Origin of the sequence: Streptomyces sp. NPDC102270, assembly GCF_044766405.1 — a bacterium.
GTDB lineage: Bacteria > Actinomycetota > Actinomycetes > Streptomycetales > Streptomycetaceae > Streptomyces.
The window spans coordinates 1-51,338 of the sequence record NZ_JBIWLX010000033.1; the positions used below are offsets into that span (position 1 = coordinate 1).

Consider the following 51,338-nt stretch of genomic DNA (forward strand, 5'->3'; position numbering starts at 1 on the left):
GTGTCCGTCCTCGGTCCGGCGACTCGGCTGCTTGAGCAGGGCTCGGTGACGGACGCCGGCCGCTGCGGGCGGACACCCCCCACCCCGTCCCCTCGCCGCCGTACGCGGCCAGCGGCCCGTGGTGGCGCGCGGTCCGTCAAACGGTCCGTCCTGGCGCAGGCGACTGCTACCCCCTAGGGGCGCGGGGAACTGCGCGACCAGCCACAACGCACCCGCACCCGCCCCACAACCTGACCCGGCACCCCTCAGGCGCCCCGCTCAAGCCCAGCGCAGCGGCACCGCACCCCCCGCCCCAGGACCACCGGACCGTTTGTCACAATAGGGAGACGCTTGTGCGTTCGTTCACAAACCGTTTCCCACCGAAGGTGACCCGTGGACCTCAAGACAGCCTCCGCTCTCCGACGCCTCCGCCTGATCTCCGCTCCTGAGGCGGTCTCGTTCCTGCTCCTGCTCGTCTGCTCGGTGCTGAAGCGGACCACGGACTTCAACGCCGTGCCGGTGATGGGTATGGTCCACGGCGTCCTGTTCATCCTGTACGTGATCTTCTGGTTCGACGCCTGGAACCGCACCAAGTGGTCCGCGAGGACCGGCATCTGGTACTTCGTGCTCTCCGTGCTGCCCACCGGCGGTTTCTTCGCCGAGCGCAGGCTCAAGCGCGAGGCCGAGGACGCCGTCATCGCCTCCCGTGCTCGCAAGGAGCAGGAAGGGACCGTGAACGCATGATCGTCGCCTTTTCCGTGACCCCGCTCGGGGTCGGCGAGGACGTGGGGGAGTACGTCGCCGACGCCGTGCGGGTCGTGCGTGAGTCGGGGCTGCCCAACCGCACCGACGCGATGTTCACCTCGATCGAAGGTGACTGGGACGAGGTCATGGACGTCGTGAAGCGTGCCGTGGCCGCCGTGGAGGCGCGGGCGCCGCGGGTGTCGTTGGTGCTCAAGGCGGACATCCGGCCCACAGTCACGGATGGTCTGACCTCCAAGGTGGAGACGGTGGAGCGGCACCTCGCCGGCTGAACGAGCCCTGAGAGTCGAACCCCGGCCCGCGCGGGCCGGGGTTTTCTCATGCCCGATGTTTGAGCGATCGCTCAAAGATGTGTATCTTCCTGCCCAGGTAGTTTGAGCGATCGCTCAAACAGTCAGCTCACCTGGGGGATTCATGGGGCTCTACATCGAGGCCCGCATCCGTGCCGATCTCGACGACCTCTGGAACCGGACACAGGAACCGTCCCAGCACCAGCGCTGGGACCTCCGCTTCACCCGGATCGCCTACCTCCCGCGCGCGGAGGGCGAGCCGCAGCGCTTCCGGTACGCCACGCGGGTGCTGCCCGGTCTCACCGTCGCCGGCACCGGCGTCTGCGCGGGCGAGCGGGAGCGCCCCGACGGCACCCGCACCTCCGCCCTGCGCTTCTCCTCACCGCACCCGCTCTCGCTCCTGGCGGAGGGCAGTGGTTACTGGCGCTACGTTCCCGATGGCGACGGCGTCCTGTTTCTGACCGGGTACGACTACCGTCCCCGCTGGGGCCGCGTCGGAGTCGTAGCCGACCGACTGCTCTTCCGCCCGCTCATCGGCTGGGCCACGGCCTGGTCCTTCGACCGACTGCGGCTGTGGCTGGAGCGGGGGATCACCCCCGAGCGGGCCTTGTTGAACTGGTTGGCGGAGCTCCTGGCGCGCGCCCTCGTCGTCCTCGTCGCCGGCACCGGACTCGGACTGGAGCGCTCCCTGCACCTCTTCGGCCCGCTGGCCGCGTCGATGGCCTACGTGTCGCCACTTCTCCTCGCCGTCGTCATCTCGCTGGCCCTGTTCACGTCACCCCTGCCCGGCACCCCGGCCGCCCGCCGCTGTCTGCGCCGGCCCGCCACACGCGTGCGTGCGCCGCGCGTCCTTCACACCTTGGAGACCCCGCGATGACCTCGATGTTCCGCACGGTGATGGGCGCCGACTTCGACCGTCTGCACCCTCAGCTCCAGCGCCGCTTCTCCGTCGGCCTGACGACCGGTGAGGCCTGCACCGGCCGGGGCGTGATGGACCGCGTCTGGCACGGCGGGGCCTTCGTGAAGCCCTTCCTGGCCCTCGGCGCGACCCGCAACATCCTGGTGCCGAGACCGGGGCGCAACGTGCCGTTCGTGATCGAGAACGTTCCCTACGTGGACACCTACGGCCGTGAGACGGTGACCTTCGTGCGCACCTTCCACCTGTCCGGCCGCCCCCGCCGCTTCGACGCCCAGATGGTGCTGAGCCCCAAGGGCGACCGCATCCTCGACTACCTCGGCACCCACCAGCACCTGGCCAGCGAACTCCACTTCCGGGCCGAGCCCGACGGCTCGCTGCTGATCCGCTCCGGGGAGCACCGGTTCCGGGAGGGCGTGGTGGACGTCCGGGTGCCCGAGCTGATCGGCGCGACCGCGGAGGTGCGGGAGTCGTACGACGACCAGGCGGGCCGTTTCCGTATCCGGGTCCGGGTCGTCAACCGGTACTTCGGTCCGCTGTTCGGTTACGAAGGTTCCTTCGAGGCCACGTACAGCGACATCGCCGCCTGCGGAGTCCGCCCCGGTCTCCGTCCCCTCCGCGAGGAGGCGCGCGCATGAGCCCCGAGTCCGCGAAGGCCTTGGAGACGAAGGCCAAACTCCTGGAGGGCGCCCTGCGTGTCCTCACCGAACAGGGCATCGCCAAGACCTCTGCCCGTACGGTCGCGGCGGCCGCCGGGGTCAACCAGGCCCTGGTCTTCTACCACTTCGGTTCCGTCGACGAACTCCTCGCCGCGGCCTGCCGTTACGGGGCGGAGCGCGCGGTGGCCCGCTACCGGGAGCGGCTGGCCGCCGTGACCTCGCTGTCCGAACTCCTCGCGGTGGGACGCAAGGTCCACGAGGAGGAGCGGGCCGGCGGACATGTGGCCCTCCTCGGCCAGCTGCTGGCCGGCGCCCAGACGCACGCCACCCTCGGCCCCGCCACCGCGGCGGGCCTGGAGCTGTGGATCGCCGAGATCGAGCAGGTCCTCACCAGAGTCCTCACGGCCACGCCCTTCGGCGAGTTCGCCGACCCCGCGGGCCTGGCCCGGGCGGTGGCCGCCTCGTTCGTGGGCATCGAACTGTACGAAGGAGTCGACGCGGCCGGCGCCACGTCGGCCCTGGACGCCCTGGAGCAGCTCGGCGTGCTCGTCGCCGCGCTGGAGGACCTGGGCCCGGTCGCCCAGCGCGCGGTGCGCCACCACCTCCGCAGGACCGGCCGCCGCTGACCGTTCCTAGAGACTGAGCGGGAGTGAGTCCTGTTGCCAGGGTTCATGCTCAGCCGAACGTCCCGAACGGTGTTGGGCGTTCTGGTTGCCCGCGTTCGCTCCGCGGTCCGGCGGCACGCATCTGGTGCGTGGTCCGGGAACGGGAGGGCGGGGTCCCTCACGCCCAAGGGCACGCCGGTCGGCCTGGACGGTCCGATGCCCCGCACGATCACTCCGGTCGTGTGGGGGCGGTGCCGTCCGTCGCCGGATCGGGTGCCCCTGGGCGTGCCGTCCGATCGCGATGCTCGCCGCATCGTGACGGGTGGTTTTGCGGTTTGTGCTGGTGAGGGGCTTCTGCCAGTGCTGGGCGCCCCACTTGGAGGTGTAGGCCGGGTCCACAGCGATGATCGCAATGCCGGTCCGGTCGGCCATCGAGGTCAGCCGGGCGCGGAGTCTGCCGGTGGGCATGCCGGAGATCAGCTGCCGGAACCGCTTGCGGCGGCCGTGCTTTTCGCGGGTCTTCTCCGCCGTGAAGTCCAGGTCCTCCACCGCGATGGCCTTCACCCCGCAGGTTGTGGCCCAGTGCAGGAGCCGGGTGAGGGCGTGGCGGACCTGGGCGTCACGGTGATTGGCGGTGCCGGTGAGGTCGTAGAAGAACCGGCGGGGGCTCCCGGTCGGGTTGCCGTGGATGTCGAGGCGCCAGGCGGCGAGGTGGTCGGCGTTCATGTCGACGCCGATCACCCCGTGCGCGAGCGCGGCGGCCAGTGGGACGGTGTGGGAGGCCGGGATCTGCCAGGACGCGGTCACATACCAGCGGCCCCGGGCCACATCCAGGTGGATGCGGTAGGCGACGGCCCGGTTGGCCGCCACCCGGTCCGCCCACTCCTGCCCCCGGTACGCAAACCGCGCCTGTGCGGCGAGGACGTACCGGCCGTGCGGGGCATTGGCCAACTCCCTCAGCGGGGCGGGGAGTTTGATGCTGACCTCGCCGTCCGGGCTGATACGGATCGTCTCGTTGCCGTACCGCTTCCCGGACTCGCCATCCGCCTGCAAAAACCAGCGCTCCGCCTCCCAACGCCGCCGCCACTGGTCCTCGGTCAGCTGCGCGGCATGCAACTGTGACGGGTGCGGGCCAGCTGTTTCCCGCCCCGCACCACATGCACGACACCGGCCTCCCAGTCCCCCCGCGCGCGTTCCAGCCGGTCCTCCAGGACGCGCAGGCGGCGGGACTTGGCGTGCCACTCCCGCGTACTGCGGTAGCCGCCGGGCGCCTGCTTCGAACCCTTCTGGCCGACCGGCAGCGACAACCGGTGCGCGATCGTACGGATCCCCGCCTCAAGAGACTGGATGTGGGAGAGCAGACCACGCCGGGCCAGCGCCCACTGATCATGCGTGGCCTTGGTGAGCGAACCCGCCCACCGGGACGACGACACCGCCGTCAGGCCCCGCTTGCGCGCGGCCCACTTCTCCGCGGAATGCTCCAGTCCATCCGCGCACCGCACCTTCAGATCCCGGGAGGCGAGGGATCCGAGGTGCGCGCCGACCAGCGCGAGGACCTTCTCATCGGCGGGCGTCAGCTGCTTGAGCCTCGTACGGACCGCCACACCCGAGGGACCGGGCACGACGAACGACGCCACAAGCTCCCGCAACCCGCCCACCCCCTGCACGACCTGTCGACAATCCGGTCATCACATGCAACGAGCCCTACCCGGAAAGGTCACGCATTCGACAGGCGAACCCTGATTCCCCTCCCGGGGGTCGCCCACGACGGCCTGACCGACCCTGGGAGAACATCCCCATGGGCCAGTCGACCGAGGCGCCTCCAGACATTCGCCGGGCCCCTCCGCGCTCACGCACACACGCCAGAACACACTCGTACCCAGTCAAACTCCAGCGGTTCGCAACCCCGTCGTCCCACCCCGACCCGAGAGGACCCCATGTCCGACAGCCTCTACGAGATCCTCGACGACCGCTTCCGGCCCTGCACCAACGGCGACAGCAGGCTGGAGGTCCTGTACGACGGCTGCCGCTGGGCCGAGGGACCTGTCTACCTGCCCGCCTGGCGGCAGCTCGTCTGGAGCGACATCCCGAACGACCGCCTCCTGCGCTGGGACGAGACCACCGGCACGGTCGGCGTCTTCCGTACCCCGGCCGGCAACACCAACGGCAACACCGTCGACCCCCGGGGGCGCCTCGTCAGCTGCGAACAGGGCAACCGGCGCGTCACCCGCACCGAGCCCGACGGCACGGTGACCGTGCTGGCCGAGCGCTATCAGGGCAAGCGCCTGAACAGCCCGAACGACTCCGTCGTACGCTCCGACGGCACGATCTGGTTCTCCGACCCGGACTTCGGCATCCTCAGCGACTACGAGGGACACCGGGCCGAGTCCGAGATCGGCGCGTGCCATGTGTACCGGATCGATCCGGACACGGGCGAGGTGTCTCTCGCCGCGGACGGGCTGGACGGGCCCAACGGGGTGATCCTGTCCCCCGACGAGCGGCGACTGTACGTCTCCGACTCACGGGCGGCCCGGATCCACCAGTACGACGTCCACGCCGACGGCACGCTCTCCGGCGGCAAGGTCTTCGCCGAGGCCCGCGGGGGCGTCCACTTCGACAACATCCGCTTCGACGACGAGGGCCGACTGTGGGCTGCCGCCCTGGCCGACGGCATCCATTGCTACGACCCGGACGGCACCCTGATCGGCCGCGTCCGGGTACCCGAGCCGGTGGCCAACGTGACCTTCGGGGGCCCGAAGGGCAACCGGATGTTCATCGCGGCCACGACTTCTCTGTACTCCCTGGTGATGTCGGTGACGGGGGCGCGGAGGGTGTAGCGGTTGTGGGGCGGGTGCGGGTCGGTGGGGGGCTGGCCGCGCAGTTCCCCGCGGGGCCGCTGCGCTGGGCTTGAGCGGGGCGCCTATGGGGGTGCCGGGTGATGTTGTGGGGCGGGTGCGGGCCCGTGGGGGCTGGTCGCGCAGTTCCCCGCGCCCCTGGGGGGGAGTCACCTGCGCCAGGACGGGACCCCACCTCGGCACCGACCCACCCACCACCGGAGCCGCACGGGCCGCCGCAGGCATCCAGGGGCGCGGGGAACTGCGCACAACGCCCGCCCCCGCCGAACCCGCACCCGAAACCGAACCCGCACGCACCGTCTGAAAGGCGAGACGGTGCTGACCACGATGTGACCGGCCGGTAAGGTCGGTGCCGTGCCGAAGCCGCTCAGTCTTCCCTTCGACCCCATCGCCCGCGCCGACGAACTCTGGAAGCAGCGCTGGGGAAACGTGCCGTCGATGGCCGCGATCACCTCGGTCATGCGTGCGCACCAGATCCTGCTCGGCGAGGTCGACGCGGTGGTCAAGCCGTACGGGCTGACGTTCGCGCGGTACGAGGCGCTGGTGCTGCTCAACTTCTCCAAGGCCGGCGAGCTCCCGATGTCGAAGATCGGCGAGCGGCTCATGGTGCACCCCACGTCGGTCACCAACACCGTGGACCGCCTGGTCAGGTCCGGTCTGGTCGACAAGCGCCCCAACCCCAACGACGGCCGCGGCACCCTCGCCTCCATCACCGACAAGGGCCGCGAGGTCGTCGAGGCAGCCACGCGGGACCTCATGGCCATGGACTTCGGGCTCGGCGTGTACGACGCCGAGGAGTGCGCGGAGATCTTCGCGATGCTGCGGCCGCTGAGGATCGCCGCGCGGGACTTCGACGAGGACTGACCCGGGGCAAGATCTCCCGGAACGCGTGGTTACGCTCATAGGCATGAAAAAGAGCGTGCTGACCCGCTACCGCGTCCTGGCCTACGTCACCGGCGTGCTGCTGGTCCTGCTGTGCCTGAGCATGATCGCCAAGTACGGCCTGGACATCGACGGTGCCGCGGACTTCACCCGCGTCGTCGCGATCGCGCACGGCTGGCTGTACGTCGTCTACCTCGTCTTCGCCTTCGACCTGGGCTCCAAGGCGAAGTGGCCGGTCGCCAAGCAGCTGTGGGTCCTGCTCGCCGGGACGATCCCCACGGCGGCCTTCTTCGTCGAGCGGAAGATCAGCCACGAGCTGGAGGGCAAGATCGTCGACGCGTCTCCGGCGCCCGTCAAGGTGTAACGCGTCACCCCAACCGCCGTACGGCACGCGTACGGCGGTCGTCCTTCGACGTTTACTTGGACGTCCTAGTAACTTCAATGGTATGGACGCTGACGCCATCGAAGAGGGCCGCCGACGCTGGCAGGCCCGGTACGACGCCTCGCGGAAGCGCAAGGCGGACTTCAGCACGCTCTCCGGGGACCCCGTGGAGCCGGTGTACGGGCCACGGCCGGGGGACAGGTACCAGGGCTTCGAGCGGATCGGGTGGCCGGGGGAGTACCCCTTCACGCGCGGGCTGTATCCGACCGGCTACCGGGGCCGGACCTGGACCATCCGGCAGTTCGCCGGGTTCGGGAACGCCGAGCAGACCAACGAGCGGTACAAGAAGATCCTCGCCGACGGGGGCGGTGGTCTGTCGGTCGCCTTCGACATGCCGACGCTCATGGGGCGGGACTCCGACGATCCGCGCTCGCTCGGCGAGGTCGGGCACTGCGGGGTCGCCATCGACTCGGCCGCCGACATGGAGGTCCTGTTCCGGGGCATCCCGCTGGGTGACGTGACGACCTCCATGACGATCAGCGGGCCCGCAGTCCCCGTCTTCTGCATGTACCTGGTCGCCGCCGAGCGGCAGGGCGTGGATCCGTCCGTCCTCAACGGCACGCTCCAGACGGACATCTTCAAGGAGTACATCGCGCAGAAGGAGTGGCTCTTCCCGCCCGAGCCGCACCTGCGCCTGATCGGCGACCTCATGGAGTACTGCACGGCCGGCATCCCCGCCTACAAACCGCTGTCCGTCTCCGGGTACCACATCCGTGAGGCCGGTTCGACGGCCGCGCAGGAGCTGGCGTACACGCTCGCGGACGGGTTCGGGTACGTCGAGCTGGGGCTCGGCCGCGGGCTCGACGTCGACGTGTTCGCGCCCGGGCTGTCCTTCTTCTTCGACGCGCACGTCGACTTCTTCGAGGAGATCGCCAAGTTCCGGGCGGCGCGGCGCATTTGGGCGCGGTGGATGCGGGACGTGTACGGGGCGCGGTCCGAGAAGGCGCAGTGGCTGCGGTTCCACACCCAGACCGCGGGCGTCTCGCTGACCGCGCAGCAGCCGTACAACAACGTCGTCCGTACGGCGGTGGAGGCGCTGGCGGCGGTGCTGGGCGGGACCAACTCCCTGCACACCAACGCGCTGGACGAGACCCTCGCGCTGCCGAGCGAGCAGGCCGCGGAGATCGCGCTCAGGACTCAGCAGGTGCTCATGGAGGAGACCGGGGTCGCCAACGTGGCCGATCCGCTGGGGGGTTCGTGGTTCGTGGAGCAGCTGACGGACCGGATCGAGGCGGACGCGGAGAAGATCTTCGAGCAGATCAGGGAGCGGGGGCTCAGGGCGCATCCGGACGCGCGGCATCCCATCGGGCCCATCACGTCCGGGATTCTGCGGGGAATCGAGGACGGGTGGTTCACGGGCGAGATCGCGGAGGCGGCCTTCCGGTACCAACAGGCCCTGGAGAAGGGTGAGAAGAGGGTCGTCGGGGTGAACGTCCACCACGGGTCGGTCACCGGCGACCTGGAGATCCTGCGCGTGAGCCACGAGGTGGAGCGGGAGCAGGTGCGGGCACTGAGCGGTCGTAGGGCCGCCCGGGACGAGACCGGCGTACGAACCGCCCTGGACGGCCTGCTCGCCTCCGCCCGCGACGGGTCCAACATGATCGGACCGATGCTGGACGCGGTGCGGGCGGAGGCGACGCTCGGGGAGATCTGCGGGGTGCTGCGGGAGGAGTGGGGGGTGTATACGGAGCCGGCGGGATTCTGAGCTCACCCGCGCGCCTCACTCCATGCGCCTCACTCCATGCCGGTCCCCGCCGGACCCGTCCCCGTCAAACCCGTCAACAGCACCTGGGTGAAGCCGTGCACCCATGCCGCGTCCGCCGGTTCCGCGCTGACCAGCGTGCGGTGGACCACCGCTCCGGCCACCATGTCGAAGATCAGGTCGGCCGTGCGGGCCGCCTCGACGGGGTCCGCCTGCCCAGGGAGTTCGCCGCGGGCCTGGGCGCGTTCCCGGCCCTCCAGGACCAGTCGTTTCTGGCGCTCGACGATCGAGGACCGGATGCGCTCGCGCAGCGCGTCGTCGCGGCATGACTCCGCCACCACCGCCATCAGGCCGTTCTTCGCCTCCGGACGCGCCAGGATCGCCGCGAACTGGAGGACCACGCCCTCGATGTCCGCGGCGAGGGTCCCGCTGTCGGGGAGTTCCAGCTCGTCGAAGAGTTCGGCCACCGCGTCGACGACGAGTTCGTTCTTGCCGGCCCAGCGGCGGTAGAGGGTGGTTTTCGCGACTCCCGCACGGGTAGCCACATCTCCCAGCGTCAGCTTCGACCAGCCCAGCTCCACCAGCGCCGCCCTCGTCGCCGCGAGGATCGCGGTGTCCGCGGCGGCGCTGCGCGGGCGGCCCGCGGCGCGGGGGGCGGGGGTGCGGCTCTGCATCCTCCGACCATAACCGGCCGTTCTCGAGGCGCAGTGAGAGAGATCACGGGGGTGGGGTACCAGGCAGGCACTCGGTGCCATTACGCTACGACTCGTAGCGAAAGCTCGCGACGGACGTACGCGAGCGGCGGTGCGTACGGCGCGGGGTGGGGACCCGGCGTCAGGACCGTGCCGTACGACCGGGTTTCACCATGCTTTTCACAGACGCGCGCTCACGGGGGAGGATAGACGCATGCAGCCACGGAACATGTCCATGAGCGGAGTCGTCGACCTCGCCGCGGTGAAAGCGGCCCAGGAGGCCAAGGCGAAGGCGGAGCAGGCGCGCGCCGAAGCGGCCCGGCACGGTGGCGGCCCGGGTGCCGTCTCCCCGGCCGATCTCGTCATCGACGTAGACGAGGCGGGTTTTGAACGCGAGGTTCTGCAGCGGTCCACCGAGGTCCCGGTCGTCATCGACTTCTGGGCCGAGTGGTGTGAGCCCTGCAAGCAGCTGAGCCCGGTGCTGGAGCAGCTCGTCGTCGAGTACAACGGACGCCTGCTCCTCGCCAAGATCGACGTCGACGCCAACCAGATGCTGATGCAGCAGTTCGGGGTGCAGGGCATCCCGGCCGTGTTCGCCGTCGTCGCCGGACAGGCCCTGCCGCTCTTCCAGGGCGCGGCCGGCAAGGAGCAGATCCAGCAGACCCTGGACCAGCTGGTGCAGGTCGCCGAGCAGCGCTTCGGACTGACCGGCCTCACCGTCGACCCGGACGCCGAGCCGGGCGCCGCCCCGCAGCCCGCGGCCGTGGCGGCGGGCCCGTACGACGCCCTCCTCGAAGCCGCCGTACGCGCCCTGGACGCCGGGGACTTCGGCGGTGCCGTCCAGGCGTACAAGAACGTACTGAGTGACGACCCCGGTAACAGCGAGGCCAAACTGGGGCTCGCCCAGGCCGAGTTGCTCCACCGGGTGCAGAGCCTGGACCCGCAACAGGTGCGCAAGGAGGCGGCCGAGAAGCCGGGTGACGCGCAGGCGCAGATCGCCGCCGCCGACCTCGATCTGGTCGGCGGGCATGTCGAGGACGCCTTCGGGCGGCTCATCGACACCGTGCGGCGCACGGCGGGGGACGAGCGGGACACCGTACGGCTGCGGCTCCTTGAGCTCTTCGAGGTCGTCGGTGCCGACGACCCGCGGGTGGCGGCGGCGCGCAGGGCCCTGTCCCGCGCCCTGTTCTGACCAGTTGCTAAACACTCCGCCATGTGATGCCGGAGTGAAAAATTTGCCGTCGAGAGGTCACTGCGGCCGCACTTTGCCAAAACTTGGCAATTGCGGCCGCTGTTACTTCCAGTAAGCCAGAGGCGTTGATCTGTCGGGTTCTGTCCATCGATCAACTGCTTTGTCATCCCCCTGGTTGCCACCCAGCGTCGCCGACCGAGATCAGCGGGTCGTTGTTCGGTTATCCGCCCGTTACTACCGAGTAACGAAGCCCCTTGTGCGGGCGGCGAGAATGCACCACGATCGGCGACGCTCGGTCCTTTCCCGTACCCCGACAGCCGGTCGGGCCACGGGATTCCGTGGGTCCCCACCGAGCAGAGCCGGCGGCAGGTGCGCCGGCTCTTGGACAGGGGGGTCTTCGCCCATCCGGCGAAGCCTGTCCAGCAAGGTTGTGCGTGATGCGTGTCAGGCACGACCAGTGGTTGTGTCGCTCGGGGGTGATCGCCGGTGATCGGTGCGCGGTTCGCGCCTCCGAGTGCGGGCGCTCTCCTTCCCGAGGACGTAGCACTTCTCCCATCCCTGCCCGGCTGAGCCGTCCTTTCGAGAGGGCAGTCAGGGCCAGGAGATGTACGTCCGAGAAGGAGGAAATATGGAGTCCCAGGTGCGTGGCGGGACAAGATGGAAGCGGTTCGCTGTGGTGATGGTGCCCAGCGTTGCCGCCACGGCAGTGATAGGTGTGGCCCTCGCGCAGGGCGCGCTTGCCGCGTCGTTCAGTGTGTCGGGGCAGGAGTTCAAGGTCCGGGCCGGCGAGCTCGTCGGCACCGACATGAACCAGTACGGCTCCATAGACTCGGGCAAGAGTCTTGAGGGCAAGGACGAGGCGCACCCGGTGTCGGTCTCGGCGTTCAGCCACGCCACCATCACCGACATGTGTCAGTCCGTGGTCACCCCGGTTCCGTTCCTGAACAAGTCGGTCACCCTGAAGCTGACCGCGGGTGACAAGGGCACCAAGGTCGAGGCCGACCAGATCTACATCGATGTCGCCAACCTCGACGCGAAAGATGCCGTGTTCTCGGGCATCAACATCGGCGTCCCTGCCGGGACCACCAGCGGGAACACGCCGAAGCCCAAGAGCGGGGAGAAGGCCAACCCGTTCGGGTTCGCCCAGCAGGCCGACAAGGCCGTGCTGACCGATGTGAAGCAGACGGCGTGGGCCACCACGGCCGGCACCTTCAAGCTCTCCGACCTCCACATGGGGCTGAGCTGGGGCAGCGGCGCGGGAATCGAGTGCTACTAGGCGCTCAGTGACGGGCGGGGGAGCCGTTACGGTCCCCCGCCCGCCATCTCCCGCCCGTCGCCCGTCGCCCTCACATCCCCTCACCTTCTTCATCGCGATACACCCTCATCAAGAGCAACGCCGCACCAGGGAGCTGTTTTCCATGAGCGCCGAGAGTCCTGCCGCGCCCGGCCAGTTCGCCCACCGGAGGCAGCAGTTCCGCGCCTGGCGGGGCAGCCGCCCGTTCTGGGCGGGGCTGTTCGTCCTGATCAGCGGCCTCCCGATCATGTACTTCCCGTACGCGCACCTCAAGCTCGGTGGCCTGACCATCGCCATGGCCACCACGGCGGGCGCAGGATCCCTGATCATCGGCGTACTGCTCGTCGTCCTGGGCATCACCCTCTGGTTCCAGAAGCACGTACGCACCTTCGCGGGTGTCGCCGCGATCATGCTCGGCCTTGTGTCCCTCCCCGTCTCCAACTTCGGCGGCTTCATCGTCGGCTTCCTCTTCGCGCTGCTCGGCGGGGCGTTGGCCGTGGCGTGGGCGCCGGGCGTACCGCCCGCGGAGGAGCCGGCCAGGCAGGACACGACCGGTGAGGGCGGCGCGCCCGAGGCCACGGACTACGACACCACGCTCCTGCGGCCGGTGAACCCGGTGGGCGAGCCGAACGATCTGTCAGGAACGAGCCCGGTCAACGGGGCGAACGGGAGGCACAGTGCCGGCTGACGAGGTGACCCACGGGGCTGACGTGGACGCGTCCCGTGCGAGATCCGGGCCCCGCCACGCGGCACCCAAGAAGCCGCTGTTCAACAGGTTCCACATGCCGGCCGGCAAGGCGATAGCCATGGCGGCGATGCCGACGGCCGTGCTCATGGGCATCGGGTTCACGCCGACGCTCGCGCTGGCCGATGACGCGCCGACCGCGAAGAGCCTGACGGCGGACGAGTACAAGGACTGCGTCGCGGCACTGACCGGCAGCGCGTCCCCGTCCGCCTCGGCGAGTTCGTCCCCGTCCACCGGTGACACCACGGCGACTCCGTCCCCGTCGGCCTCCTCCGGCTCGGGGTCGGACTCCGGCTCGGGTTCGAAGGGCTCCTCCTCGTCGGATTCGGGTTCCGACGACAAGGCCACGCCCACGCCCACGCCTTCGGCGTCCGCCTCCGCCGACAAGGGGGAGAGCTCCTCCTCCGGCTCCGGCGGCTCCGCCACCGCCACGCCGTCCCCGTCGCCCTCCGCGAGCGACGACGGCAACCTGCTGACGGACATCGGCGACGCGATCACCGGGATCTTCACGGGCGGCTCCGGCTCCGGCGATGCGTCCAGCGCAAGCCCTACGCCGACCCCCTCGGCCTCGGCGTCCAAGAGCGCCGACGACAGCGCGGGTGGCACTGCGGGCGACACCGTCAAGGAGACGACCGACAAGGTCACCGACACGGTGAAGAACACCGTGAAGGACACGGCCGACTCGGCGTCCGAGGCGGCGAAGGACACCACCAAGGCCGTGCAGGACGCCACCAAGACGGCCGAGGAGGCGGCGGCGGACGCCACGGCCTCCCCGAGCCCGTCGGCGAGTTCCAGTACGGACCCGGAGGACTGCCCGGCCGCCACGGACGACGTCGGCGACACCGAGCCCGGTGTGACGGTGGCGGACAACGCCTGGACCCTCAAGGCCAGTTCGCTGCTGCTCAAGGGAGCCGACTACCAGGGTGTCGTCAAGGTCAGGACCGCGAGCGGCAAGACCAAGAAGGTGCTGAAGTACGTCATCTCCGGCGGCACCGAGATCGGTGACCTCCACCAGACCGTCACCGAGCAGGGCACCACGTACCACGTGCAGGCGGGCAAGGGCATGAAGCCGTCCACGATCACCGGCGACAAGACGATCATGTACACCGAGAGCATCTCCGGCAACCTGCTGGGGCTGATCCCGGTCACGTTCAGTCCGGACAGCCCCCCGCCGCTGAACATCCCGCTGATCTACTTCACCAATGTGACGGTCCAGCAGGCCGCCCAGTACGGCGGGACGCTGACCGTGCCCGGGATGCGCCAGTACACCACTGACTGACCTCACCCCCCGAACCTTTCCGGGAGCCGCACAACACGCTGAGGGTGCCCTCTTCACAGGGGGTGCCCTCAGCGCGTACACGAGCCCATAAGGGCTATCGAGTCCCTCGCGTAAACCTCTTCACAATTTTCACAGAGTTCCCGTAGCCTCATTCTTGCCGTGGACATGACCATCTGGGGCGCGGGGGCCTTACCGGGGACACACGTTGTTCCACGGCGTCATGACGTGCGAGTGAAGCTCCCGCCGACCACAGCGACGGGGACTTCTCACCTTGACACCGATATCTCTCGGCCGCCCGCTGCGCAGGGCGGCCGCTCTCGCTCTCGCGGGCGCCGTGACCGCCGTAGTGGCGCTCACGGCGGCGCACGACGCGCCTTCCACCGACAGGACGGCCGCCGCCCGCAGCGACACCGCCCCGCTGATCGAGCAGGCCGCAACCGACGGCACCGGCCTCCTGCCGCTCCTCGCCCGCGGCAAGGACGGCCACCTCTGGGACTACGAGGCCAAGGGCACCGGCGGCTGGAAAGCCCGCGCGGACCTGGGCACCGGCTACTCGGTGGCCACAGCGCTCGTCCAGGCCAACATCTCCGACAGCGGCCGGGGCAACGACCTCTACTTCCGGATGGGCGGCACCCTCTACTACACCGCCGAACGCGGCAACGACACCAAGGTGCTGGGCACCGGCTGGGACCAGTACAACCTCCTCGTGTCCGTCGGGAACATGGCCGGCAGCGCCCAGGCGGACCTGGTCGCCCGCGGCACCGACGGCCAACTGTGGCTCTACCAGGGCAAGGCCGACGGCACCCTCGCCGCCCGGGTCCGGATGAAGGACTCCACCGGCTGGAACGGCATGAGCGTCATCGCCGGGCGCGGTGACTACACCGGTGACGGCATCGCCGACCTCATCACCCGCAACAGCGCCGGCAGCCTGCTCATCTATCCGGGCACCGGCAAGGCCACCGCGGACGCGGTCCTCGGCACCACCATCACGGCGGCCACGACGGGCTGGAAGGACTACACCGCGGTCGTGTCGACGGGAGACAACACCGGCGACGGCAAGGCGGATCTGATGGCCGTCGACGCGGCGGGCGCCCTCTGGCTCTACAAGGGGACCGGCGCCGCGAGCGCCCCCTTCAGCGCCCGTACACAGATCGGCACCAGCGGCTGGACCCAGTACAACCTGCTGTTCTGAGCCCCCTTCCCGCCGTTCTCACAGACAGGTTTCCCATGCGTACGAACGCACGCAGACGGGGGCTCTTCACGAGATCCCGTTTCCTTCCCCTGACCGCGATGGCCCTCGCCGGCGCTATCGCGGTGACGGGCGGTCAACTCCCCGACCCCACCGCGCGGTCCGAGCGGACCGCGACCGCCGCCGACCCCGTCCCCACCGCCTTCGACGCGAAGGCCGCCGAGCGCGTCCGCCAGGAGCAGTGCCTCCTCAGCGGGGTCCTGCGCAAGGGCGGCCCGGAGATGAAGGAGGTCGCCCGGGCCGGTCTGATCGGCACCGAGGACCAACTGCACACGGCGGCCGACCCGTCGTACTGGAAGGACACCGCGCTCCACACGGCGTACAACAAGGACAAGGACGCCGCCGACGCCAAGATGGACGAGCTGGCCGCCCGCCCCATGGTGTGGCAGGCCTCCCTCGGCGTCCAGACCCCGCCCCCGTCCTACACCTACACCGGGTTCACGTGGGTGGAGGACAAGGACGACCCGTTCGGCAAGATCGGTCTCGGCGGCTGGGTCGCCGCCCAGTTCTGGAAGGACGAGGGCGACTTCTACGCCGACCCGCATCCCCTGGCGAACAAGGCTTCCGTCGACGCGGCCACGGCGGTCTACAAGGCCCGTTACTCTCCCGACGCCTACGAGGACTACAAGGACCGCCAGGCGTGGGAGTCGCTGCAGTTCATGCACGACATGTACGCCGACGACGCCCGCCTGTTCCTCCAGTACGGCGGTTTCCCGACCACCGCGCCCGACCCGGACTCGATGGAGTTCCGGATCGACGTCGAGAACCTCAAGGCCCGCTTCGCGTCCTGCGCCTACACCGACCCCCAGGACCCGCACGAGGTGCTCGGCGCCGAGATCGCCACGGCCCACACCGAGTGGCAGGCGGAGATCGACGGTCAGAAGACGCAGCGGGACGCCATCATCCGGGCCGAGAAGCAGGCCAACGCAGACCTTTCGACGGCGTCACAGGCGCTCGGTGAGGCGCTCGGGCAGTCGCTGATCGCGAGCCGGCTCACGGACTGGCAGGCCTACTGGACGGGCCAGAAGGCCGCCGACCACCCGATCGACTACCCGACCACGGCCGAGTTCACCAAGGTCAAGAAGTGGATCGCGGACGCACAGGGCCGGGCCGGCGGACGGCTCTACGTCGCCTCCCGCGCCGCGCTGTCCGCGAAGACCCAGGCCGACGCGGTCACCGAGGCACAGACCCAGGCGTACGGCATCGCCGACGCGGCCGGTCTGCCGCGCGGCCGGGGTCTGTTGCACGGTCAGCAGGCCGCGCAGGTGACCAAGGCGTCCGCGGCGGCGGCCCAGGCCGCGGCGAAGGCCGTGGAGACCGCGTTCAACGCGACGCGCGCCTCCGCCGCAGACAGCAAGACGCTCGACTCCCTCGCCAACACCCAGGCGCACGCGGCCAAGGCCGAGTTCCGGCGCATCGCCGCGCAGGAGGCCGAGGCACAGGCCAAGGCCGCCGCCGAGGGTGCCGCCGCGCAGGCCGAGGAGGCGGCCAAGCACGCCGCCGAGGCCAAGGCCGCCGAGAACAAGGCGAAGGCGGCCGAGCAGACCGCGAAGACCGCGGCCGCCGACGCCAAGGCCAAGCGGCAGAAGGCCGAGGCCGAGCGGGACTACGCCAAGTCGCAGGCGGACCTCGCCGCGGCCGAGCGGCAGAAGGCGCACGAGGCCGAGGGCCGCGCCCAGTCCCAGCGTCAGGTCGCCGCCGACAAACTGTCCGCCGCGCAGGCGGCGGGCGGTACGGCGGCCGACAAGAAGGACGCCGCACTCGCCGCCGAGAACCGGGCGAAGAACGCCCGCAATGGCGCCCTCGCCGCCGAGGACCGCCGCGACGCCCTCGTCGCCAAGGCCGAGGCCGCGGAGGCACTGCTGGCCGCCGTGGACGGTACCGCCGACGCCATCGAGGCGCGGCAGGCCGCCACCAAGGCCCGCTCGGCGGCCGACGACGCCACCGCCGCGGCCACGGCGGCCCGGCAGGCGGCGAACGAGGCCACGGCGGCCGCCACCAACGCCCGTGAGGCCGCCACCAGGGCCCAGGGGGCGGCCAAGCGCGCCCAGGCCGCCGCGGACGGCGCTCAGCGCGATGTCGCCATCACCGGGGCCGCGGTGACGAAGGCCCACGCGGCCGCCGCCGACGCGATCGCCGCGTCCAGGGCCGCCAAGTGGAACGCCATCGCCGCCAAGGCCGAGGCCGAGACCGCGCAGAAGGCCGCCGCCAAGGCCCGCGGCGACGCGTTGGTCGCCCGCTCCGAAGCCACCCTCGCGGGCGCCGACGCGATCCGCACCGCCGGACACGCCTACTCCACCGCCCAGGCCGCCGCGGCGGCCCGGGACTCGGCGGCGCAGGTCGTCAAACCCGCCAACGACGCCATCGAGTTGGGCTCCCCGTACGCGGAGACCGACTCCTCTGCGGGTCTCGCGGTGCTGACGGGTCAGGCCGCGAAGACGGCCGCCCAGCAGCAGGTCGCCGTCGCCAACGCCAAGGCGGCGCAGGCCAAGAAGGCGGCCGCCGAGGCCAAGGCCCTCGCGGCCAGGGCGGACGCCGACGCGAAGGCGGCGGCCGAGGCGGCGGCGAACGCGGCCGAGTGGGCCGCGCAGGCCAGCACCTCGGCAGCGGCGGCACAGGCTTCGTCGGACGCGGCGGCAGCCTCCGCCAAGGCGGCGCAGCGGTCCGAGGCCAACACCGTCGAGTACGACAAGCAGGCGGTGGCCGACGCGGCCGCCGCGCAGACCGCGGCCACCGCCGCGGACGGCTACGCCACCGACGCGGACTCCTCCGCCGACGAGGCCGAGCGGGACGCGGCCAGCGCCCGCAGCGCGGCCGACGCGGCCGAGGCCGACGCCTCCACCGCGCGGTCCGTCGCCGACAAGGCGGAACAGGACGCGACCGTCGCCGAAGCGGCTGCGGCCAACGCCCGCAACCTCGCGGTGGAGGCCGCCGAGGCCGCCATCCGCACCCAGCAGGTCGACTTCGAGGACCGCAAGGAGCAGGAACGCACCGCCGAGGGCGGCGGCACCGGCGTCGAGGGCGTCGTGATGAAGCCCAGCGGCGACTCCAAGGTCGACATCAACCCGCTGAGCGACTGCGTGGGCAGCCACTCCGGGGGCGACATCGGCTGCGAGATCGACCTGGAATTCCACATCTACGGCGAGATGGACTTCTACATCGAGTCCTGCCCGCTGCCCGGTGTGGACCGCGCCCACTGCGGCTCGGCCATCCAGCGCGACTACCTCACCAGCTCCCCCCTGGACGTCAAGTTCAAGGAGGAGGACGTCCACGTCGACGGGCTCAAGCTCACCGAGTCCGTCCTCAAGGCGATCGCCACGGGTGCCGTCGCGGACATCGTCGGCTGCGCCAAGGGCAAGATCAGCAGCTGCGCCTGGCTTTTCGGCAGCATCATCATCCCGGGCCTCCTGGTGAAGGCGGCGGAGGCGGCGTTCGCGGTCCGTACGGCGATGCGGGGCGGGGCCGGGCTCGGCCGTGCCATCTGGGGTCTGCGCGGCTCGGGCCTTTCGGCGTCCGCGGCGGCCCGGCTGGAGAACCTCGGCCGGCAGGCCCTGAACTCCATGTGCTTCCCGGCTGGTACGAAGATCACCACCGAGCACGGCGCCAAGCCCATCGAGGACATCAGGACCGGCGACCGGGTCTGGGCACAGGACCCGGAGACGGGTGAGCGCCGGCTGCGCACGGTCGCCGGCGTGATGGAGCGCACCGCCGGTGCCCTGGTCTCGGTAGACATCGGCACGGAGACCCTGCGGGCCACCACCGAGCATCCGTTCTGGGTGCGGGGCAAGGGTTGGACGGGTGCCGAGGCGCTGCGTCCCGGCGACCGGCTGACCACCCTGGACGGCAAGGGCGCGCGGGTCGAGTCGGTGACGAAGAAGCGCGGCCCGGTCCAGGTGTTCAACTTCGAGGTCGAGGGCGACCACACCTATTTCGTGGGTACGTCGAAGGTGCTGGTGCACAATGCCTGTCGGATCTGGCCGAACAACATGGCGGTCACTCTCGAACAGGAACTCGCCACCGCCGAGAGGCTGGGCATCCGCCCGGCCAAGCCGGGTTCCGCGAACTGGGACAAGTACATCGACATGGACGGCGAAAAGATCAAGTGGGCTGTGCTCCAGGACGGGCAGCTCGTCATCATGCCGAAGATGGTGGGCAAGGATGAGCTCTCCCACCCCGTGCTGAGCGGCGGCGCCCCGGTGCAGGCCGCCGGTGAGGCCCAGATCGCGGGCAGCGGCGGCCAGTACTTCGGGCTGGAGATCGACGCTCACAGCGGGCACTTCTTCAAGCCGGGCGACCCGTTCTGGGCCCCGGGCGGCGGTGCCGAACAGCTCGGCAAGGAGATGTTCGAGGCGGCGGGGGTGATGTTCGGGTGACCGGGGCCTTCGAGGAGCTCGACCGACTCGACCTCGACGGCCATGTGCGTCGCTGGTCGGCGCCGGGCGCCGCCACGGTCGACGGAGACGTGAGCCAGTGGATGGCCGCGGCCCAGCAGTTCGCCGCCCGGCTTCAGGTCCGTCCGGACGGGCCGACCTGGCTGACCGAGGAGCAGTGGGGCGAGATCGGGCACGCGTGGGCGGCGCTGCTGGCGGCTGCCGAGCGGTCCGTCGGCGGGCAGGGCAACGAGTGGCTGCTACGGGACCTGTGGCTGCGGTCCTGGCTCCTCGACCACATGGGCCCGCGCGCCGGCGTCGCATTGCTCGACCCCGAGGCCGTGCTCGAACGTGCGCTTGCCGCCATGCCCATGTCCGTGGAGGAGGCCGACAGGGCGGCCTCGTGGTGGCGGGAGGTGAAACCGGACGAGATCCTGACGTTCCGTAAGCGGATCCTGGAGCTTCGGATGATCCGACGGCTGCTCGCCACGGTGAGGCCGCTGGCCGCGCATCTCGCGGATCACCCCCGTTGGAGTGAGGTCGAGGAGTGGGCGCGGGTGGCTGAAGCACTGCCGTAGCCCCCGGCAACGACCGAGGGCGCCCCCTGTCACAGGGAGCGCCCTCGGTGTCGTACAGCCTCTTACCGTCAGCCTCTTACTGGGCCGCGCCGCTCAGGTGATGCACCCGCAGCATGTTGGTGGTGCCGGCGACGCCGGGGGGTGAGCCGGCCGTGATGATGACGATCTCGCCCGGGTTGAAGCGGTTGATCTTGGCGATCTCCTGGTCGACCATGTCGACCATCTCGTCCGTGGTGTTCACGAACGGCACCACGTGCGACTCCACGCCCCAGCTGAGCGCCAGCTGGTTGCGGGTGTTCTCGTCGGTGGTGAAGGCGATGATCGGCTGCTGTGCGCGGTAGCGCGACAGGCGCCGGGCGGTGTCGCCGGACTGGGTGAATGCCACCAGGCCCCGGCCACCGAGGAAGTCGGCGATCTCGCAGGCCGCGCGGGCGACCGAACCGCCCTGGGTGCGGGGCTTCTTGCCGGGGACCAGCGGCTGCAGGCCCTTCGACATCAGCTCCTGCTCGGCGGCGACGACGATCTTCGACATCGTCTTCACGGTCTCGATCGGGTACGCGCCCACGCTCGACTCCGCCGACAGCATGACCGCGTCCGCGCCGTCCAGGATCGCGTTGGCCACGTCGGAGGCCTCGGCGCGGGTCGGGCGGGAGTTGGTGATCATCGACTCCATCATCTGGGTCGCCACGATCACCGGCTTGGCGTTGCGGCGGCACAGCTCGATGAGGCGCTTCTGCACCATGGGGACCTTCTCGAGCGGGTACTCGACGGCCAGGTCACCGCGGGCCACCATGACGGCGTCGAACGCCATCACGACGTCCTCCATGTTGTCCACCGCCTGCGGCTTCTCCACCTTGGCGATGACGGGGACCCGGCGGCCCTCCTCGTCCATCACCTTGTGGACGTCGGCCACGTCCTTGGCGTCCCGGACGAAGGACAGCGCGACCATGTCGCAGCCCATGCGCAGCGCGAAACGGAGGTCCTCGACGTCCTTCTCGCTCAGCGCGGGGACGTTGACCGCCGCGCCGGGCAGGTTGATGCCCTTGTGGTCGGAGACGACACCGCCCTCGATGACCATCGTCTTGACCCGCGGGCCATCGACGTCCAGGACCTTCAGCTCGACGTTGCCGTCGTTGATGAGGATCTGGTCGCCGCGGGAGACGTCACCGGGCAGGCCCTTGTAGGTCGTCCCGCAGATGGTCTTGTCACCCGGGACGTCCTCGGCGGTGATGACGAACTCGTCACCGCGCTCCAGCTCCACCGGCCCCTCGGCGAAGGTCTCCAGGCGGATCTTCGGGCCCTGCAGGTCGGCGAGGACACCGATGGCCCGGCCGGTCTCCTTGGCGGCGGCACGGACGCGGTCGTACCGCCCCTGGTGCTCGGCGTGCGTGCCGTGGCTGAAGTTGAAACGGGCCACGTTCATGCCGGCTTCGATCAGCGAGACCAGCATCTCGTGGGAGTCGACCGCGGGGCCGAGAGTACAGACGATTTTCGAACGGCGCATGGGGCGATCCTATCGGTTTGTTTCCCTGCGGAATATTCCGTCTGGCGGAAGATACAAATGGGCGGGGTCGCGCTCAGTTGCGGTTACTGCTCGGTCGCTTTTTCTTCGACCAGTGCGTAGGTCTGTGTCGCGATTTCCAATTCTTCGTCCGTCGGCACCACGGCCACCGCCACCCGGGCGCCCGCCGGCGAGATGAGTCGCGGCTCGTCGCTCCGTACGGCGTTCAGCGCGTCGTCCACCGCCAGGCCCAGGGGCTCCAGGCCCGCCACGGCGGCCTCGCGCACCGGTGCCGCGTTCTCCCCGACGCCGGCCGTGAACGCGATCGCGTCCACGCGGCCGAGCACCGCGTAATAGGCGCCGATGTACTTCTTCAACCGGTGAATGTAGATGTCGAATGCGAGCTTCGCCTGTTCGTCGCCCTCGTCGACCCGGCGGCGGATCTCCCGCATGTCGTTGTCCCCGCACAAGCCGATCAACCCGCTCTTCTTGTTGAGAAGAGTGTCGATCTCGTCCGTGGACATTTCGCCAACACGCATCAAATGGAAGATGACGGCGGGGTCCAGGTCTCCGGAGCGGGTACCCATCACGAGTCCCTCCAAAGGCGTCAGTCCCATGGAGGTGTCCACGCACCTGCCGGCCCGGACCGCGGAGGCGCTCGCGCCGTTGCCCAGGTGCAGCACGATCACGTTGACGTCCTCGGGCGCCCTGCCGAGCAGCTTCGCGGTCGCCCGGGACACGTACGCGTGCGAGGTGCCGTGGAAGCCGTAGCGCCGGACGCGGTGTGCGTCGGCGGTCTCCACGTCGATCGCGTAGCGCGCCGCGGACTCCGGCATCGTGGTGTGGAACGCGGTGTCGAAGACGGCGATCTGGGGCAGGTCCGGGCGCAGCGTCCGCGCGGTGCGGATGCCGGTGAGGTTGGCCGGGTTGTGCAGCGGGGCGACCGGGATCAGGCGCTCGATCTCGGCGAGCACGGTCTCGTCGATCACCGTCGGCTCGGTGAAGGTCTTGCCGCCGTGCACGACCCGGTGCCCGATGGCGGCCAGTTCGGGGGAGTCCAGGCCGAGGCCGTCCTGCGCCAGCTCCTGCGCCACGGCCTTCAGCGCGGCGTCGTGGTCGGCGATCGGGCCGGTCCACTCCCGCGCCACACCCGAGGCGAGCGGCGTGTGCTTCAGCCGCGAGGACTGCTCACCGATGCGCTCGACGAGCCCCGCCGCGAGCCTGCTGCTGTCCCGCATGTCGAGCAGCTGGTACTTGACCGACGACGAGCCGGAGTTGAGGACGAGGACGCGGGTGGCGCTCACTGGGCGGTGGCCTTCTCTGTCGCGAGGGTCGAGGTCTGGGCCTGGATCGCCGTGATGGCGACGGTGTTGACGATGTCCGAGACGAGGGCGCCCCGGGACAGGTCGTTGACGGGCTTGCGCAGGCCCTGGAGCACCGGCCCGACGGCGATCGCGCCGGCCGAACGCTGCACGGCCTTGTAGGTGTTGTTGCCCGTGTTGAGGTCCGGGAAGATCAGGACCGTCGCCTGCCCGGCCACGTCCGACTCCGGCAGCTTGGTCTCCGCGACGGTCGGCTCGACCGCGGCGTCGTACTGGATCGGCCCCTCGATCCTCAGGTCGGGCCGCCGCTGCCGTACCAGCCCGGTGGCCTCGCGCACCTTGTCCACGTCGGCGCCCGAGCCCGACGTACCGGTGGAGTACGACAGCATCGCGATCCGCGGCTGCACGCCGAACTGCTCGGCGGTCGCCGCCGACTGGATGGCGATGTCGGCGAGCTGCACGGCGTCGGGGTCGGGGTTCACCGCGCAGTCGCCGTACACCAGCACCTTGTCGGCGAGGCACATGAAGAAGACCGACGAGACGATGTCGGCGTCCGGCTTGGTCTTGATGATCTCGAAGGCCGGGCGGATGGTCGCCGCCGTGGAGTGCACCGAGCCGGACACCATGCCGTCGGCGAGGCCCTCCTGGACCATCAGCGTGCCGAAGTAGTTCACGTCGGAGACGACGTCGTAGGCCAGCTCGACGGTGACGCCCCGGTGGGCCCGCAGGGCCGCGTACTTCTCGGCGAAGGCGTCGCGCAGTTCGGAGGTCGCCGGGTCGATCAGCCGGCAGTCGCCGAGGTCGATGCCGAGGTCGGCGGCCTTCTTGCGGATCTGGTCGACCGGGCCGAGCAGCGTGAGGTCGCAGACGCCCCGGCGCAGCAGCACCTCGGCCGCGTGCAGCACGCGCGGCTCGGTGCCCTCGGGGAGCACGACCCGGCGCTTGTCGGAGCGGGCCGTCTCCAGGAGCTTGTGCTCGAACATCATCGGCGTGAGGCGGTCGCTGCTCGGCGCGGAGACCCGGCGGGCGAGCTCGGCGGTGTCGGCGTACCGCTCGAAGAGACCGAGCGCGGTCTCCGCCTTGCGCGGTGTGGCGGCGCTCAACTTCCCTTCCAGGGCGAAGAGTTCGGCGGCGGTGGGAAAGCTGTTGCCCGCCACCGAGAGCACCGGGGTGCCGGGGGCCAGGCGGGCGGCGAGGGTCAGGACCTCGTCGCTCGGCACCTCGTTCAGGGTGAGCAGCACGCCGGCTATCGGCGGGGTGCCGGCGCTGTGCGCGGCGAGCGAGCCGACGACCAGGTCCGCGCGGTCGCCCGGGGTGACCACCAGGCAGCCCGGGGTCAGGGCGTTCAGGAAGTTCGGCAGCATCGCGCCGCCGAACACGAAGTCCAGCGCGTCCCGGGCGAGCCCGGAGTCGTCGCCGAGGATCACCTTCGCGCCGAGCGCCTGGCCGATCTGGGCGACGGTGGGCGCGGCGAGCGCGGGCTCGTCCGGCACGACATAGCAGGGCACGGGCATCCGGCCCCGGAGCCGCTCGGCGATCTCGTCGCGGTCCTCGCGGGCCACCCGGTTGGTGACCATGGCGAGGACGTCGCAGCCCAGGCTGTCGTAGGCCCGGTAGGCGTTGCGGGTCTCCGCGAGCACCGACTCGGCGGGCTGCGTGCGGCCGCCCACGACCGGGATCACGGAGGCACCGAACTCGTTGGCGAGCCGGGCGTTGAGCGCGAGTTCGTCCGGCAGCTGGGTGTCGGCGAAGTCGGTGCCGAGGACCAGGACGACGTCGAAGTCGCGGGCCACCAGGTGGAAGCGGTCCACCAGGGTGGAGACCAGCTCGTCGGTGCCGCGCTCGGCCTGCAGCGCGGAGGCCTCCTGGTAGTCGAGGCCGTAGACGGTGGCCGGGTCCTGGGCGAGCCGGTAGCGGGCGCGCAGCAGCTCGAAGAGCCGGTCGGGACTGTGGTGCACCAGCGGCCGGAACACCCCCACCCGGTCGACCTGGCCGGTCAGCAGCTCCATCACCCCCAGCTCGACGACCTGGCGGCCGTCGCCGCGGTCGATCCCGGTCACGTACACGCTGCGGGTCACGCGAGCTCACTCCGTTTCCTGGACGGCATAAAAATCGCCCACCTGGGTGAGCAGAACCCTCTTGACAGTACCCCGATCGATGGATAAGGCGCCCGTCAGCACGGGATGCGACGGTGCAGTGCGGGACGTGAAAGAATCGGACCTGGCTCACCGGTATCAACAGCGAGCAGGAGACACAGCACGATGCGCATCGGAGTTCTCACCGCAGGCGGCGACTGCCCGGGCCTGAACGCAGTGATCCGGTCGGTCGTGCACCGCGCGGTCGACAATTACGGCGACGAGGTCATCGGCTTCGAGGACGGTTACTCCGGCCTCCTGGACGGCCGCTACCGCGCCCTCGACCTGGACAGCGTCAGCGGCATCCTGGCCCGCGGCGGCACCATCCTCGGCTCCTCCCGCCTGGAGCGCGACCGGCTGCGCGAGGCGTGTGAGAGCGCCTCCGACATGATCCACGAGTTCGGCATCGACGCGCTGATCCCGATCGGCGGCGAGGGCACCCTCACGGCCGCCCGCATGCTGTTCGACGCGGGTCTCCCGGTCGTCGGCGTCCCGAAGACGATCGACAACGACATCTCCTCCACCGACCGCACCTTTGGCTTCGACACCGCGGTCGGCGTCGCCACCGAGGCGATGGACCGCCTCAAGACCACCGCCGAGTCCCACCAGCGCGTGATGGTCGTCGAGGTCATGGGCCGGCACGCGGGCTGGATCGCCCTGGAGTCCGGCATGGCCGCCGGCGCCCACGGCATCTGCCTGCCCGAGCGCCCCTTCGACCCGGCCGACCTGGTCAAGATGGTCGAGGAGCGTTTTGCCCGCGGCAAGAAGTTCGCCGTGGTCTGCGTCGCCGAGGGCGCCCACCCCGCCGAGGGCAGCATGGACTACGGCACGGGCGAGATCGACAAGTACGGCCATGAGCGCTTCCAGGGCATCGGCACGGCCCTGGCGTACGAGCTGGAGCGGCGGCTCGGCAAGGAGGCCAAGCCGGTCATCCTCGGCCACGTCCAGCGCGGCGGCGTCCCCACCGCGTACGACCGGGTCCTCGCCACCCGCTTCGGCTGGCACGCCGTGGAGGCCGCGCACCGGGGCGAGTTCGGCCGGATGACCGCGCTCAAGGGCACCGACATCGTGATGGTGCCGCTCGCGGAGGCGGTCACCGAGCTGAAGACGGTCCCGAAGGACCGGATGGACGAGGTGGAGTCGGTCTTCTAGGCACGCGTCCGGGCGGTCGCCGTTCCAGGGCTGTCTGTCGGCCGCCTGCCGGCCGTCTCGTTCTACGGCCGTGTCTCGACCGCCTCCCAGAACCGCTCCACGATCTCGGCCAGGAACTCCTGGCCGGCCTCGCCGGAGCGTGCGCCGCCCCCGCCCCAGCTCAGGGTGGACACCATCTGTCCCTGGTACTGCCGGTGCAGGTCCATGAGGGTCTCCTCCACCAGGCGCCGGTCCAGGGGCACGATCTTCGCGATCTGACGGACGTAGGCCTGCCAGCGGGTGCTGACCGCGCCGCGCAGGCATTCGGCGAGCCGCCTCTCGCGTCCTGTGACGGCGACGAAGTCCGGCAGGGTCAGCTCCAGCAGGTCGGCGAGGGCGGCGGACTGGCGGTCGGTGCCGCGCCACTCGTCGTGTTCCTCCATGCCGAGGTAGGCAAGCAGTTCGAGCCCCACGGCACGGGCCACGTCCTCGGGGGCGATGCCGCGCGCGACGCGGTGCTCGCGCAGGGTGCGGGGGCGGCCGATGAGTTCACCGGGGGAGCACCACAACACGCCCGCGAGAGCGGTGAGTTCCGGACTCGTGGGGCAGAGGGTCCCGCGTTCCCAGGCGACGACGAGATCAGGGGTGACGTAGGGGAGCCCGTACGAGACGCGCAGCCCGTAGGCCACGTGCTCGGGCCCCATGCCGAGGGCGACACGGAGTCTGCGGGCGGTGAGGTTGTCGAAGGGCGGTCCGGGCTGGTTCGGCAGGGCGGGTGGTCGGCGCACGGCCCACAAGCTAGGGGCGCGGGCGTGCGGTGACTACGGTCTGTTCGGCCAGTATCACGGATTGTGCGAACCTACGGTTTCGGCCGTGGGTTCGGGCTGGCCGAAGATCGTCTGTCGGCGGTGCGGGCGCGGTGGCGAGGATGGCGCCGGGTGCCCGCTCGGGTGGCCGGAAAGAGGTGTGATCTTCGTGTACGAAGTGAATGGCAAGGTAGAGGGGCATATTCGCGAGCGGCTGCTGGCGCCGAACTTCTGGCATCTCGCGACCGTCGGTCCGGACGGAGCGCCGCAGGTCTCGCCCATGTGGGCGGACCTCGAAGGTGAGTACGTCATGGTCAACACGGCGATCGGACGTGTGAAGGAACAAAACCTGCGGCGCAATCCGAACGTCTCCCTCTCCCACCACGACCCCGAGAACCCCTACGACCGCGTCGAGATCCGGGGCCGGGTGGTGCGCTTCGTCGAGGGCGAGAAGGCGGAGCGCTCCATGGACCGGCTCACGCAGAAGTACATCGGCGAGGAGCGCTACCCGTGGCTGCTGGCGGGCGAGCGGCGGGTGATGCTGCTGATCGAGCCGGTGCGGGTGCGCCGGGTGGTGGGGGTGGAGCCGTTCCGGCCGGGGGTGCTGCCCGAGGAGTGACCACGCGCTGCGGGGTCCGGGGGCGACGCGCCGCTCACGCGGCCCCCGGCCACTGGCTGACGCCCCCGTGAACCTTGACCGCGTGCGGCAGGGGGCAGTTGTGCTCCGGGGGCGTGGTCGGCGGAACATCGAGGTCATCGCGGGGTCTCCAAGGTGTGAAGGACGCGCGGCGCACGCACGCGTGTGGCGGGCCGGCGCAGACAGCGGCGGGCGGCCGGGGTGCCGGGCAGGGGTGACGTGAACAGGGCCAGCGAGATGACGACGGCGAGGACCTCGTCCCAGGTCTTGGGCTGCCAGTCGGAGGGCAGGCCCGCCTTGGCGAAGATGCTCTTGTCGAACCAGAGCCCCCGGGTGTCGGTGCCGTCCGGGACGCCGTACGTCTTGCCGTCCTCCGCCTTCGCCGCGGCCTTCGCGGTGTCGATGAACCGGTTCCAGTCCGGCCACTTGGCGAGGTAGGCGTCGAGGGGCTTCAAGTACCCGCTGGTGATGTCGGAGTTGATGAGGAAGGTGTCCTCGTAGACCAGGTCGGGCGCGGTCTTCGCGGAGCGGAGCATCTGCTGGAGCTTGGTGTATTACTCCGAGTCCGGGGCCTTGATGGGGACGAGCTCGACCTTCTTGCCGGGGTTCGCCTTCTCGAACTGCTTCTTGACGTCCCCGAGATGGTCGTCCATCACGTGGATCGAGTTGTCCGTGGACTGCTTGAAGGAGACCCTCACGGTGTCCGGATCGCCGCCGGAGCCGCCTCCGCAGGCGGTGAGGGCGGATGCGGTGAGGGCGGTGGCCCTCACGTCGTTGTGGCCGGGACGGCTGCCGTGTGAACGTAAGAGGAGTGGTCTAGTCAGGTCAATGAGCGTGCACCGGAAGGCTAGGGCTGCTGTCGGGTGACCCATCGGTACTGCAACTCCGGGCGCCCCACCGTCCCGTACTGCGGGCTGCGGGCCGCCCGGCCGGCGTCGACCAGATGCTCCAGGTAGCGGCGGGCCGTGATCCGGGAGATGCCGACCACCTCGGCGAGACCGGTCGCGGTGAGCCCCTCCGCGCAGTCCCGCAGCGCCACCGTCACCCGCTCCAGGGTCGGCGCGCTGAGCCCCTTCGGCAGGGCGGCCGGGCCCGGCGCCCGGAGTGTGGCCAGCGCGCGGTCCACCTCATCCTGACCGCTCGCCTCACCGGCCGACGCGTGGAACTCCGCGTACCGGATCAGCCGGTCGCGCAGGGTGGCGAAGGTGAACGGCTTCAGCACGTACTGCACGACCCCCAGCGAGACGCCCTCCCGGACGACCGTCAGGTCCCGGGCCGACGTCACCGCTATCACGTCCGCCTGATGCCCGGCCGCGCGCAGCTGACGGGCCAGCTGGAGGCCGTGCCCGTCCGGCAGATGCAGATCGAGCAGGAGCAGGTCCACGGCCGTACGGTCCAGCAGACGCCGGGCCTCGGCACCGGTGTGCGCCTTGCCCACCGCCGTGAAGCCAGGGACGCGGTTGACATACAGCACATGCGCGTCGGCGGCGACCGGATCGTCCTCGACGACCAGGACACGGATGGGCTGCGGGCCGGTCATATGTGGCCTCCGGGGAGGGTGGCACCTTCGGGGGCCGGGGAGCCGCTGGGCGGCGGGGGGTCTTCTGGGGCTGTGGGGCGCCGGGGCGGGGCGGGGGCTGCGGGGTTGGTGGAGGGTTTGGGGGGTGGGGTGTGATTGGGGGCCGGGGAGCTGTCCGGGGCCGTGGCGTGTTCGGGGACCGTAGAGCTTTCCGGGACCGTCGAGGTTTCCCGGAGCGTGGCGCTTGCGGGGCTCGGGGAGCCATCCGGGCCTGTGGCGTGTTCAGGCGCCGCAGATCCATCCTGGCCTGCAGCGCCTTCCCGGACCGTGGCGCTCTCGGGCACCGCAGCCCCTTCCGGTCCCGCCGCGCCCTCAGACTCCGCCGCGTCCTCGAAGCCGGCCGCGTTCTTGGAACCTGCCGTGTCTTCGAAGCCGGCCGCGTTCTCGGAGCCTGCCGTGTCCTTGAAGTCGGCCGCGTTCTCGGAGCCTGCCGTGTCCTTGAAGTCGGCCGCGGCCTCGGAACCTGCCGTGCCCTCGAAGCCCGCCCCGCCCGCAGACCCTGCCGCGTCCTCGAAGCCGGCCGCGTTCTCGGAACCGGCCGTGTCCTTGAAGCCGGCCGCGTTCTCGGAGCCGGCCGTGTCCTTGAAGCCGGCCGCGTTCTCGGAGCCTGCCGTGTCTTCGAAGCCGGCCGCGTTCTCGGAGCCGGCCGCGTTCTCGAAGTTGGGCGCGCTCTCAAAACCTGCCGCGTCTTCGAAGCCGGCCGCGTTCTCGGAGCCTGCCGTGTCCTTGAAGCCGGCCGCGGCCTCGGAACCGGCCGTGTCCTCGAAGCCGGCCGCGTTCTCGGAACCTGCCGTGCCCTCGAAGCCCGCCCCGCTCTCAGACCCCGTCACCCAGTCGAGCATCTCGGGCTCACCCCCCAGAGGGAGCCGTACCTGGAATTCCGCGCCGCCTCCCTCCGCCTCCGCGACGGACAGCGTGCCCTTGCAGCGGTTGACCGTCTGTCGTACGAGTGCGAGGCCCAGGCCGCGGCCGCCCGGACCCGCCGGCTTCGTCGAGAAGCCGCGCTGGAAGACCGCCTCGGCGTGGGCCGGGTCCACGCCCGCGCCGGTGTCCGAGACCCGCAGGACCAGCCCGCGGTCCTCTGCGTACGCCGTCACCGTCACCCGCGCCCGCACGCTGCCCTGCGCCGCGTCCACCGCGTTGTCGATGAGGTTGCCGAGGATCGTGACCAGGTCCCGGGCAGGGAGCGTGTCCGGCAGCAGCCCGTCGTCCAGGCGGCTGTCCTCCGACACGACCAGCTCCACGCCCCGCTCGTTCGCCTGCGCGGTCTTGCCCAGCAGCAGGGCGGCCAGCACCGGTTCGCCCACCGCCGCCACCACCTGGTCCGTGAGCGCCTGCGCCAGCTCCAGCTCCGCCGTCGCGAAGCCCACCGCCTGTTCCGCGCGGCCCAGTTCGATCAGCGAGACGACCGTGTGCAGCCGGTTCGCCGCCTCGTGGGCCTGCGAGCGCAACGCCTGGGTGAAGCCCCGCTCGGAGTCCAACTCACCCATCAGGGACTGGAGTTCGGTCACATCGCGCAGGGTCACCACGGTGCCGCGCTGCTCTCCGCCGGAGACCGGGGAGGTGTTGACGACCAGGACCCGCGTGGACGTCAGATGGACCTCGTCGACCCGTGGCTCGGAGGAGAGCAGCGCCCCCGTCAGCGGCGCCGGCAGCCCGAGGTCCGCCACCGACCGCCCGATCACCCCGTCCTGCGAGGACACGCCCAGCAACTCCCGTCCGCCGTCGTTGATCAGCGCGACACGGTACTGCCCGTCCAGCATCAGCAGCCCCTCGCGCACCGCGTGCAGGGCGGCCTGGTGATAGTCGTGCATCCTGCTGAGTTCGGCCGCGTTCATGCCGTGGGTGTGCCGGCGCAACCGGGCGTTGACGACGTAGGTGCCGACGGCACCGAGCGCGAGCGCGCCGCCCGCGACCGCGAGCAGGGCGGTGAGCTGGCCCTGCACCCGCTCGCTGATCTTCTCGACCTGGATGCCGGCGCTGACCAGACCGATGACCTTCCCGCGGTCGTCCTCGACCGGAGTGACCGCCCGGACCGAGGCGCCCAGCGTGCCGGTGTAGGTCTCGGTGAACGTCTGGCCCCCGAGCGCGCGCTCGGTGTTGCCGAGGAAGTGCTTGCCGATCTCCTTCTTGTCGGGGTGGGTCCAGCGGATGCCCTGCGGACTCATGATCGTGACGAAGTCGACCTCGGTGTCGGCCATGACCCGCAGCGCGTAGGGCTGGAGCCGTGCCGTCGGATTCGGCGTGGCGATGGCCGCCCGCACGGACGGCGAGTCCGCGACCGCCCGCGCCACGGCCCTGGCCTGAAGCCGCGCCGCGTCCTCGGCCTGGCCCCGGTCACTGACGTAGGTGAACAGCGCGTACCCCGCCACGACCACGGCGATCAGCACGGCCTGCATGGCGAAGAGCTGGGCCGCGAGGCTCCGGGGTCTCGGTACGGGGATGCGCATGTCGTCAGTGTGCCTCCATGGCTGATTGTGAACTAAATGAACGGAAGGGTGACCGCCCTCACAGGGCGGGAGATAGTCACGGCATTCCTTCAGAAGCCCGGACGTGAGCCGCACGCCGGTCATACCGACGAAGACGTCAAGGAGGGCAGCCGTGGCCGCCAGCACCCCCGAGAGGGCACCCGCAGTCAAAAAGGACCGCACTCACTACCTGTACATCGCGGTGATCGTCGCGGTTGCCCTCGGTATCACCGTCGGTCTGGTCGCCCCCGACTTCGCGGTCGAGCTGAAGCCGATCGGCACCGGGTTCGTGAACCTGATCAAGATGATGATCTCGCCGATCATCTTCTGCACGATCGTGCTGGGCATCGGCTCGGTGCGCAAGGCCGCCAAGGTCGGCGCGGTCGGCGGCATCGCCCTGCTCTACTTCACGATCATGTCGCTGGTCGCCCTGGGTATCGGCCTGGTCGTCGGCAACATCCTGGAGCCGGGCACGGGTCTCGCGGTGACCGACGCGATCAAGGACGCCGGCCACGCACAGGTGGACGCGGAGGCCAAGGACACCACCACCTTCCTGCTCGGCATCATCCCGACGACGATCGTCTCCGCCTTCACCGAGGGCGAGGTGCTGCAGACCCTGCTCGTCGCCCTGCTGGCCGGCTTCGCGCTGCAGGCCATGGGCTCGGCCGGGCAGCCGGTCCTGCGCGGGGTCGAGCACATCCAGCGGCTCGTCTTCCGTATCCTCGCCATGGTGATGTGGGCCGCCCCGATCGGCGCGTTCGGTGCCATGGCGGCGGTGGTCGGTTCCGCGGGGGTCGACGCCCTCAAGAGCCTCGCCGTCCTGATGCTCGGCTTCTACGTCACCTGTTTCCTCTTCGTCTTCATCGTGCTCGGCGTCATGCTGCGGATGATCGCGGGCCTCAACATCCTCACGCTCTTCAAGTACCTGGGCCGTGAGTTCCTGCTGATCCTGTCGACCTCGTCCTCGGAGTCCGCCCTGCCGCGGCTCATCGCGAAGATGGAGCACCTGGGCATCAGCAAGCCGGTGGTCGGCATCACCGTCCCGACCGGCTACTCCTTCAACCTCGACGGCACCATGATCTACATGACCATGGCGTCCCTGTTCATCGCCGACGCCATGGGCACGCCGATGTCGGTCGGTGAGCAGATCCCGCTGCTGCTCTTCCTGTTCGTCGCCTCCAAGGGCGCGGCCGGTGTCACCGGCGCCGGCATGGCGACCCTCGCGGGCGGTCTCCAGTCGCACAAGCCCGCCCTGGTGGACGGCATCGGCCTGATCGTCGGCATCGACCGCTTCATGAGCGAGGCGCGCGCCCTGACCAACTTCGCGGGCAACGCCGTCGCCACCGTCCTGATCGGCACCTGGACCAAGGAGATCGACCGCGAGCGCGTCGACCAGGTGCTCGCCGGTCACCTGCCCTTCGACGAGAAGACGCTCCTCGACCACGACCACGACGACGAGGACGTCACGGCGGACATCCCCGAGCAGGGCGGCGAGAAGGAGCTGGCCAAGGCCTGAGCGGCCGGACGCCGATGGCCGTACGGCCACACAGAGCCGGGTCGGGCCCGACCTGAACCCGGGCCCGGCTCCCGCCCCGGGCGGCCGAGTACTCCCCCGTAGCTCGGCCGCCCGGACCCACTCCCGAAGAACAGCTCAGTCGCTCAGTTTCGCCACCAGCGCGGTGGCCAGAGAGGCGGGTACGCCCGCCGCGGTCAGAACGGTGACCGCGGCGGAGCGGCCCGCCTCTTCCGCGTCCAGCAGCCCGTGGTTTACCGCCTCCATCACCGCGAACATCATCTGCTCGTGGACGTACGCCAGCGCGGGCGCCGGCAGCGGTGAGACGAAGACGCCCTCGTCCAGACCGCGCTGGAGCAGTTCGGTAGAGGCTTCGCGCACGGGGGCGAGCCGCTCGATGATGCCCTCCATCGTGACGCTGCGCTGGGCGAGCGCGACCAGGATGCGGTAGCGGTCGGCGACCTTCCAGACCGCGAGCACGGAGCCCGCCACGGCCTGCGCCAGATCGTCGATCCCCTCGCGTCCCGCCGCGTCGGCGGCCGCCACCGCCTCCACGGCCCCGTCGACGAGCGTGCTGATCAGCGCCTCACGGCTGGGGAAGTGGCCGTACACGGTCCGCCTCACGACGCCCGCGGCGCGCGCGATCTGGTCCATGGACGCATCCGGGTCGCGCAGCAGCTCGGCGAGTGCGACATCGAGGATGCGGCGGCGGTTGGCGTCGGCGCGAGTGGAGTGGCCCGTGGTCATGGCCGCCATTGTGCCCCCACCGGCTGGACTTGCACAGCGCTGTGCAGCAAGCGTACATTGCACAGCGTTGAGCAAATGCACATCACTGTGCAAGACCGCTGAGGAAGGCCACCCCTGCCATGCGACTCGTCATGACCGAACCGGTCGAGAAGATGGAGCGCCCCTACGCCCGCCGCTGGTGGGCCCTTCTCGTCCTCTGCCTCAGCCTGCTGATCATCGTGATGGCCAACACCGCCCTCACGGTCGCGGCCCCCGACATGACCGAGGACCTCGGGCTGTCGAGCGCCGACCTCCAGTGGGTCATCGACGGCTACACCGTCCCGTACGCCGCCCTGATGCTGCTGTTCGGCGCGATCGGCGACAAGTACAGCCGCCGCGGCGCACTGCTGCTGGGGCTCGGGGTCTTCGGCGGCGGCGCGGTCTTCGGATACGTCGCCGACAGCGCCACGACCGTCATCGCGGCCCGCGCGGTGATGGGCACCGGCGCCGCGATGATCATGCCGGCCACGCTGTCCCTGCTCGCCGCGACCTTCCCGCGCGGTGAGCGCGCCAAGGCGATCACGGTGTGGACCGCCACCTCCGGCGTGGCGATCGCGGCCGGTCCGCTGGTCGCGGGCGCGCTCCTGGAGCACCACGCCTGGACGTCGACGTTCCTGATCGACGTCCCGATAGCCGCCGTCGCGATCGTCGCGGCCCTCGTCCTCGTCCCGCCGTCCAAGGCCGCGAAGCACGGCCGTATCGACTACGTCGGCGGCCTGCTGTCGGTCGTGTGGATCGGCGCGCTGGTCTACATGATCATCGAGGGCCCGCACTTCGGCTGGCACGCCAGGGCGATCGCCGCCGCGCTGGTCGCGGGCATCGGTCTCGCCCTCTTCATCCTCTGGGAGCTGCGACACCCGCGCCCCGTCGTCGATGTCCGCCGCTTCACCGACCGCGGCTTCGCGGGCGCCAACCTCGCCGTCGCCCTGTTCTTCCTGGCCGTCTTCGGCGCCTTCTACTACCTCACCCAGCACCTCCAGTTCGTCCTCGGCTACAGCGCCCTGGAGACCGGCCTGCGCATGCTGCCGCTGGCCGGCGCGGTCTTCGTCGGCTCCGCCCTGACCGGGTTCCTCACCCCGCGGATCGGCATGAAGTGGACGGTCACCGCGGGCATGGTCGGCGGCACGGCGGCCCTCGCGCTGCTCACCCGGATCGACGCGAGTGCGTCGTACGGCGATTTCCTCGTGCCCCTGATGGTGCTGGGCCTGGCGATCGGCCTCGCCCTCTCGCCCGCCACGGACGCGATCATGGGAGCCTTCCCCGAGTCCGAACTGGGCGTCGGCGGCGCGGTGAACGACACCTCGATCGAACTCGGCGGCTCGCTCGGCATCGCGATCCTCGGCTCGCTGCTGGCGACCTCCTACGCGGACCACCTCTCCGACGCCACCGCCGGCAGCAGGCTCCCGGCCGCCGCCCTGTCCTCCGCCCAGGACTCCGTCGGCGCCGGATACACCGTCGCGCAGGGCATCGGCGAGAAGGCCCGGCAGGTCGCGGCGCAGGCCGCCGGGGCCACCGACCCGCAGCAGGCCGCCCAGCTGAAGGCGCAGGCCGGGCAACTCGCCTCCGGCGCGCGGCAGTTGGCGGACGCGGTCGGCTCGTCCTTCTCCGACGCGGTGGCGCACACCAGCCTGATCGGGGCGATCGTGCTGGGTGTCGGGACCGTCCTGGTCGCGGTGCTCCTGCCCGGCCGCACGTCCACGGAGCCCGCCCCCCGGGCCGAGGCGGAGAAGGAACTGGTCGACACCCACTGACTCACCGAATTCTTACCCGGCCCCACTAGCGTGCCGTCTCCGGACGGCACGCTTTTTCATCGGAGGCACACGGGGGATGAAGATCGACTGGGACCGGCGGACGTGCGCACGCCGCGGACATGTGACGTACGCGCCGGACGAACCCCGCCTCAGGGAGCGGCTGTATGCCGAGACCGCCGTGGGCGGGGTGTGGCGCTGCCTGCGCTGCGGCGACTTCGCCCTCGGTGAGCCGCACGGCTCGGGACCCGCGGACCACGCGCCCCTCGTCCCGCGCGGCAAGGTGCTCAGGGACCTGTTCGTGCTGCGCTTCCTCGCGCTCGAGCGGGCGGTGCGCGGGGTGTTCATCGTGCTGGCCGCGGTCGCGGTGTGGAAGTTCAGCAACAGCCAGGACGCGGTGCGCCGGCTCTTCGACGAGTATCTCGACGTCTTCCGGCCGGTGTTCAGGCACTTCCACTACGACCTCGACCACTCACCGATCGTCGACACCGTCCAGAAGACGTTCGGGTACAAGCACAACACCCTGGTCCTGGTGGCCGTGCTGCTGCTGGCCTACGCCCTCATCGAGCTCGTCGAGGCGGTCGGCCTCTGGTACGCCAAGCGCTGGGCGGAGTACCTGACCGTGGTGGCGACGGCCGCCTTCCTCCCGCTGGAGATCTACGAACTCACCGAACGCATCAGCTGGCTGAAGATCGCCACGCTGTTCCTCAACGTCCTCGCCGTCCTCTACATCCTCCTCGCCAAGCGCCTGTTCGGCCTGCGCGGCGGACACCGGGCCTTCGAGGAGGAACGGCACAGCGCGTCGCTGCTGGAGGTGAAGGAGGCCGGCGAGCGGAGCGAGCTCAGCGCCTCGGGTCAGGGTTCCCGGCACCGCTCCTAGGGCCCTGGCCTCCTAGTCCCCTAGGCCCACGGGTCGGTGATCTCCCGCAGCAGGGTCAGTGCCTCGCGCAGTTGCTTCATACGACGCCTGCCGAGGTGTTCCTCCCACTCCTTCTCCACCTCCGCGACCACCCCGTCGGCGACCTCCTTCGCCGCCCACGCCTTCGCCGCGCCGCGCACCAGCCGGGCCCGCTTGTCGGTCGGGTCCGGGACGCGGGTGACATAGCCCGCCTTCTCCAGCTGGTCGACCAGGAACCCCGCGGTCTGCTTGGTGATCTGGGCCTGTTCGGCCAGTTCCGTCAGCCGGGTGCCGTCGGGGCCGATGCGTTGCATGACCCGGGCCTGGGCGGGCGTGAAGTCGTCGAAGCCGGCTTCCGCGAGCGCGGCAAAGATGCGATTCTCCAGGGCCCGGTACGGGAGGAACAGGAGCAGCCCCGTGTTGAGCTCGCTCTCCGCCACCATCGTCGACGCTCCCTCGCACTGCTTGACATTGGTCAGAGTCTCTGACTACTTTGGTCAGAGAAGCTTACCACTTGAGTGGGTGATTCCCGTGGGTCCAGTGCTGGACACCGACGAGCTCTGGCAGATCGTCGACCAGGAGCGGGCGAGCCTGGCCGACCTGCTGGAGGGCCTGGGCCCGGGGGATTGGGAGACGCGCACGCGGTGCGGGGACTGGCGGGTCAGGGACCTCGCCGCGCATCTGACGGTCGCGGCGCGTTTCTCCTACGGCCGGGTGGTACGGGAGATGGTCCGTGCCCGGGGGAACTGGAACCGGATGATCCACGACTCGGCGGTTCGCGAGGCCGAACTGCCGGTCGCCGAGATCGTCGCCAACCTGCGCTCGATCATCGGCTCCCGCCGCCTCGCACCGACCACCTCGCCCCACGAACCCCTCCTCGACCTCCTCGTCCACGGCCAGGACATCGCGCTCGCCCTCGGCCGTGAGCGCCCGGTGCCGCCGGCTGCCGCCCGGGACGCCGCCGAGCGGGTGTGGACCATGCGCTTCCCGCCCCGCCCCTGGCCCCTGCCGAAGGCCCGGCTCGTGGCGACCGACATCGAGTGGACGCGTGGAACCGGGGAAGAGATCCGCGGCCCGATCACCTCCCTGCTCCTGCTGCTCACCGGCCGCCCGGAAGCGGCTCGGCAGTGGGCCGAAGGTGCCGGGCAGCCGTGGACCGGGGTCACGGCTTCCCCGGGCGTCTAGGGGGGTGCCGGGTCGGGTGGTCGGGCGGGTGCGGGGGCGTCGTGGCCGGGCGCGCGGTTCCCCGCGGGCAGCTGCGTGGGCTGGGCCGGGCGCCTACGGGGGTGCCGGGGCGGGTGGTCGGGCGGGTGCGGGGGCGTCGTGGCCGGGCGCGCGGTTCCCCGCGGGCAGCTGCGCTGGGCCGGGCGCTTACGGGGGTGCCGGGGCGGGTGGTCGGGCGGGTGCGGGTGTGTCGTGGCCGGGCGCGCGGTTCCCCGCGGGCAGCTGCGCTGGGCCGGGCGCTTACGGGGGTGCCGGGTCGGGTGGTCGGGCGGGTGCGGGCGCGTCGTGGCCAGTCGCGCGGTTCCCCGCGCCCCTGAGGGGTTGCCGTCACGCCGCGCCACTAGGAACTGTTCGCCATCCCCCTGCGCCCCATCGCGCGTCACCACGGCCGTCGGCCGGGTGCCATGCCCAGGCGTCGTAAGTCAGGTCTCCTTTCCCAGGGTTTCGGCCACGGCTCGCGGCAGCCATTGGTGTACGTCGCCGAAGGTGAAGCCGAGGCGGGTGGCCCGGAAATTGTCCATGCCGTAGGAGCGGGCGAAGGAGAACGGTGAGACCTCGCCGAACTCGACCAGTTGGAGGAGCGTCTTGCCCTCGGGGAAGTGCTCGGCGACCGCCCTGCACAACTCCTCCGTGCCCAGCAGCCCGTGGGAGGCCGCGTTCACCGGGCCGGTGAAGTCCTGGCCCACCGTCCAGGCGAGGAAGTCGGCGATCTCCTCGACGTGGATGTAGGTGGCGGGCTGGTTGTCGACCGGGACGGCGATGGGCTCGCCGGTGCGGATACGGTCGGCGTAGTGGGCGAGGCGTCCGGTGAAGTCGTCGGCGCCGCCCAGGACGTGGGCCACGCGGACCGTCGTCACGGGAAAGGCGGGGTCCGTCGCGAAAACGGATTCCGCCTGCCGCTTTCCCTCGCCGTAATGGGAATCGAGGAATGCGGGGTCGTCCCAGGGAAGGCCGACATCGACGGATACGGTCGTCGGGTCGACGGCGTCCTCTCGCACGAGGGCGATCGAGTCCTCGTATTCGTACACCTCCACCGTCGAGGTCATCACATAGCGCCGGGCGCGTCCGGCGAAGACCCGGTGGGCGATCGCCGCCTGGCGCGGGGTGTAGCAGACCTGGTCGACCACGACGTCGAAGGTGCGCGAGCCCAGGGCGCTGTTCAGCGAGCCCTCGTCGTCGCGGTCGCCGAGCAGGTGAACCGCCCCGGGCGGAGGTGCGGACGAGCCCCGGTTGAGGACCGTGACCCGGTCGCCGGCGGCCAGAAGACGTGCGATCAGGCGCTTGCCGACATAGCGGTTGCCGCCGATGACCAGTACCTCACGGGGAGTTTCCATGGCCATAATTCTCCCGGCGTACATCCGCGCATTGAAGGGGGAACCATGGGAGTTCAGGCGACGGCACCGAAAGAACCACGGCAGCTGCGTCCCACCGCCGACGAAACCTCGGTGGCCTTCGACGCGCTGGACCGGCAGATCCTGGAACTCCTGCAGACCGACGGCCGGATCAAGCTCAGTGAGCTGGGCCGCCGGGTGCGGCTGAGCCCGGCGGCGGTCACCGAGCGGGTGCGGCGGCTGGAGGCGGCAGGCGTGATCGGCGGCTACGGCGCCCACGTGGTCCCGGCCCGGCTCGGCTACGGCATCCAGGCGTTCATCAGGGTCAGCCCGCACGGCGGCTACACCCTGAGGCATCCGAGGACCCTGGAACTGCTGGAGCGCCCCGAGATCATCGAGGTGCACCACGTGGTCGGCGAGGACTGCTGGATCCTCAAGGTCGCCGTCCGCGACACCGTCCACCTGGAGGAGGTCCTCGAGGAGGTCTCCGCCCTCGGCCGCACCACGACGTCGATCGTGCTGACCACCCCGGTCCAGCGCAAACCACTCTTGCCTTGACGTCGGCGTAAAGGATTACGTTCGTGGACATGCGAATCGGCGAGCTGGCCGCACGGGCCGGGACCACCACGCGGACGCTGCGCTACTACGAGGCGCGGGGCCTGCTGCCCGCGCGACGCGGCCACAACGGATACCGGACCTACGACGAGGACGACCTGAAGCTGCTCCGGCAGATCCGGACGCTCCAGGACTTCGGGTTCGACCTGGAGGAGACGCGGCCGTTCGTGGAGTGTCTGCGGGCCGGCCACCCCGAGGGCGACTCGTGCCCCGCCTCACTCGCGGTCTACCGGCGCAAGCTCGGTGAACTGGACGCGCTGATAGGTGAGTTGCAGACCGTGCGCGCCCAGGTCGGGCAGCAGTTGGAGCGGGCCGAGCGGGCGCGTGACGGGCTGGCAGCCGACGCGCAGGTTCCGGGCGGTCCGGAGCCGGAGTGCGAACTGGGAGGGATCCACAGGTGATCAAGGCAGCGGGTGTGGCCGAGGTGACGGACGCGGACTTCGAGACGGAGGTGCTCGGGTCGGAGCTGCCGGTGCTGGTGGAGTTCACCGCCGACTGGTGTCCGCCGTGCCGGCAGATGGGGCCGGTGCTCACGGCTCTCGCCGCGGAGGAGGGCGAGCGGCTCAAGGTGGTCCAGCTGGACGTCGACACCAATCCGCTGACCACGAACGCCTACAAGGTGCTCTCGATGCCCACCTTCATGGTGTTCCGGGCCGGGGAGCCGGTGCGGTCGATGGTGGGGGCGAGGCCCAAGCGGCGGCTGCTGGAGGAGCTGACGGACGTCCTGTGAGCCCGGTGAGCTGAGGCAATACAAAGAAATCCCCCGCGCGATTGCGCTCGGGGGATTTCTTTGCGTATATTCTTTGATTCGCGACTTCATGACGGTCTATAAAGCATGGGTCGCAAAGAAGCTCAGTGAGCGCAGTATATCCGGGCGGGAGTGGAATTGTCAAACACCGGCTTTCCGGACGATGAATTGCGGCAGGAACAGGAATTCATCGACGGGCTGTACGCACATGTGGACGCCCTGCGCGGCGACACCGAGGTCTCCGTCACGGACGCGCTCGCCCAGGGCAACACCCCCATGCAGGCCCGCCTCGAGCGGGACATCCTGGTCGCCGAGCGCTCGGGACTGCTGGCCGCGCTGAACGCGGTCGACGGCTCCCTCTGCTTCGGCCGGATCGACCTCACCTCGGGCACCACCCATCACATCGGCCGGATCGGACTGCGCACCGAGGACGCCGAACGCACCCCGATCCTCATCGACTGGCGGGCCGACGTGGCCCGTCCCTTCTACCTGGCCACCGGCCACACCCCGATGGGCCTGCGCCGCCGCCGGCACATCGGCACCGAGGGCCGCCGGGTGACCGACCTGCACGACGAGATCCTCGACCTCGGCGACCAGGAGCGGACCGGCCACGAGGACCCGAGCGGTGACGCCGTTCTGCTCGCCGCGCTCAACTCGGCGCGCACCGGCCGCATGAGCGACATCGTGCAGACCATCCAGGCCGAGCAGGACGAGATCATCCGCGCGCCCCACCGCGGGGTGCTGGTGGTCGAGGGCGGGCCGGGCACCGGCAAGACGGCCGTCGCCCTGCACCGGGCCGCGTATCTCCTGTACGAACACCGGGAGTTGCTGGCCAAGCGGGCCGTGCTGATCGTCGGTCCCAACCCGGCCTTCCTCGGTTACATCGGCGAGGTGCTGCCCTCGCTGGGCGAGACCGGGGTGCTCCTCGCGACGGTCGGGGAGCTCTTCCCCGGTGTGCGGGCGACGGCGACCGACAGCCGCGCGGCGGCCGCGGTGAAGGGGCGGGCCGCCATGGCGGACGTCCTCGCCGACGTCGTACGCGACTGGCAGGCCCTGCCCGACCCGGTGATCGCGATCGAGCACGACCGGGAGATCCTCATGCTCGACGACGGCCTGGTGAAGGTCGCCCGCGAGAAGACCCGCGCCGCCCGGCTGCCGCACAACGTGGCCCGTGAGCACTTCGAGGGTCACATCCTCAACACGCTCACCGACATGGTCGCCGAGCGCATCGGCACCGACCCGTTCGACGGGACGAACCTGCTCGACCCGAGTGACATCACGCAGATCCGCGACGAACTCGCCGAGAACCCCGAAGTCTGGGCCGCCATCGAGCAGTTGTGGCCACGCCTGACCCCGCAGCGACTGGTCGCCGACTTCCTCGCCGACCCCGTCGGCTACCTCCCCGACGAGGACGCGGCCGCCATCCGCCGCCCGGTGACCCGGGGTTGGACGGTGGCGGACGTGCCCCTGCTCGACGAGGCGGCCGAACTCCTCGGGGTGGACGAGCGGGTGGCGCGGGCCCGGGCCGAGCGTGAGCGCGAGACGCAGGTCGCGTACGCGCAGGGCGTGCTGGACGTGTCGTACGCCTCGCGCACCTACGAGTTCGACGACAAGGACGAGGAGGACTCCGAGGTCCTGTCCGCGCACGACATCATCGACGCCGAGCGTTTCGCCGAGCGGCAGGAGGAGGACGACCACCGCAGCGCCGCCGAGCGCGCGGCGGCCGACCGCACCTGGGCGTTCGGGCACATCATCGTCGACGAGGCGCAGGAACTGTCGCCGATGGCCTGGCGGTTGCTCATGCGGCGCAGCCCGACCCGCTCGATGACGCTGGTCGGCGACCCGGCGCAGACCGCGGAGGCGGCGGGCGTGGGTTCCTGGCAGAAGATCCTGGAGCCCTACGTCCAGGACCGCTGGGAGCACGCCAGGCTGGGCGTCAACTACCGCACGCCGGCCGAGATCATGGAGCTCGCGGCGGCCGTCGTGCGCGCCTCGGACCCCGGCTTCGAGCCGCCGAGCTCGGTGCGGTCGACCGGGGTACGGCCATGGGTGCGGGCCACCGACGACCTGCCCGGCGCGGTCGCGGAGGCGGTGAAGGAGCTGACCCCCGCCGAGGGGCGGCTCGCGGTCATCGCGCCGCGCCATCTGCACCGCAGGCTGGCGGCGCGGCTCGACGGGGTGACGGCGGGCGCGGAGCCGGACCTGACGCGGACCGTCGTACTCCTGGACCCCCGGCAGTCGAAGGGGCTCGAGTTCGACTCCGTGCTCGTGGTCGAGCCGGCGCTCTACGGCACGAGTGACCTGTATGTCGCGCTGACCCGGGCGACCCAGCGGCTGGGGGTGCTGCACACGGGCCGGCTGCCGAAGGCGCTGGTCGACACATCAGTCCCGGGGATCACCAAGACGTAACAGTTCACGCCATGGTCACTGCTTGTGCACGGCCGGTGCGGTATGCGTTGCGGTATGGAAGCCCATTCCGACGCGACCCCGCCGGCCGAAGGCCCCGTACTCGGGTCGCTGTCCGTCGAACCGCTGCTCACCGCCGAATTCGACGTCGACCCCGGGGCGGTGTACGAACGGCTGCGCGGCACCTACGGGCCGGTCGCGCCGGTCGGTCTGCTGGGGGTGCCGGTGTGGCTGGTCCTCGGGTACACCGAGGTGACCGAGGTGCTGCGGAACGAGAACCTGTGGCGGCGGGACATCCGGTACTGGCGGGCGCGGGCCGAGGGGCGGCTGCCGCGGGACTGGCCGCTGCTGGCCGGTTACGAGGTACGGCAGATGATGTTCATGGACGACGAGGAGCATCTGAGGGCCCGGCGTACGCATCACTCGGCACTGAGCCCCTTCCAGGACGCGCGGAGTCCGGAGGGGTGGGAGCTGCGGGCCGCGGTCGCGCGGTACGCCGACGAGCTGGTCGGGATGCTGGCCGCCGAATCGGGGACCGTCGGGTTCGCCGACCTCGGGGCGCAGTTCACGCGGCCCCTGCTGCTGATGGTCACGACCAAACTGTTCGGCTGCCCTGTGGAGTTGGGCGACGAACTGGTCATGGACCTGTGGCGGATGCTGGACGGCGGACCCGACTCCGGACCGGCGACGGCGCGTGCGCTCGGGGCCTTCACCCGGCTCGCCGCGCATCGCAGGGGCCGGCCGGGTGACGACCTCACGTCGTACATGCTGCTCGCGGACCCCGGGTTGTGCGACGAGCAGCTCGGGCGGGAGCTGTTCATGAACGCCGTGTACCTGAACGACATCACCGGGAACATGGTGCTCAACACCCTGCTGGAGGTGTTGCGGGGGAACGCGACGGTCCGCCGGAGCCTGTCGGCGGGGCAGCTGGGAGAAACGGTCAACCGGGCGGCGCTGGCGAACCCTCCGGTGGCCAACATGTGCTTCCGCTTCGCGGCACGGGATGTGCGGTTGGGGGAGGTGTGGGTGCGGGCGGGGGACGCGGTGTCCCCCTCCGCCGCGGCCGCCCACCGCGACCTGCTGGCGATCAGCTCCTCGCACCTGGTCGGATCGACGGTGTCCACCCGGGCGCATCTGGGGTGGGGCGCGGGCCCGCACCAATGCCCGGCTGCGGCACGCGAGTTGGGTGGGACGATCGTGGCGACCGCGGTGGGACGCGTCCTCGACCACTTCGCGCGCGCGGAACTCACCCTTCCTCCCGACCAGTTGCCCTGGCGGTCGGGGCCGGTGGTGCGAGGCCTCAGAGTGCTGCCGGTGCGCTACGAACTGCGGGCGGGGGTGCTGCCGACGCAGCGGCCGAAACCGTCCGAACGGTCCGCCGCGCCGACCGCCGACGGATACGCCCGACGGCTGCTCTCGGTGCTTCGGCGGTTCATGCCCGGAGGCAAGGAAGAAGACCGGATCCTTCCTTGAGGGACCCCAATGAAAGGTGACGGGACATTGATCCGGCACGACATTTTCGCGGACAGGGTGAAGACCGTTCTGGTCAGAGCCGGTCTGCCCATCGCCTCGACCTTCGACGCCACCCTGTCCTCCGGTGTCTATCTGGAGATCGCCGACGACGAGCGGCTGCCTCCCGAGGCGTTCCTCAGGTGGCGGGTGCATCCGATGCTCCAGGAGCACTTCAGGACCGTGCCCCACGACGAACTCCTGAGCGACCCCCAGGTACGGGAGCTCCGCGTTGCGCAGGACGCGATGAACGCCGTGATCACCGCGGTTCTCGACAACGCGGGCTTCCGTACCAGGACTGCGCGGGGTGAGCGGGCGGGAGAGATCCTCGTCGGCGAGTCTCCCGGCTGAGGCCGCGGTTCAGGCCGGCCGCAGCCACACCGTGGCCAGGGGTGGCAGTGTCACCTGGATGCTGGCGGGGCGGCCGTGCCAGGGCTGGGGGTCCGGTTTCAGGATGTCGGGGTTGGTGACGTCGCCGCCGCCGTACTTGGCGAGGTCGGTGTTCAAGGACTCCAGCCAGGCCGGGACGTCGTCCGGGGCGCCCAGCCGGTAGTTGGGGCGGACCACCGGGGAGAGGTTGGAGACCGCGAGGAGCGGGGAGCCCTCCGCGTCGTAGCGGAGGAAGGCGAAGACGTTGTCCTCGGACGCGTCGCCGACGATCCACTGGAAGCCCGCGGGGTTCGTGTCGCACTGCCAGAGGGCCGGGGTGTGGCGGTAGACGACGTTCAGGTCGCGGACCAGGTCGCGCACGCCCCGGTGCTCGGCCTCCGCGCCGTACGCCGGATCCAGCAGCCACCAGTCGGGGCCGTGGGCCTCGGACCACTCGGCGCCCTGGGCGAACTCCTGGCCCATGAAGAGGAGTTGCTTGCCCGGGTGCGCCCACATGAAGGCCAGGTAGGCGCGCAGGTTGGCCCGCTGCTGCCACCAGTCGCCCGGCATCTTCGAGACCAGTGAGCCTTTGCCGTGCACGACCTCGTCGTGGGAGATCGGCAGGACGTAGTTCTCGCTGTACGCGTACACCATCGAGAACGTCATCTCGTGGTGGTGGTACTTGCGGTGCACGGGCTCGTGGGCCATGTAGTCCAGCGAGTCGTGCATCCAGCCCATGTTCCACTTCAGGCCGAAGCCGAGACCACCGAAACCCCCGGGACCCATGTGATGCGTCGCGCGCGTCACGCCGTCCCAGGCAGTGGACTCCTCCGCGACCGTCACCACGCCCGGGACCCGCCGGTACACCGTCGCGTTCATCTCCTGGAGGAAGTCCACCGCGTCCAGGTTCTCCCGGCCGCCGTGCACGTTCGGGACCCACTGGCCCGGCTCGCGCGAGTAGTCGAGGTAGAGCATCGAGGCGACCGCGTCGACCCGCAGGCCGTCGATGTGGAACTCCTCGCACCAGTAAATGGCGTTCGCCACCAGGAAGTTGCGGACCTCACGGCGGCCGTAGTCGAACTCCAGCGTGCCCCAGTCGGGGTGGGCCGAGCGGAGCGGGTCCTCGTGTTCGTACAGGGGGCGGCCGTCGAACTCGGCGAGCGCCCAGTCGTCGCGCGGGAAGTGCGCCGGCACCCAGTCCATCAGGACGCCGATACCGGCCTGGTGGAGCGCGTCGACCAGGTACTTGAAGTCGTCCGGGGTGCCCAGGCGTGCCGTCGGCGCGTAGAAGCCGGTGACCTGGTAGCCCCAGGAGCCGCCGAAGGGGTGCTCGGCGACCGGCATCAGCTCGACGTGGGTGAAGCCCATGTCCTTGACGTAGGCGGGCAGTTGCTCGGCGAGCTGACGGTACGTCAGGCCCGGTCGCCAGGACGGGAGATGGATCTCGTAGACCGAGAAGGGGGCCTCGTGGGCAGGGGCGCCGGCCGCCCGCTTCGCCAGCCACTCCTCGTCCTGCCACTCGTGGTGCGAGGCGTGGATGATCGAGGACGTGTTGGGCGGGACCTCGGTGCGCCGGGCCAGCGGGTCGGCGCGCAGGGTCTTGGAGCCGTCGGGGCGGGTGATCTCGAACTTGTACAGCTCGCCCTCGCCGACACCGGGCACGAACAGCTCCCAGACTCCGGTGCCGCCGAGCGAGCGCATGGCGAACGCCGAGGGGTCCCAGAAGTTGAAGGTGCCGGCCACCCGCACACCGCGCGCGTTCGGCGCCCACACCGTGAAGCGTGTTCCCGCCACGCCCTGGTGGGTCATGGGCTGCGCGCCCAGCGCCGTCCACAACTGCTCGTGCCGGCCCTCGCCGATCAGATGCAGGTCGAGGTCACCGAGCGCGGGCAGGAAGGCGTACGCGTCCTCGGTCTCCTGGACCGTCTCCTGGTACGCCACGAGCAGCCGGTAGGAGGGCACCTCGCTCAGGGGCACCAGGCCGGAGAAGAAGCCGTCACCGTCGTCGTGCAGTTCCGCACGCACGTCCCCGGCCAGGACCGTGACACCCGTGGCGTAGGGACGGAACGTCCGGAAGGCCACCCCGCCGGGAACCCGGTGCGCGCCGAGCACCCCGTGCGGATCGTGGTGGGTGCCGGACAGCAGCCGCTCCCGGTCGCCGCCGTCGAGGGCGGGGGAGACGGGTACCTCCGACGGCGGCACGGACGCAGGGGCGGTGGCCTCTTCGGCAGTGACCGGCGCGAGCGGCTCCACGACGGCGTCCTCGGCGGCCACCTTCGGCGTCACGGTCTTCTTCGCGGTCACCTTCTTCACTACGGCCTTCTTCGCCGTGGTCTTCTTGACGGCTGCCTTCTTGGCGGTCGCCTTCTTCACGACAGGCTTGTCGACCGCCGCATCCTTGACCAGTGCCTTCTTGGCAACGGCCCGCTTGGCAACGTCCTTCTCGGCGCCGGCCTTCTTCGCGGCGCCGACCTTCTTGGCGACCGCCTTCACGATGCCCGCCGCGTCGGCAGCCGTCTTCCCGGGACCGGCCTTCTTGGCGGGCGCCTTCTTGGCCACCGGCTCAGCCTTCTTCGCCGAGGCCTTCGTGGTCACTGCCTTCTCCGCGGCCTTCTTCTTCACAGTCTTCTTCGGGTCCGAACCGCTGGGGGTGGGCGGAGTCACGGGTAAAGCCTCCTCGGCGGGAGTCGGGTCGGTCAGATCAGGTCGGTTGTCGCGTACCGCGCGACCGCGGCCATCGGCACCTGCAGCCAGTCCGGGCGGTGCCGGGCCTCGTAGAGGACCTCGTATATGGCCTTGTCGGTCTCGTAGGCGCGCAGCAGCACCGGATCGGTCCGCGGGTCCACGCCGCTGACCTCGGCGTATCCGGAACAGTACGCGGCCCGGCAGGCTTCGGCCCAGCCCGGTACCGGCAGATCGGTCGAGTGTGCCGCGTAGTCGAAGGAGCGCAGCATCCCGGCGATGTCCCGGGCCGTGGGCTGCGGCAGCCGGCGTTCGGAGAGCGGCTTGGACGGCTCGCCCTCGAAGTCGATCAGCGACCAGTGCCCGGCGGCCGAGCGCAGGCACTGGCCGAGGTGGAGGTCGCCGTGGATGCGCTGCGCGGTCCAGGTGCTGCCCTCGGCGGCGAGATCGCCCAGCGCGGTGAAGGCGGAGCGCAGGCCCGGAGCGTGCGGCCGGAGCGCGGGCACCGCCTGTACGGCCGCCTCCAGCCGCTCGATCATGCCGTCGACCAGCAGGCGCAGCTGCTGGTGGCCCAGCGTCACGGTGGGCAGCGCCCGGGCGAGCGCGGTGTGCACCTCGGCGGTGGCCCGCCCGAGCGCGTGCGCCTCGGCGCTGAAGTCCTCGCCCTTGGCGAGCTCCCGCAGGGCCAGCTCCCAGCCGTCCGAGGCGCCCTGTACGAAGGGCTGGAGCACGCCCAGGGTGTACGGCTCCCCGTCCAGCTCCGCCCGCAGCCATCCGGTGGGCGCGGGCACCCGGGGGCAGCCCTCGCGGGCCAGCGCCAGCGGCAGCTCCAGGTCGGGGTTGACGCCGGGCACGACCCGGCGCAGGAGCTTCAGGATGAACGTATCTCCGTAGACGATCGACGAATTGGACTGCTCGGCGGTCATCACCCGGGCCACCAGGCCCTCCCGGATCTCCTGCTGCGGGTCCCGCCCGAAAGACAGCCCGCCGATCCGGTTCCCGGAGCGGATCGCCTCCAGGAGCAGTTCGGCGGGCAGTGGGTCGTAGAGGGCGTCGTACGCGGTACGGCCGGTGAGCGGGCCCTCCTCGACATGGCCGATCAGCGCGGGCGCCAGCCTGGGCGGCAGCGCCTCGCGCACGCCTATGAGGAGCTGGTAGCAGTCCCCGGGGTGCGGGGCGGAGCCCACGGTGAGCGGCTGGTGGGCGCGGACCAGCAGGTGGTAGAGGCCGAGCTTGGCGGTGGGCGGCAGCAGCTCGGTGGCCGCCACCAGGGAGAACCCGGTGACCGGGCGGCCCTTGCCCGCGAACCAGCGCTGCCGTGGCAGCCACTCGCGCAGGAGTGGATCAAGCGAGGCGAGGATGCCTGAACTTGTCGTGGCGGTACGCGTGACGGCTTCCGACATGGGGTGGCGTCCTTTCCCCGGGCTGGCTGGTCGGGGTGTTACTGATGCGTGCCCCGGGTGGGGCGGTGGAAACCGCCCCACCCCGGCCTTCGTCGGCTAGGCGGCTTCCTTGCGGAGCCGGAACCAGTAGAACCCGTGCCCGGCGAGCGTCAGCAAGTACGGCAGATCACCGATGGCCGGGAACCGCACCCCGCCGAACAGCTCGACCGGATGCCGTCCGTTGAAGGCACTCAGGTCCAGTTCCGTCGGCTGCGCGAACCGGGAGAAGTTGTGGACGCACAGGACCAGGTCGTCCTCGTACTCCCTCAGGAACGCGATCACCGCCGGGTTCGACGACGGGAGCTCGGTGTAGGAGCCGAGGCCGAAGGCGGCGTTCTGCTTGCGGATCTCGATCATCCGGCGGGTCCAGTGCAGCAACGAGGAGGGCGACGCCATCGACGCCTCGACGTTGGTGACCTGGTAACCGTAGACCGGGTCCATGATGGTCGGCAGATACAGCCGCCCGGGGTCACTGGAGGAAAACCCTGCGTTACGGTCCGGTGTCCACTGCATCGGGGTGCGGACCGCGTCCCGGTCGCCGAGCCAGATGTTGTCGCCCATGCCGATCTCGTCGCCGTAGTAGAGGATCGGCGAGCCGGGCAGGGACAGCAGCAGGGCGGTGAACAGCTCGATCTGGTTGCGGTCGTTGTCGAGCAGGGGGGCGAGCCGACGGCGGATGCCGATGTTGGCGCGCATCCGCGGGTCCTTGGCGTACTCGGCCCACATGTAGTCGCGTTCCTCGTCGGTGACCATTTCCAGGGTCAGCTCGTCGTGGTTGCGCAGGAAGATGCCCCACTGGCAGTTGGCCGGGATGGCCGGGGTCTTGGCGAGGATCTCCGAGACCGGGTAGCGGGACTCGCGGCGGACGGCCATGAAGATGCGGGGCATGACCGGGAAGTGGAAGGCCATGTGGCATTCGTCGCCGCCGGACTCGTAGTCGCCGAAGTAGTCGACGACGTCCTCCGGCCACTGGTTGGCCTCCGCCAGGATCACCGTGTCCGGGTAGGAGGCGTCGATCTCCTTGCGCACCCGCTTGAGGAACTCGTGGGTTGCCGGAAGGTTTTCGCAGTTGGTGCCTTCCTCCTGGTAGAGGTACGGCACGGCGTCGAGGCGGAAGCCGTCGATGCCCAGGTCCAGCCAGAACCGCAGTGCGGAGATCATCTCCTCCTGGACGGCCGGGTTCTCGTAGTTGAGGTCCGGCTGGTGGGAGAAGAAGCGGTGCCAGTAGTACTGCTTGCGGACCGGGTCGAAGGTCCAGTTGGACGCCTCGGTGTCGACGAAGATGATCCGCGCGTCCGGGAACTGCTTGTCGTCGTCGGCCCACGTGTAGTAGTCGCCGTAGGGGCCGTCGGGATCCCTGCGGGACTCCTGGAACCACGGGTGCTGGTCGCTGGTGTGGTTCATGACGAAGTCGATGATGACCCGCATGCCGCGCTGGTGGGCGGCGTCGACGAACTCCACGAAGTCGGCGAGGTCACCGAACTCCGGCAGCACGGCGGTGTAGTCCGAGACGTCGTAGCCGCCGTCCCGGAGCGGTGACTTGAAGAACGGCGGCAGCCACAGGCAGTCGACGCCCAGCCACTGCAAGTAGTCGAGTTTGGCGGTCAGGCCCTTGAGGTCGCCGACACCGTCGCCGTTGCTGTCCTGGAAGGAGCGGACCAGCACCTCGTAGAAGACCGCGCGCTTGAACCAATCCGGGTCCCGGTCCTTGGCGGGGGTGTCCTCGAAGGTGTCGTGGACGGGCTCGTTGACGATCATATTGTGGGTGACCCTCCGATCTGCGGGGTGGACGGTCGCAGGACGGTGAGGATGTGCGCGGGGCGAGTGCCCGGTTCGAGACGCACGTAGTTCGCCCTGCCCCAGTGGTAGGTCTCGCCGGTGAGCTCGTCGCGCACCGGCACCGACTCGTGCCATTCCAGGCCGAGTTGCGGCATGTCCAACGAGACCGTGGCCTCCTGGGTGTGGTGCGGATCGAGGTTCACGACCACCAGAACCGT

41 protein-coding genes and 3 pseudogenes are annotated in these 51,338 nt (G+C 70.4%); 28 read left to right on the forward strand and 16 right to left on the reverse strand.

Annotation, left to right across the window (positions count from 1 at the left end):
- Nucleotides 1–372: 372 nt before the first annotated feature.
- The 5 genes from ACIRP7_RS42225 (at nt 373) to ACIRP7_RS42245 (ending at nt 3,232) form a co-directional block, all read left to right on the forward strand.
- On the forward strand, nt 373–723 hold the full coding sequence (locus tag ACIRP7_RS42225) for a DUF3817 domain-containing protein (protein WP_403671273.1): 351 nt from the start codon (nt 373–375) through the stop codon (nt 721–723).
- A complete protein-coding gene (locus ACIRP7_RS42230; protein ID WP_352392349.1) occupies nt 720–1,013 on the forward strand; it encodes an MTH1187 family thiamine-binding protein in 294 nt (97 codons plus the stop codon). The genes ACIRP7_RS42225 and ACIRP7_RS42230 overlap by 4 nt, the downstream gene beginning before the upstream one ends.
- Before the next feature lie 142 nt (nt 1,014–1,155).
- Nucleotides 1,156–1,908 carry a hypothetical protein gene (locus tag ACIRP7_RS42235; protein ID WP_403671277.1) on the forward strand — a complete coding sequence of 251 codons (753 nt, stop codon included), beginning with the start codon at nt 1,156–1,158 and terminating at the stop codon, nt 1,906–1,908.
- Nucleotides 1,905–2,585 carry a DUF4166 domain-containing protein gene (locus tag ACIRP7_RS42240; RefSeq protein ID WP_403671279.1) on the forward strand — a complete coding sequence of 227 codons (681 nt, stop codon included), beginning with the start codon at nt 1,905–1,907 and terminating at the stop codon, nt 2,583–2,585. The genes ACIRP7_RS42235 and ACIRP7_RS42240 overlap by 4 nt, the downstream gene beginning before the upstream one ends.
- Nucleotides 2,582–3,232: a TetR/AcrR family transcriptional regulator gene (locus ACIRP7_RS42245; RefSeq protein ID WP_403671282.1), complete on the forward strand. Its 651-nt coding sequence runs from the start codon at nt 2,582–2,584 to the stop codon at nt 3,230–3,232. Before ACIRP7_RS42240 ends, ACIRP7_RS42245 begins: the two co-directional genes overlap by 4 nt.
- A 6-nt stretch (nt 3,233–3,238) precedes the next feature.
- Here the strand turns inward: ACIRP7_RS42245 and ACIRP7_RS42250 are convergent.
- Nucleotides 3,239–4,869 (reverse strand): annotated as a pseudogene (locus ACIRP7_RS42250) (IS200/IS605 family accessory protein TnpB-related protein).
- Between the two features lie 279 nt (nt 4,870–5,148).
- Between ACIRP7_RS42250 and ACIRP7_RS42255 the strand changes: the two are divergent.
- The 4 genes from ACIRP7_RS42255 (at nt 5,149) to ACIRP7_RS42270 (ending at nt 9,095) form a co-directional block, all read left to right on the forward strand.
- Nucleotides 5,149–6,048, forward strand: a complete 900-nt coding sequence (locus ACIRP7_RS42255) for an SMP-30/gluconolactonase/LRE family protein (RefSeq protein ID WP_403671285.1) — start codon at nt 5,149–5,151, stop codon at nt 6,046–6,048.
- Between the two features lie 372 nt (nt 6,049–6,420).
- Complete coding sequence (locus ACIRP7_RS42260; RefSeq protein WP_403671287.1) at nt 6,421–6,930, forward strand: MarR family winged helix-turn-helix transcriptional regulator; 510 nt, start codon at nt 6,421–6,423, stop codon at nt 6,928–6,930.
- Between the two features lie 43 nt (nt 6,931–6,973).
- Complete coding sequence (locus ACIRP7_RS42265; protein WP_403671290.1) at nt 6,974–7,312, forward strand: DUF3817 domain-containing protein; 339 nt, start codon at nt 6,974–6,976, stop codon at nt 7,310–7,312.
- Nucleotides 7,313–7,394: 82 nt separating this feature from the next.
- Entirely contained in the window at nt 7,395–9,095 is a 1,701-nt protein-coding gene (locus ACIRP7_RS42270) for a methylmalonyl-CoA mutase (protein ID WP_403671293.1), read from the forward strand.
- Nucleotides 9,096–9,124: 29 nt separating this feature from the next.
- Here the strand turns inward: ACIRP7_RS42270 and ACIRP7_RS42275 are convergent, their stop codons facing one another.
- Complete coding sequence (locus ACIRP7_RS42275; protein WP_403671296.1) at nt 9,125–9,766, reverse strand: TetR/AcrR family transcriptional regulator; 642 nt, start codon at nt 9,764–9,766, stop codon at nt 9,125–9,127.
- Between the two features lie 232 nt (nt 9,767–9,998).
- Between ACIRP7_RS42275 and ACIRP7_RS42280 the strand changes: the two genes are divergently transcribed.
- The 7 genes from ACIRP7_RS42280 (at nt 9,999) to ACIRP7_RS42310 (ending at nt 20,491) form a co-directional block, all read left to right on the forward strand.
- The gene (locus ACIRP7_RS42280) at nt 9,999–10,976 is read left to right on the forward strand and encodes a tetratricopeptide repeat protein (RefSeq protein ID WP_403671299.1); all 978 of its coding nucleotides are present in this window, start codon (nt 9,999–10,001) and stop codon (nt 10,974–10,976) included.
- Between the two features lie 628 nt (nt 10,977–11,604).
- The gene (locus tag ACIRP7_RS42285) at nt 11,605–12,252 is read left to right on the forward strand and encodes a DUF6230 family protein (RefSeq protein WP_403671302.1); all 648 of its coding nucleotides are present in this window, start codon (nt 11,605–11,607) and stop codon (nt 12,250–12,252) included.
- Between the two features lie 142 nt (nt 12,253–12,394).
- Nucleotides 12,395–12,958 (forward strand): DUF6114 domain-containing protein, encoded by a 564-nt coding sequence (locus tag ACIRP7_RS42290; protein ID WP_403671305.1) that lies wholly within the window; start codon nt 12,395–12,397, stop codon nt 12,956–12,958.
- Nucleotides 12,948–14,294: a hypothetical protein gene (locus ACIRP7_RS42295; protein WP_403671308.1), complete on the forward strand. Its 1,347-nt coding sequence runs from the start codon at nt 12,948–12,950 to the stop codon at nt 14,292–14,294. The genes ACIRP7_RS42290 and ACIRP7_RS42295 overlap by 11 nt, the downstream gene beginning before the upstream one ends.
- A gap of 271 nt (nt 14,295–14,565) precedes the next feature.
- Complete coding sequence (locus tag ACIRP7_RS42300; protein ID WP_403671311.1) at nt 14,566–15,486, forward strand: FG-GAP repeat domain-containing protein; 921 nt, start codon at nt 14,566–14,568, stop codon at nt 15,484–15,486.
- A gap of 35 nt (nt 15,487–15,521) precedes the next feature.
- Nucleotides 15,522–19,916, forward strand: coding sequence for a polymorphic toxin-type HINT domain-containing protein (locus tag ACIRP7_RS42305; RefSeq protein ID WP_403671314.1), 4,395 nt, complete (start codon nt 15,522–15,524; stop codon nt 19,914–19,916).
- Nucleotides 19,913–20,491: a hypothetical protein gene (locus ACIRP7_RS42310; protein WP_403671317.1), complete on the forward strand. Its 579-nt coding sequence runs from the start codon at nt 19,913–19,915 to the stop codon at nt 20,489–20,491. The genes ACIRP7_RS42305 and ACIRP7_RS42310 overlap by 4 nt, the downstream gene beginning before the upstream one ends.
- A 76-nt stretch (nt 20,492–20,567) precedes the next feature.
- On the opposite strand, the gene pyk is transcribed toward ACIRP7_RS42310, so the two are convergent.
- The 3 genes from pyk to pta form a co-directional block, all read right to left on the reverse strand.
- Nucleotides 20,568–21,995, reverse strand: a complete 1,428-nt coding sequence (gene pyk, locus ACIRP7_RS42315) for a pyruvate kinase (protein WP_403671319.1) — start codon at nt 21,993–21,995, stop codon at nt 20,568–20,570.
- Nucleotides 21,996–22,078: 83 nt separating this feature from the next.
- Nucleotides 22,079–23,296, reverse strand: coding sequence for an acetate kinase (locus tag ACIRP7_RS42320; protein ID WP_403671322.1), 1,218 nt, complete (start codon nt 23,294–23,296; stop codon nt 22,079–22,081).
- On the reverse strand, nt 23,293–25,392 hold the full coding sequence (gene pta / locus ACIRP7_RS42325) for a phosphate acetyltransferase (RefSeq protein WP_403671325.1): 2,100 nt from the start codon (nt 25,390–25,392) through the stop codon (nt 23,293–23,295). Before pta ends, ACIRP7_RS42320 begins: the two co-directional genes overlap by 4 nt.
- Nucleotides 25,393–25,575: 183 nt before the next feature.
- Here pta and ACIRP7_RS42330 point away from each other — a divergent pair, with 183 nt between their 5' ends.
- Nucleotides 25,576–26,601: an ATP-dependent 6-phosphofructokinase gene (locus ACIRP7_RS42330; RefSeq protein WP_352392136.1), complete on the forward strand. Its 1,026-nt coding sequence runs from the start codon at nt 25,576–25,578 to the stop codon at nt 26,599–26,601.
- 62 nt (nt 26,602–26,663) lie between these two features.
- Here the strand turns inward: ACIRP7_RS42330 and ACIRP7_RS42335 are convergent, their stop codons facing one another.
- A complete protein-coding gene (locus tag ACIRP7_RS42335; protein WP_403671328.1) occupies nt 26,664–27,368 on the reverse strand; it encodes a helix-turn-helix domain-containing protein in 705 nt (234 codons plus the stop codon).
- Between the two features lie 178 nt (nt 27,369–27,546).
- Here ACIRP7_RS42335 and ACIRP7_RS42340 point away from each other — a divergent pair, with 178 nt between their 5' ends.
- Entirely contained in the window at nt 27,547–28,005 is a 459-nt protein-coding gene (locus ACIRP7_RS42340; RefSeq protein WP_403671373.1) for a PPOX class F420-dependent oxidoreductase, read from the forward strand.
- A 266-nt stretch (nt 28,006–28,271) separates the two neighbouring features.
- Here ACIRP7_RS42340 and ACIRP7_RS42345 read toward each other — a convergent pair.
- The 3 genes and pseudogenes from ACIRP7_RS42345 to ACIRP7_RS42355 form a co-directional block, all read right to left on the reverse strand.
- Nucleotides 28,272–28,895, reverse strand: a pseudogene (locus ACIRP7_RS42345) (extracellular solute-binding protein); the annotation flags it as partial.
- Nucleotides 28,871–29,563 carry a response regulator gene (locus ACIRP7_RS42350; RefSeq protein ID WP_403671331.1) on the reverse strand — a complete coding sequence of 231 codons (693 nt, stop codon included), beginning with the start codon at nt 29,561–29,563 and terminating at the stop codon, nt 28,871–28,873. The pseudogene ACIRP7_RS42345 and the gene ACIRP7_RS42350, both read right to left, overlap by 25 nt.
- Entirely contained in the window at nt 29,560–32,052 is a 2,493-nt protein-coding gene (locus ACIRP7_RS42355) for an ATP-binding protein (protein WP_403671334.1), read from the reverse strand. The genes ACIRP7_RS42350 and ACIRP7_RS42355 overlap by 4 nt, the downstream gene beginning before the upstream one ends.
- 151 nt (nt 32,053–32,203) lie before the next feature.
- On the opposite strand from ACIRP7_RS42355, the gene ACIRP7_RS42360 reads away from it, so the two are divergent.
- Complete coding sequence (locus tag ACIRP7_RS42360; protein WP_403671337.1) at nt 32,204–33,586, forward strand: cation:dicarboxylate symporter family transporter; 1,383 nt, start codon at nt 32,204–32,206, stop codon at nt 33,584–33,586.
- A gap of 135 nt (nt 33,587–33,721) precedes the next feature.
- Here the strand turns inward: ACIRP7_RS42360 and ACIRP7_RS42365 are convergent, their stop codons facing one another.
- On the reverse strand, nt 33,722–34,339 hold the full coding sequence (locus ACIRP7_RS42365) for a TetR/AcrR family transcriptional regulator (RefSeq protein WP_403671340.1): 618 nt from the start codon (nt 34,337–34,339) through the stop codon (nt 33,722–33,724).
- Nucleotides 34,340–34,449: 110 nt separating this feature from the next.
- Between ACIRP7_RS42365 and ACIRP7_RS42370 the strand changes: the two genes are divergently transcribed.
- Both ACIRP7_RS42370 and ACIRP7_RS42375 read left to right on the forward strand, forming a co-directional pair.
- Nucleotides 34,450–36,120 (forward strand): MFS transporter, encoded by a 1,671-nt coding sequence (locus tag ACIRP7_RS42370; protein ID WP_403671343.1) that lies wholly within the window; start codon nt 34,450–34,452, stop codon nt 36,118–36,120.
- A 76-nt stretch (nt 36,121–36,196) separates the two neighbouring features.
- Nucleotides 36,197–36,997, forward strand: a complete 801-nt coding sequence (locus ACIRP7_RS42375; protein ID WP_403671346.1) for a DUF2127 domain-containing protein — start codon at nt 36,197–36,199, stop codon at nt 36,995–36,997.
- A gap of 20 nt (nt 36,998–37,017) precedes the next feature.
- On the opposite strand, the gene ACIRP7_RS42380 is transcribed toward ACIRP7_RS42375, so the two are convergent.
- Nucleotides 37,018–37,458, reverse strand: coding sequence for a MarR family winged helix-turn-helix transcriptional regulator (locus ACIRP7_RS42380; RefSeq protein ID WP_037901466.1), 441 nt, complete (start codon nt 37,456–37,458; stop codon nt 37,018–37,020).
- A gap of 97 nt (nt 37,459–37,555) precedes the next feature.
- Here ACIRP7_RS42380 and ACIRP7_RS42385 point away from each other — a divergent pair, with 97 nt between their 5' ends.
- Nucleotides 37,556–38,200: a maleylpyruvate isomerase family mycothiol-dependent enzyme gene (locus tag ACIRP7_RS42385; RefSeq protein ID WP_403671376.1), complete on the forward strand. Its 645-nt coding sequence runs from the start codon at nt 37,556–37,558 to the stop codon at nt 38,198–38,200.
- A 461-nt stretch (nt 38,201–38,661) separates the two neighbouring features.
- On the opposite strand, the gene ACIRP7_RS42390 is transcribed toward ACIRP7_RS42385, so the two are convergent.
- Nucleotides 38,662–39,573 (reverse strand): NAD-dependent epimerase/dehydratase family protein, encoded by a 912-nt coding sequence (locus ACIRP7_RS42390; RefSeq protein ID WP_403671350.1) that lies wholly within the window; start codon nt 39,571–39,573, stop codon nt 38,662–38,664.
- A 45-nt stretch (nt 39,574–39,618) separates the two neighbouring features.
- On the opposite strand from ACIRP7_RS42390, the gene ACIRP7_RS42395 reads away from it, so the two are divergent.
- The 6 genes from ACIRP7_RS42395 to ACIRP7_RS42420 all read left to right on the forward strand — a co-directional run bounded on the left by ACIRP7_RS42395 (nt 39,619) and on the right by ACIRP7_RS42420 (nt 45,199).
- Nucleotides 39,619–40,128 (forward strand): Lrp/AsnC family transcriptional regulator, encoded by a 510-nt coding sequence (locus ACIRP7_RS42395; protein WP_403671353.1) that lies wholly within the window; start codon nt 39,619–39,621, stop codon nt 40,126–40,128.
- Between the two features lie 29 nt (nt 40,129–40,157).
- Nucleotides 40,158–40,586, forward strand: coding sequence for a MerR family transcriptional regulator (locus tag ACIRP7_RS42400; RefSeq protein WP_403671379.1), 429 nt, complete (start codon nt 40,158–40,160; stop codon nt 40,584–40,586).
- Complete coding sequence (locus ACIRP7_RS42405) at nt 40,583–40,915, forward strand: thioredoxin family protein (RefSeq protein WP_403671356.1); 333 nt, start codon at nt 40,583–40,585, stop codon at nt 40,913–40,915. Before ACIRP7_RS42400 ends, ACIRP7_RS42405 begins: the two co-directional genes overlap by 4 nt.
- 138 nt (nt 40,916–41,053) lie before the next feature.
- Nucleotides 41,054–43,342: a HelD family protein gene (locus ACIRP7_RS42410; RefSeq protein ID WP_403671382.1), complete on the forward strand. Its 2,289-nt coding sequence runs from the start codon at nt 41,054–41,056 to the stop codon at nt 43,340–43,342.
- Nucleotides 43,343–43,396: 54 nt separating this feature from the next.
- Nucleotides 43,397–44,812 (forward strand): cytochrome, encoded by a 1,416-nt coding sequence (locus ACIRP7_RS42415; protein ID WP_403671359.1) that lies wholly within the window; start codon nt 43,397–43,399, stop codon nt 44,810–44,812.
- A 27-nt stretch (nt 44,813–44,839) separates the two neighbouring features.
- Entirely contained in the window at nt 44,840–45,199 is a 360-nt protein-coding gene (locus tag ACIRP7_RS42420) for a hypothetical protein (RefSeq protein ID WP_403671362.1), read from the forward strand.
- A gap of 9 nt (nt 45,200–45,208) precedes the next feature.
- Here the strand turns inward: ACIRP7_RS42420 and glgB are convergent, their stop codons facing one another.
- The 4 genes and pseudogenes from glgB to ACIRP7_RS42440 all read right to left on the reverse strand — a co-directional run.
- Nucleotides 45,209–47,881: a 1,4-alpha-glucan branching enzyme gene (gene glgB / locus ACIRP7_RS42425; protein ID WP_403671364.1), complete on the reverse strand. Its 2,673-nt coding sequence runs from the start codon at nt 47,879–47,881 to the stop codon at nt 45,209–45,211.
- A 32-nt stretch (nt 47,882–47,913) separates the two neighbouring features.
- Complete coding sequence (locus ACIRP7_RS42430) at nt 47,914–49,302, reverse strand: maltokinase (protein ID WP_403671367.1); 1,389 nt, start codon at nt 49,300–49,302, stop codon at nt 47,914–47,916.
- A gap of 96 nt (nt 49,303–49,398) precedes the next feature.
- Nucleotides 49,399–51,099, reverse strand: coding sequence for a maltose alpha-D-glucosyltransferase (gene treS, locus ACIRP7_RS42435; protein ID WP_403671370.1), 1,701 nt, complete (start codon nt 51,097–51,099; stop codon nt 49,399–49,401).
- A pseudogene (locus tag ACIRP7_RS42440) lies at nt 51,096–51,338 on the reverse strand (alpha-1,4-glucan--maltose-1-phosphate maltosyltransferase); the annotation flags it as partial. The gene treS and the pseudogene ACIRP7_RS42440, both read right to left, overlap by 4 nt.

What these genes read in the sequence shown, in the direction of transcription:
- ACIRP7_RS42290 (WP_403671305.1), top strand. Translation starts at nt 12,395, where the DNA reads ATGAGCGCCGAGAGTCCTGCCGCGCCCGGCCAGTTCGCCCACCGGAGG.
- pyk (WP_403671319.1), bottom strand. Translation starts at nt 21,995, where the DNA reads ATGCGCCGTTCGAAAATCGTCTGTACTCTCGGCCCCGCGGTCGACTCC.
- ACIRP7_RS42355 (WP_403671334.1), bottom strand. Translation starts at nt 32,052, where the DNA reads ATGCGCATCCCCGTACCGAGACCCCGGAGCCTCGCGGCCCAGCTCTTC.
- ACIRP7_RS42395 (WP_403671353.1), top strand. Translation starts at nt 39,619, where the DNA reads ATGGGAGTTCAGGCGACGGCACCGAAAGAACCACGGCAGCTGCGTCCC.
- ACIRP7_RS42245 (WP_403671282.1), top strand. Translation starts at nt 2,582, where the DNA reads ATGAGCCCCGAGTCCGCGAAGGCCTTGGAGACGAAGGCCAAACTCCTG.
- ACIRP7_RS42265 (WP_403671290.1), top strand. Translation starts at nt 6,974, where the DNA reads ATGAAAAAGAGCGTGCTGACCCGCTACCGCGTCCTGGCCTACGTCACC.
- ACIRP7_RS42305 (WP_403671314.1), top strand. Translation starts at nt 15,522, where the DNA reads ATGCGTACGAACGCACGCAGACGGGGGCTCTTCACGAGATCCCGTTTC.
- ACIRP7_RS42390 (WP_403671350.1), bottom strand. Translation starts at nt 39,573, where the DNA reads ATGGAAACTCCCCGTGAGGTACTGGTCATCGGCGGCAACCGCTATGTC.
- ACIRP7_RS42330 (WP_352392136.1), top strand. Translation starts at nt 25,576, where the DNA reads ATGCGCATCGGAGTTCTCACCGCAGGCGGCGACTGCCCGGGCCTGAAC.
- ACIRP7_RS42375 (WP_403671346.1), top strand. Translation starts at nt 36,197, where the DNA reads ATGAAGATCGACTGGGACCGGCGGACGTGCGCACGCCGCGGACATGTG.
- ACIRP7_RS42350 (WP_403671331.1), bottom strand. Translation starts at nt 29,563, where the DNA reads ATGACCGGCCCGCAGCCCATCCGTGTCCTGGTCGTCGAGGACGATCCG.
- ACIRP7_RS42270 (WP_403671293.1), top strand. Translation starts at nt 7,395, where the DNA reads ATGGACGCTGACGCCATCGAAGAGGGCCGCCGACGCTGGCAGGCCCGG.
- ACIRP7_RS42275 (WP_403671296.1), bottom strand. Translation starts at nt 9,766, where the DNA reads ATGCAGAGCCGCACCCCCGCCCCCCGCGCCGCGGGCCGCCCGCGCAGC.
- ACIRP7_RS42400 (WP_403671379.1), top strand. Translation starts at nt 40,158, where the DNA reads ATGCGAATCGGCGAGCTGGCCGCACGGGCCGGGACCACCACGCGGACG.
- ACIRP7_RS42230 (WP_352392349.1), top strand. Translation starts at nt 720, where the DNA reads ATGATCGTCGCCTTTTCCGTGACCCCGCTCGGGGTCGGCGAGGACGTG.
- ACIRP7_RS42415 (WP_403671359.1), top strand. Translation starts at nt 43,397, where the DNA reads ATGGAAGCCCATTCCGACGCGACCCCGCCGGCCGAAGGCCCCGTACTC.
- ACIRP7_RS42240 (WP_403671279.1), top strand. Translation starts at nt 1,905, where the DNA reads ATGACCTCGATGTTCCGCACGGTGATGGGCGCCGACTTCGACCGTCTG.
- ACIRP7_RS42365 (WP_403671340.1), bottom strand. Translation starts at nt 34,339, where the DNA reads ATGGCGGCCATGACCACGGGCCACTCCACTCGCGCCGACGCCAACCGC.
- ACIRP7_RS42370 (WP_403671343.1), top strand. Translation starts at nt 34,450, where the DNA reads ATGCGACTCGTCATGACCGAACCGGTCGAGAAGATGGAGCGCCCCTAC.
- ACIRP7_RS42285 (WP_403671302.1), top strand. Translation starts at nt 11,605, where the DNA reads ATGGAGTCCCAGGTGCGTGGCGGGACAAGATGGAAGCGGTTCGCTGTG.
- ACIRP7_RS42255 (WP_403671285.1), top strand. Translation starts at nt 5,149, where the DNA reads ATGTCCGACAGCCTCTACGAGATCCTCGACGACCGCTTCCGGCCCTGC.
- ACIRP7_RS42430 (WP_403671367.1), bottom strand. Translation starts at nt 49,302, where the DNA reads ATGTCGGAAGCCGTCACGCGTACCGCCACGACAAGTTCAGGCATCCTC.
- ACIRP7_RS42380 (WP_037901466.1), bottom strand. Translation starts at nt 37,458, where the DNA reads ATGGTGGCGGAGAGCGAGCTCAACACGGGGCTGCTCCTGTTCCTCCCG.
- ACIRP7_RS42280 (WP_403671299.1), top strand. Translation starts at nt 9,999, where the DNA reads ATGCAGCCACGGAACATGTCCATGAGCGGAGTCGTCGACCTCGCCGCG.
- ACIRP7_RS42235 (WP_403671277.1), top strand. Translation starts at nt 1,156, where the DNA reads ATGGGGCTCTACATCGAGGCCCGCATCCGTGCCGATCTCGACGACCTC.
- treS (WP_403671370.1), bottom strand. Translation starts at nt 51,099, where the DNA reads ATGATCGTCAACGAGCCCGTCCACGACACCTTCGAGGACACCCCCGCC.